General features: G+C 69.6%; 56 protein-coding genes and 1 tRNA gene. 25 read left to right on the top strand and 32 right to left on the bottom strand.

What is annotated here, in order from left to right:
* Positions 1 to 167 precede the first annotated feature (167 nt).
* The 11 genes from LXT13_RS22660 to LXT13_RS22710 form a co-directional block, all read right to left on the bottom strand.
* On the bottom strand, positions 168 to 1,139 hold the full coding sequence (locus LXT13_RS22660) for a porin (protein ID WP_233374587.1): 972 nt from the start codon (positions 1,137 to 1,139) through the stop codon (positions 168 to 170).
* A 153-nt stretch (positions 1,140 to 1,292) separates the two neighbouring features.
* A complete protein-coding gene (locus tag LXT13_RS22665) occupies positions 1,293 to 1,934 on the bottom strand; it encodes a histidine phosphatase family protein (RefSeq protein WP_233374588.1) in 642 nt (213 codons plus the stop codon).
* Entirely contained in the window at positions 1,934 to 2,257 is a 324-nt protein-coding gene (locus LXT13_RS22670) for a DUF1840 domain-containing protein (protein ID WP_233374589.1), read from the bottom strand. The genes LXT13_RS22665 and LXT13_RS22670 overlap by 1 nt, the downstream gene beginning before the upstream one ends.
* Before the next feature lie 32 nt (positions 2,258 to 2,289).
* A complete protein-coding gene (locus LXT13_RS22675; protein ID WP_233374590.1) occupies positions 2,290 to 4,425 on the bottom strand; it encodes a putative bifunctional diguanylate cyclase/phosphodiesterase in 2,136 nt (711 codons plus the stop codon).
* A complete protein-coding gene (locus LXT13_RS22680; protein ID WP_255719687.1) occupies positions 4,422 to 5,711 on the bottom strand; it encodes a cyclic di-GMP phosphodiesterase in 1,290 nt (429 codons plus the stop codon). The genes LXT13_RS22675 and LXT13_RS22680 overlap by 4 nt, the downstream gene beginning before the upstream one ends.
* A 284-nt stretch (positions 5,712 to 5,995) precedes the next feature.
* Complete coding sequence (locus LXT13_RS22685; protein WP_233374898.1) at positions 5,996 to 7,354, bottom strand: GH1 family beta-glucosidase; 1,359 nt, start codon at positions 7,352 to 7,354, stop codon at positions 5,996 to 5,998.
* Between the two features lie 218 nt (positions 7,355 to 7,572).
* The gene (locus LXT13_RS22690; protein WP_233374592.1) at positions 7,573 to 8,613 is read right to left on the bottom strand and encodes a LacI family DNA-binding transcriptional regulator; all 1,041 of its coding nucleotides are present in this window, start codon (positions 8,611 to 8,613) and stop codon (positions 7,573 to 7,575) included.
* Between the two features lie 237 nt (positions 8,614 to 8,850).
* Complete coding sequence (locus LXT13_RS22695) at positions 8,851 to 9,192, bottom strand: HU family DNA-binding protein (protein WP_233374593.1); 342 nt, start codon at positions 9,190 to 9,192, stop codon at positions 8,851 to 8,853.
* A 236-nt stretch (positions 9,193 to 9,428) separates the two neighbouring features.
* Positions 9,429 to 9,513 (bottom strand) — tRNA-Leu (locus tag LXT13_RS22700).
* A 31-nt stretch (positions 9,514 to 9,544) separates the two neighbouring features.
* Complete coding sequence (amaB, locus tag LXT13_RS22705) at positions 9,545 to 11,056, bottom strand: L-piperidine-6-carboxylate dehydrogenase (RefSeq protein WP_233374594.1); 1,512 nt, start codon at positions 11,054 to 11,056, stop codon at positions 9,545 to 9,547.
* A gap of 15 nt (positions 11,057 to 11,071) precedes the next feature.
* The gene (locus LXT13_RS22710) at positions 11,072 to 12,166 is read right to left on the bottom strand and encodes a saccharopine dehydrogenase family protein (protein WP_233374595.1); all 1,095 of its coding nucleotides are present in this window, start codon (positions 12,164 to 12,166) and stop codon (positions 11,072 to 11,074) included.
* 121 nt (positions 12,167 to 12,287) lie between these two features.
* On the opposite strand from LXT13_RS22710, the gene LXT13_RS22715 reads away from it, so the two are divergent.
* Complete coding sequence (locus LXT13_RS22715) at positions 12,288 to 12,752, top strand: Lrp/AsnC family transcriptional regulator (RefSeq protein ID WP_233374596.1); 465 nt, start codon at positions 12,288 to 12,290, stop codon at positions 12,750 to 12,752.
* A gap of 75 nt (positions 12,753 to 12,827) precedes the next feature.
* On the top strand, positions 12,828 to 13,400 hold the full coding sequence (locus LXT13_RS22720; RefSeq protein ID WP_233374597.1) for an NnrU family protein: 573 nt from the start codon (positions 12,828 to 12,830) through the stop codon (positions 13,398 to 13,400).
* Between the two features lie 16 nt (positions 13,401 to 13,416).
* On the opposite strand, the gene LXT13_RS22725 is transcribed toward LXT13_RS22720, so the two are convergent.
* Complete coding sequence (locus LXT13_RS22725; protein ID WP_233374598.1) at positions 13,417 to 14,130, bottom strand: rhamnan synthesis F family protein; 714 nt, start codon at positions 14,128 to 14,130, stop codon at positions 13,417 to 13,419.
* Positions 14,131 to 14,453: 323 nt separating this feature from the next.
* Here LXT13_RS22725 and LXT13_RS22730 point away from each other — a divergent pair, with 323 nt between their 5' ends.
* From LXT13_RS22730 to LXT13_RS22740, 3 genes are read left to right on the top strand one after another with little or no spacing between them, the layout of a single operon-like run.
* Positions 14,454 to 16,724: a C1 family peptidase gene (locus LXT13_RS22730; protein WP_233374599.1), complete on the top strand. Its 2,271-nt coding sequence runs from the start codon at positions 14,454 to 14,456 to the stop codon at positions 16,722 to 16,724.
* A gap of 23 nt (positions 16,725 to 16,747) precedes the next feature.
* Entirely contained in the window at positions 16,748 to 17,155 is a 408-nt protein-coding gene (locus LXT13_RS22735; RefSeq protein ID WP_233374600.1) for a DUF6970 domain-containing protein, read from the top strand.
* On the top strand, positions 17,152 to 17,586 hold the full coding sequence (locus LXT13_RS22740; protein WP_233374601.1) for a VOC family protein: 435 nt from the start codon (positions 17,152 to 17,154) through the stop codon (positions 17,584 to 17,586). The genes LXT13_RS22735 and LXT13_RS22740 overlap by 4 nt, the downstream gene beginning before the upstream one ends.
* 165 nt (positions 17,587 to 17,751) lie before the next feature.
* On the opposite strand, the gene LXT13_RS22745 is transcribed toward LXT13_RS22740, so the two are convergent.
* The 6 genes from LXT13_RS22745 to LXT13_RS22770 form a co-directional block, all read right to left on the bottom strand.
* Entirely contained in the window at positions 17,752 to 18,831 is a 1,080-nt protein-coding gene (locus LXT13_RS22745; RefSeq protein ID WP_233374602.1) for a class I SAM-dependent methyltransferase, read from the bottom strand.
* A complete protein-coding gene (locus tag LXT13_RS22750) occupies positions 18,828 to 20,903 on the bottom strand; it encodes a putative bifunctional diguanylate cyclase/phosphodiesterase (protein ID WP_233374603.1) in 2,076 nt (691 codons plus the stop codon). The genes LXT13_RS22745 and LXT13_RS22750 overlap by 4 nt, the downstream gene beginning before the upstream one ends.
* Complete coding sequence (locus LXT13_RS22755) at positions 20,900 to 21,709, bottom strand: uracil-DNA glycosylase (protein WP_233374604.1); 810 nt, start codon at positions 21,707 to 21,709, stop codon at positions 20,900 to 20,902. The genes LXT13_RS22750 and LXT13_RS22755 overlap by 4 nt, the downstream gene beginning before the upstream one ends.
* On the bottom strand, positions 21,706 to 22,188 hold the full coding sequence (gene rimI, locus LXT13_RS22760; RefSeq protein WP_233374605.1) for a ribosomal protein S18-alanine N-acetyltransferase: 483 nt from the start codon (positions 22,186 to 22,188) through the stop codon (positions 21,706 to 21,708). The genes LXT13_RS22755 and rimI overlap by 4 nt, the downstream gene beginning before the upstream one ends.
* Positions 22,185 to 22,868, bottom strand: coding sequence for a tRNA (adenosine(37)-N6)-threonylcarbamoyltransferase complex dimerization subunit type 1 TsaB (gene tsaB / locus LXT13_RS22765; protein WP_233374606.1), 684 nt, complete (start codon positions 22,866 to 22,868; stop codon positions 22,185 to 22,187). The genes rimI and tsaB overlap by 4 nt, the downstream gene beginning before the upstream one ends.
* 80 nt (positions 22,869 to 22,948) lie before the next feature.
* Entirely contained in the window at positions 22,949 to 23,458 is a 510-nt protein-coding gene (locus LXT13_RS22770) for a TspO/MBR family protein (protein WP_233374607.1), read from the bottom strand.
* Positions 23,459 to 23,672: 214 nt separating this feature from the next.
* Between LXT13_RS22770 and LXT13_RS28855 the strand changes: the two genes are divergently transcribed.
* Positions 23,673 to 24,854 carry a GGDEF domain-containing protein gene (locus tag LXT13_RS28855; RefSeq protein WP_233374608.1) on the top strand — a complete coding sequence of 394 codons (1,182 nt, stop codon included), beginning with the start codon at positions 23,673 to 23,675 and terminating at the stop codon, positions 24,852 to 24,854.
* A gap of 125 nt (positions 24,855 to 24,979) precedes the next feature.
* Complete coding sequence (gene lepB, locus LXT13_RS22780; protein ID WP_233374609.1) at positions 24,980 to 25,666, top strand: signal peptidase I; 687 nt, start codon at positions 24,980 to 24,982, stop codon at positions 25,664 to 25,666.
* 52 nt (positions 25,667 to 25,718) lie between these two features.
* Here lepB and LXT13_RS22785 read toward each other — a convergent pair whose 3' ends face one another.
* Positions 25,719 to 27,317, bottom strand: coding sequence for a GGDEF domain-containing protein (locus LXT13_RS22785; protein WP_233374610.1), 1,599 nt, complete (start codon positions 27,315 to 27,317; stop codon positions 25,719 to 25,721).
* A gap of 159 nt (positions 27,318 to 27,476) precedes the next feature.
* Between LXT13_RS22785 and LXT13_RS22790 the strand changes: the two genes are divergently transcribed.
* Positions 27,477 to 28,394, top strand: coding sequence for a lactate/malate family dehydrogenase (locus LXT13_RS22790; protein ID WP_233374611.1), 918 nt, complete (start codon positions 27,477 to 27,479; stop codon positions 28,392 to 28,394).
* A gap of 104 nt (positions 28,395 to 28,498) precedes the next feature.
* On the top strand, positions 28,499 to 28,936 hold the full coding sequence (locus LXT13_RS22795; RefSeq protein ID WP_233374612.1) for a hypothetical protein: 438 nt from the start codon (positions 28,499 to 28,501) through the stop codon (positions 28,934 to 28,936).
* Positions 28,937 to 28,985: 49 nt separating this feature from the next.
* On the opposite strand, the gene LXT13_RS22800 is transcribed toward LXT13_RS22795, so the two are convergent.
* The gene (locus LXT13_RS22800) at positions 28,986 to 30,116 is read right to left on the bottom strand and encodes an acyl-CoA dehydrogenase family protein (protein WP_233374613.1); all 1,131 of its coding nucleotides are present in this window, start codon (positions 30,114 to 30,116) and stop codon (positions 28,986 to 28,988) included.
* A gap of 170 nt (positions 30,117 to 30,286) precedes the next feature.
* Here LXT13_RS22800 and LXT13_RS22805 point away from each other — a divergent pair, with 170 nt between their 5' ends.
* Entirely contained in the window at positions 30,287 to 30,853 is a 567-nt protein-coding gene (locus LXT13_RS22805) for a hypothetical protein (protein WP_233374614.1), read from the top strand.
* Between the two features lie 115 nt (positions 30,854 to 30,968).
* On the opposite strand, the gene LXT13_RS22810 is transcribed toward LXT13_RS22805, so the two are convergent.
* The 6 genes from LXT13_RS22810 to LXT13_RS22835 form a co-directional block, all read right to left on the bottom strand.
* Complete coding sequence (locus LXT13_RS22810) at positions 30,969 to 31,436, bottom strand: MaoC family dehydratase (protein ID WP_233374615.1); 468 nt, start codon at positions 31,434 to 31,436, stop codon at positions 30,969 to 30,971.
* 124 nt (positions 31,437 to 31,560) lie between these two features.
* Positions 31,561 to 32,226 (bottom strand): SDR family oxidoreductase, encoded by a 666-nt coding sequence (locus tag LXT13_RS22815; RefSeq protein ID WP_233374616.1) that lies wholly within the window; start codon positions 32,224 to 32,226, stop codon positions 31,561 to 31,563.
* Positions 32,223 to 32,849, bottom strand: coding sequence for a LysE family translocator (locus LXT13_RS22820; protein WP_233374617.1), 627 nt, complete (start codon positions 32,847 to 32,849; stop codon positions 32,223 to 32,225). Before LXT13_RS22820 ends, LXT13_RS22815 begins: the two co-directional genes overlap by 4 nt.
* Positions 32,846 to 34,027, bottom strand: a complete 1,182-nt coding sequence (locus LXT13_RS22825; protein ID WP_233374618.1) for an acetyl-CoA C-acyltransferase — start codon at positions 34,025 to 34,027, stop codon at positions 32,846 to 32,848. Before LXT13_RS22825 ends, LXT13_RS22820 begins: the two co-directional genes overlap by 4 nt.
* A 46-nt stretch (positions 34,028 to 34,073) precedes the next feature.
* Positions 34,074 to 34,877, bottom strand: a complete 804-nt coding sequence (locus LXT13_RS22830; protein WP_233374619.1) for a substrate-binding periplasmic protein — start codon at positions 34,875 to 34,877, stop codon at positions 34,074 to 34,076.
* Positions 34,878 to 34,897: 20 nt separating this feature from the next.
* The gene (locus LXT13_RS22835) at positions 34,898 to 35,746 is read right to left on the bottom strand and encodes a helix-turn-helix domain-containing protein (RefSeq protein WP_233374620.1); all 849 of its coding nucleotides are present in this window, start codon (positions 35,744 to 35,746) and stop codon (positions 34,898 to 34,900) included.
* Between the two features lie 62 nt (positions 35,747 to 35,808).
* Here LXT13_RS22835 and LXT13_RS22840 point away from each other — a divergent pair, with 62 nt between their 5' ends.
* Positions 35,809 to 37,158, top strand: coding sequence for a cytochrome P450 (locus LXT13_RS22840; RefSeq protein ID WP_233374621.1), 1,350 nt, complete (start codon positions 35,809 to 35,811; stop codon positions 37,156 to 37,158).
* 30 nt (positions 37,159 to 37,188) lie between these two features.
* On the opposite strand, the gene LXT13_RS22845 is transcribed toward LXT13_RS22840, so the two are convergent.
* A complete protein-coding gene (locus LXT13_RS22845; protein ID WP_233374622.1) occupies positions 37,189 to 37,452 on the bottom strand; it encodes a DUF3297 family protein in 264 nt (87 codons plus the stop codon).
* 106 nt (positions 37,453 to 37,558) lie between these two features.
* Between LXT13_RS22845 and LXT13_RS22850 the strand changes: the two genes are divergently transcribed.
* Entirely contained in the window at positions 37,559 to 37,927 is a 369-nt protein-coding gene (locus LXT13_RS22850) for a VOC family protein (protein WP_233374623.1), read from the top strand.
* A gap of 91 nt (positions 37,928 to 38,018) precedes the next feature.
* Complete coding sequence (locus LXT13_RS22855) at positions 38,019 to 38,390, top strand: hypothetical protein (RefSeq protein ID WP_233374624.1); 372 nt, start codon at positions 38,019 to 38,021, stop codon at positions 38,388 to 38,390.
* Between the two features lie 3 nt (positions 38,391 to 38,393).
* On the opposite strand, the gene can is transcribed toward LXT13_RS22855, so the two are convergent.
* The 3 genes from can to LXT13_RS22870 all read right to left on the bottom strand — a co-directional run bounded on the left by can (position 38,394) and on the right by LXT13_RS22870 (position 41,236).
* On the bottom strand, positions 38,394 to 39,062 hold the full coding sequence (gene can, locus LXT13_RS22860; RefSeq protein WP_233374625.1) for a carbonate dehydratase: 669 nt from the start codon (positions 39,060 to 39,062) through the stop codon (positions 38,394 to 38,396).
* Between the two features lie 25 nt (positions 39,063 to 39,087).
* On the bottom strand, positions 39,088 to 40,266 hold the full coding sequence (locus tag LXT13_RS22865; RefSeq protein WP_233374626.1) for an isovaleryl-CoA dehydrogenase: 1,179 nt from the start codon (positions 40,264 to 40,266) through the stop codon (positions 39,088 to 39,090).
* A gap of 85 nt (positions 40,267 to 40,351) precedes the next feature.
* A complete protein-coding gene (locus tag LXT13_RS22870; RefSeq protein ID WP_233374627.1) occupies positions 40,352 to 41,236 on the bottom strand; it encodes a LysR family transcriptional regulator in 885 nt (294 codons plus the stop codon).
* 109 nt (positions 41,237 to 41,345) lie between these two features.
* On the opposite strand from LXT13_RS22870, the gene LXT13_RS22875 reads away from it, so the two are divergent.
* The 6 genes from LXT13_RS22875 (at position 41,346) to LXT13_RS22895 (ending at position 46,990) form a co-directional block, all read left to right on the top strand.
* The gene (locus tag LXT13_RS22875; protein ID WP_233374628.1) at positions 41,346 to 42,023 is read left to right on the top strand and encodes a Bax inhibitor-1/YccA family protein; all 678 of its coding nucleotides are present in this window, start codon (positions 41,346 to 41,348) and stop codon (positions 42,021 to 42,023) included.
* A 10-nt stretch (positions 42,024 to 42,033) separates the two neighbouring features.
* Entirely contained in the window at positions 42,034 to 42,453 is a 420-nt protein-coding gene (locus tag LXT13_RS22880; protein ID WP_233374629.1) for a TerB family tellurite resistance protein, read from the top strand.
* An 87-nt stretch (positions 42,454 to 42,540) separates the two neighbouring features.
* Positions 42,541 to 45,846: a fused isobutyryl-CoA mutase/GTPase IcmF gene (gene icmF, locus LXT13_RS22885; RefSeq protein ID WP_233374630.1), complete on the top strand. Its 3,306-nt coding sequence runs from the start codon at positions 42,541 to 42,543 to the stop codon at positions 45,844 to 45,846.
* Positions 45,847 to 45,991: 145 nt separating this feature from the next.
* Positions 45,992 to 46,363 (top strand): AAA family ATPase, encoded by a 372-nt coding sequence (locus tag LXT13_RS29025; RefSeq protein ID WP_419964706.1) that lies wholly within the window; start codon positions 45,992 to 45,994, stop codon positions 46,361 to 46,363.
* Positions 46,317 to 46,526: a hypothetical protein gene (locus LXT13_RS29030; protein WP_419964705.1), complete on the top strand. Its 210-nt coding sequence runs from the start codon at positions 46,317 to 46,319 to the stop codon at positions 46,524 to 46,526. Before LXT13_RS29025 ends, LXT13_RS29030 begins: the two co-directional genes overlap by 47 nt.
* Positions 46,526 to 46,990: a DUF4143 domain-containing protein gene (locus LXT13_RS22895; protein WP_233374632.1), complete on the top strand. Its 465-nt coding sequence runs from the start codon at positions 46,526 to 46,528 to the stop codon at positions 46,988 to 46,990. Before LXT13_RS29030 ends, LXT13_RS22895 begins: the two co-directional genes overlap by 1 nt.
* On the opposite strand, the gene LXT13_RS22900 is transcribed toward LXT13_RS22895, so the two are convergent.
* Complete coding sequence (locus LXT13_RS22900) at positions 46,987 to 47,976, bottom strand: transglycosylase SLT domain-containing protein (RefSeq protein ID WP_233374633.1); 990 nt, start codon at positions 47,974 to 47,976, stop codon at positions 46,987 to 46,989. The two genes, LXT13_RS22895 and LXT13_RS22900, sit on opposite strands and share 4 nt — an antisense overlap.
* Before the next feature lie 48 nt (positions 47,977 to 48,024).
* On the opposite strand from LXT13_RS22900, the gene LXT13_RS22905 reads away from it, so the two are divergent.
* The 6 genes from LXT13_RS22905 (at position 48,025) to LXT13_RS22930 (ending at position 53,447) form a co-directional block, all read left to right on the top strand.
* Positions 48,025 to 48,621 (top strand): YdeI/OmpD-associated family protein, encoded by a 597-nt coding sequence (locus tag LXT13_RS22905; RefSeq protein ID WP_233374634.1) that lies wholly within the window; start codon positions 48,025 to 48,027, stop codon positions 48,619 to 48,621.
* A 132-nt stretch (positions 48,622 to 48,753) separates the two neighbouring features.
* Positions 48,754 to 49,833 carry a lactonase family protein gene (locus LXT13_RS22910; RefSeq protein WP_233374635.1) on the top strand — a complete coding sequence of 360 codons (1,080 nt, stop codon included), beginning with the start codon at positions 48,754 to 48,756 and terminating at the stop codon, positions 49,831 to 49,833.
* Between the two features lie 9 nt (positions 49,834 to 49,842).
* Entirely contained in the window at positions 49,843 to 50,307 is a 465-nt protein-coding gene (locus tag LXT13_RS22915) for a CreA family protein (protein ID WP_233374636.1), read from the top strand.
* Positions 50,304 to 51,461: a GGDEF domain-containing protein gene (locus tag LXT13_RS22920; protein WP_233374637.1), complete on the top strand. Its 1,158-nt coding sequence runs from the start codon at positions 50,304 to 50,306 to the stop codon at positions 51,459 to 51,461. Before LXT13_RS22915 ends, LXT13_RS22920 begins: the two co-directional genes overlap by 4 nt.
* 47 nt (positions 51,462 to 51,508) lie before the next feature.
* Positions 51,509 to 53,110, top strand: coding sequence for an acyl-CoA dehydrogenase family protein (locus tag LXT13_RS22925; RefSeq protein ID WP_233374638.1), 1,602 nt, complete (start codon positions 51,509 to 51,511; stop codon positions 53,108 to 53,110).
* 145 nt (positions 53,111 to 53,255) lie between these two features.
* A complete protein-coding gene (locus tag LXT13_RS22930; protein WP_233374639.1) occupies positions 53,256 to 53,447 on the top strand; it encodes a hypothetical protein in 192 nt (63 codons plus the stop codon).
* An 82-nt stretch (positions 53,448 to 53,529) separates the two neighbouring features.
* Here the strand turns inward: LXT13_RS22930 and LXT13_RS22935 are convergent, their stop codons facing one another.
* A complete protein-coding gene (locus LXT13_RS22935; protein ID WP_233374640.1) occupies positions 53,530 to 54,180 on the bottom strand; it encodes a response regulator in 651 nt (216 codons plus the stop codon).
* Positions 54,181 to 54,223 lie beyond the last annotated feature (43 nt).

Below are 54,223 nucleotides of genomic sequence, written 5' to 3' on the forward strand. Positions count from 1 at the left end.
CGCTCCACGCTTCCTTCCCACACCCGGTCACCCTCATGCAGTTGCGCTTCGCTTCGTTCGCTGTGATCAACTTACGACGGGACTTGCACCCGCGAGAAGTGCGCTCATGCTGAGCGCACAAAAAAAAGCGCCCCGCAGGGCGCTTTTCGTTTCCGGTCCGGGAAGGATCAGAAGTTGTGGCGGATGCCGGCAGCCAGCGAGGAGAAGTCGCCTTGCTTGTTCGGCAGCTTCTGGTCGATCGCGGTATAGAACGCGTAGACCTTGGTGCGCTTGCTCAGGTTGTAGTTGTAGCCCAGCGTCCATTGCGAAGCGCCGGCGCTCTTGAAGGTGCCGTCGCCGCCGGACTTCGTGCCGCCGACGTTCACGTGGAACTCGGAAGCGCCCAGCGTGTACATGGCCGACACGCGACCGATGTCGCGCGAACGGAAGTTGTCCACTTCTTCGCGCTGGTAGTAACCGGTCACCAGGAAGGGGCCGAAGGCGTAGTCACCTTCGAAGGTGTACGCCTTGCGCTTGTTCGACGTGGCGAACTTGTCGGCTTCGGCGTAGGTTGCTGCCAGATGCAGGCCGCCCACTTCATAGTTGGCCGACAGATCGAACGCACGCGGGCCCGTAGCTTCGCCGGCGCGGGCGCTGGCGATCACGCTGAAACCACCCACCGTCGGCGAGAAGTAGCCGATCTTGTTGGTGCGGTAGTCGAAACCGAAGCTCGAGAACAGCGCGTCAGACGACGTGCCGGTGTCGTGGTTGTGGTTGCTGGTGCGGTCAACGGTCGAGAAGTACGAATCCGGGAACCAGGTACCGAGGCGCACGGTACCGAAAGCGCCGCTCAGTTCGACGTTGGCCTGACGCGACCAGAACATGTTCGACGCCCCACCCAGGGTATGGAGGGTGCCGTCGTCGGACTTGAAGCCGTGCTCCAGGTTGAAGGCAGCCTTCAGGCCGCCACCCAGATCTTCCGTGCCACGCAGGCCGAGGCGGGAACTGTTGTTCTCCATCTTGCCGACGCGATCGGCGTTGCCGATCTTCTGGCTTTCAACGCTGGTGTTGATGCGGCCCCACAGCGTGACGGAGCTTTGGGCGAAAGCCGGAGCAGCCGTGAGGGCGGCCAGAGCGGCGACGAGTGCAATTTTCTTCATCGTTAGCCTTTGCAAAGGGTTACGGCGGGTTGACAAGGCCGCCTTGGAGAACGAACCAAATCAGTATAGAAGCGCAAGTTGTCACAATTCGCGCCGCCGACGCGTGGATGCAACAGTGGGCTTAGGGACCTGCGACGTCTGCAGCCACGCCAGTCAGGCCGCGATGTCGTCGGCGCTCAGGCCGGAAAGATGGCGGTCGTCGTTCCATCCGACCAACGTGAAGCCTTCGGCCGTCGCAAGCACGCGATTGATCGTCGCGTTGCCCAACTGCCAGCTTCGCGGCGCATCCAGGGCCACCCGCGTGGCCGCGCGATAAAGGCAGTCGAGCACACCGCCGTGGGCCACAAGGGCGATGCTCTGCCCGGGATGAGCCGCCGCCGCGCGGCATGCGGCGGCAACGCAGCGGGCGCTGAACTGGTGAAGGCTTTCGCCACCGCCGACAGCGAAGTCGGGTTCGCGGCGGCGCCAGCGGGCGGCGTCGTCGGGAAACTGGGCGTCGATCTCCGACCAGCTCAGTCCCTCGAAACGACCGAAGGCGCGTTCGCGCAAGGCGGCATCGAAATGGATGGGCAGCTCATGCACGCGGGCGAGCGCCTCGGCCGTCTGCCGGGCGCGTGTGAGGTCGCTGGCATAGAGGGCCGCCAAAGGCTCGTCGGCCAGCGCTTCGGCCAGCCGCTCAGCTTGGGCCAGGCCCAGCGGGCTCAACGGAATGTCGGTATGGCCCTGGATCCGGGTCTCGCGGTTCCAGGCCGTTTCGCCGTGGCGGATGAGAAGAAGTCGGGTGGCCTGCTCCACTACACGCCCCAGACGACGTCGTGGCTTTCGCCCTGGCTGCGCCGCATCAGCTCCAGCAACGGCCAGGCTCGCTGGCGCAGCGAGACCCCTTGGCGACGCGGCGCCGGCTCGCCAGCGACCTTCGCGGCGTCAACCGCCTGCTCGAACTGCGCCTCGTCGGCCGCCACGCCGGCCTCGAGCGCCTGGATGAGCACCGGCAGGTCGGCGGCTTCGAGGATGCCTTGGGGCGCTGGCGAGCGCCCCATCAGGCGCAGCACGGCATCGGCGGATTCGGCGAGCATGACGACATCCGCACCGGACTTGGATTTGAAGCGATAGAGCATGGCCCCATTGTGTGCCGCGCCATGGGAAACGCTCAACCAAGGCTGGCGAGGCCCAGCCAACCGGACACGGCGGCATCGACGACATGGCGGCGGGGCCGCACGCGTTGCTCGAAGTCCTCCGGCCGCAGCGCCGGCGAATACAGATAGCCCTGGAACTCATGGCAGCCGGCCTGGGCGAGAAAGTCGCGCTGCGCCTCGGTCTCGACGCCCTCGGCGATGACCTGCAGGCCCAGCGCCCGCCCCATCTGCACGATGGCATTGGCGATGCCACAGTCGCTCGCGTCGGACGGCAGGCCCTTGACGAAGCTACGGTCGATCTTGAGACGCTGGATGGGAAATCGCTTCAGATAACCCAGCGAGGAGTAGCCGGTCCCGAAGTCGTCGATGGACAGCGTGACGCCCAGCGCGGCAAGCGCCTGCATGCGCTTGAGGCCTTCATCGGCGTCGCCGAGCAGCACGCCTTCGGTCAATTCCAGCTCCAGCATGCTGGCTGGAAGCGCAGCCTCGTGCAGGGCGGCGGCAACGCTGTCAACGAAATGGGCCTGCTGGAACTGCAGCGCGGACACGTTCACGGCCACCGGCATGCGCAGGCCCCGGCTGAGCCAGTGGGCGGCCTGGTCGATGGCCTCGCGCAGCACCCATTCACCGATGGACACGACGAAGCCGCTCTCCTCAGCCAGCGGAATGAACTCGGCCGGCGAGATGTCGCCACGCAGCGGGTCGCGCCAGCGGATCAGCGCCTCGGCGCCGATGACGCGGTCGCTGCCCAGCTCCACCTGCGGCTGGTAGTAGAGACGGAAGCGCCCTTCGGCGAGCGCCTGGCGCATCGCATGGTCCAGCCGCATGCGCGACAGAAGATCGACCTCCTTGCGCGGCACATGGAAGCGGAAACCCGCCCGCCCACTTTCCTTGACCCAGTGCATGGCCCGCTCGGCGCTGGCCATCAGCTCGTCAGGCTTCTTGCCATCGCTCGGGTACAGCGCGATGCCGCAGCTGGCGGTCACGGTGAAGCTCAGCGTGTCGAAGCTGAAGGGCTCGGCCAGTTGCTGCTGCACGCGACGAGCGGCGGCCTCGGCCTCGAACATCTGGGCGCCGTCGATCAGCAGCGCGAACTCGTCGCCGCCCAGTCGCGCCAGCGTGTCGTTGGGGCCAACGGCGCCGCGCAGGCGCTCGACGACCTCGCGCAGCACGCGGTCGCCATAGCTGTGGCCGAGCGTGTCGTTGATCTGCTTGAAACGGTCTAGGTCGAGGTGCAGCAGCGCGAAGACCGGCGCCTCGCCCGCAGCTTCGGCTGACATCTGCTGGACGATGCGGTCGGCCAGCGCGCGGCGGTTGGGCGCGCCGGTCAGGACGTCCGAGCGGCCCAGTTCCTCGATGCGCTGGTGTGCGGCCAGCTTCTCGCTGAGGTCGCGGAACGAGAACACGCGGCCGATGGGCTCGCCACGGCTCATCTGCGGCAGCGACACCTGCTCCAGCACGCGGCCGTCGGCCAGCCGCAGCATGTCGCTGGAGCGCATCAACGGCGCGTCCAGCAGCGCCTCAATGCGCTGGCGGTACTGCTCGCCGTCGCGCATGACGCGCTGCAGGCTCAGCCACAGGCCGGCGTCGCCAGGCTCGTGCTGCAGGCCGCCGGGCAGGCCCCACAGCTTGGCAAAGCGCCGGTTGAAGCTACGCACCCGACCGGCCAGGTCGACGACCAGGATGCCGTCGGCCGTCGACTCCAGCGTGGCGCGCAGTTCGGCCAGCAGCGTCTCGCGCTCGGCCTCGGCACGGCGGCGGCGGGTCTGGTCGTGCAGCAGCACGAGCCAATGGTGGCCGCCGTCCGGGGTGTGGATGGGGCTGATGGCCCGGCTGACCCAGCGCGGCTGGCCGTCGCTGTGGGTCAGCACCGTGTCGGACCGGATGCGAGCGAAGGGGTCGCGCGAGGCACCCTGCCAGAAGGCTTCATCTTCCAGCGACCCGCACAGCTGCGCCGGCAGCTGACCCAGCGCGCGCTCTGGCTTGAGGCCGAGCAGCCGCAGCGCAGCCCGGTTGATGGCACTGACGGTCATGCTCTCGCCGTCGACCAGCCAGGCCGGCTCCGGCAGTCCTTCAAGCAATGCGCCGATCAGGGGCGGCGCCTCGGGAACGCGAGGCTCAGTACGGTCGGCCTCGCGGCTGGCAGTCACGTGACCAACTCCCCTGGCCCGGTCATCACCGCGTCGAAGAAGTAGGCAATCCGTGACCTGGGGCTGAGATAGTCCAGCGCCGCCCGCGGCAGGAACTGCGGCTTGAGGCTGCGGCGGATGCCCAGGTCCGGCGTCTCCTCCAGGTTGAGCACCAGCGCATCGTCCTTGGAGACTTTGGTGTCATGCACCATGACGCGAGGCTTCAGCGGCCGGGCCGAGTTGACTGAGACAACCAGCGCGTAGCGGTCGTCGGTGAGCTGAACGGTGGAGCCCGGCGGGTAGACGCCCATCATCCGGATGAAGGCATTCAGCATCGTCGCATCGAAGCGGTTGCGTCCCTGCGCGAACATCAGTGACAGCGCCTCGTGCGGCGTCATCGCCTTGGAGGAAATCAGCGGATTGCACAGGCCGTCGAAACGGTTGACCAGCGCGACGATGCGCGCGCCGGTGCTCATGCGGTCCATGTTGATGCGCTGCGGGAAGCCGCTGCCGTCGGCGTGCTCATGGTGCTGCGCAATGATGAGCAGCGGCGCGGGCGCCAGACCCATCGTCTGCCCGATGGCCACGCCCTTGATGACGTGCTGCTGGTACGCCTGCGTCTCGGCGGCTGTGAAGCTCTCGTCACGGTGGCGCAGCCGTGCGGCGACTTCGAGCTTGCCCACGTCGTGCAGCAGCGAGCCGACGCCGAGGTCCATCATCTCGTCGCGGCTCAGGCCGAAGGCGCGCCCCAGCAGCAACGCGATGATGCAGACGTTGAGCGCATGGGCCGTACCGCGGTCGCCGGCCGCTTCGTTCAGCAAGCGCATGTTGAGGTCGCCCTCGACCAGCATCTTGTCGAGCAGCGCGGCCGTCAGGCGCTCGGCATGACCGCGGGCGGAGTGCGGGTCGCTCTGCACGAGATCCATGACGCCCCGAAAGCCTTCCGCGGCCTCGCGGTACTGGGCCTCGCACAGACGCAGCGCCTCGCGCTGCAACGCCAGCGCGCGGCGATGCGCCTCGCGGGCCAGCTCTTCGGGCGTGGGCTGCGAGGGTTGCGCGGGCTCGGCAGGTGCCGCGGCGGCGTCGGCCGCCGGAGCATTCGGCCGCAACGACAGATCGCTCTTCGCAGGACTCCAACGCACCTGCGTGAGACCGAGGCGGCGAAGGACGAGCAGCTGGTCGGTGGACGAGATCTTGAAGCTCGACAGCGGAAACGGATGCGACATCCAGCCCAGATCCAGGTGGATGAACATCCCCACAGTCAATTGGCTGACGTCGATCAGCGGATCGTTGGATCTATCCTGCATTCATTCAAAACCCGTGCGCGCGGGCATCCCTCGACTCGACGCCGGTCCGGCATGACTGCTGTTCCGGCATCGGCCTCCTGCTGCTGCAAGTCTGGCCGATGGCACGCAGGCGGAAATATTTCCGCTTGCGGCACACCGCGGAGCTTAGCGCCTGATCGTGACCGAAATCCCGAGCCTTTCTCGGGGCAAACGCGGAGGAATGCATGACTGGCGCCCGCCCTGTCGTCGCGACGAGGGTTCGGCGGCCCGCGCGGTCCGGGCCGCCACGGGCCCGGACGTCGTCGTCAGCGCGTGGCGTGATGCTGGGCGACGAACTCGCGGTACCAGTGCGCGCTGTCCTTGGGCAGTCGGGTGAGGGTGTCGTAGTCCACGTGCACAAGACCGAAGCGCTTCACATAACCGGAGTTCCACTCGAAGTTGTCGAGCAGGCTCCAGTAGAAATAGCCGCGCACATCAGCGCCGAGGCTCATCGCGGTGGCCAGCGCCTGCAGGTGGGCGGACAGGTAGGCGATGCGTTCCTTGTCGGGCACGCGGCCATCGACGACCGTGTCGGCATTGGCCATACCGTTCTCGGTGATGAACATCGGCGGCGGGTTGTATTCGCGCGCCAGGCGCACCAGGTGCTGGGCGAAGACCTCGGGCACGATCTCCCAGCCCATGTCGGTGAAGCCGCGCTTGCCCGGGCCCTTGACGGTCGTGCCGTCGGCATTGAAAAGGCTGCGCGTGTAGAAGTTGACGCCGAGGAAGTCCAGCGGCTGGCGGATGCGCTCCAGGTCGCCGGCCTGCACCTTGGGTGCATCGGCGCCGACGAAGTCGATCGCGTCCTGCGGATAGGCACCGCGGAAGATCGGGTCCATGTACCAGCGCACATTCAAGCCGTCGTCGATGCGGGCGGCGCGGCGATCGGCTTCGGTGGGCGTGGCCGGGAAGGACGGCGTGTGGTTGAGGACGATGCCGAGCTGCGTCTTCGTCACGGCGCGCATCGCGGCGATGGCGTCGCCATGAGACAGCATCAGGTGGTGCGCCACCTGCAGGCTCTCAGCGCGGCTCTTGTGGCCCGGGGCGAACTGTGCGGTCTCGTAGCCGAGCGTGGCGGTGCACCACGGTTCGTTGTGCGTCGCGATGCTGGCCAGGCGGTCGCCGAACCGGCGGGCGATCTCGGCCGCATAGTCGGCAAAACGGCCAACCACGTCGCGCGACAGCCAGCCGCCGATCCCCTCGTCCAGCGCCTGCGGCAGGTCCCAGTGGTAAAGCGTCGCATGCGGCTTGAGGCCGGCGGCCAGCAGCTCGTCGATGAGGCGGTCATAGAAGGCGAAGCCGGGCTCATTCCAGGCGCCCTGGCCGAGCGGCTGCACGCGCGGCCACGAGAAGCTGAAGCGGTAGCAGTCCAGCCCCAGGCTCTTCATCAGCGCCACGTCTTCACGGTAGCGGTGGTAGTGGTCGCAGGCCACGTCGATATTCGACGCGTCGTTGATGCGGCCGGGCTGGCGGCAGAAATGATCCCAGATGGACGCGCCCTTGCCGTCCTCGAAGGCGGCGCCTTCGATCTGCGCCGCGCTGGTGGCGACACCCCAGAGGAAATCGGGCGGGAAGGATTGGGCGAGTGCAGCGACGTCGAGGCGGGAGGGGTCGAGGATGTTCATGGTGCGAAGGCCGGACGCATCGGCGCCGGGCAGGTGGAAGCCATCGATGGCGAAGAACCGGGCCGCGACGGACACCGGCACACGCTGGGACTGCAACGCCAGCAAAGCATCATCGAACATCGTTGACAACGCTGTCAATACGAAATGACAGCGGTGTCTTTTCTATCGGGATCGACGCCAGCGGGCACCGTGACGTTCCTCACGCCACGGGGTGCTGCTCAGCAGGCTCGGGTCGAATCGCGCACGACGACCTCGTGCGGCAGCACCTTGTGGAGTTCATCGTCGTCGGCTGGCGCCGCAGACGCGTCGGGCTTGAGACCGAAGATCAGCATCTCCACGGCGGTGCGCGCCATCTCGGCGACGGGCTGCCGCACGGTCGTCAGCGGCGGCCAGACGAGGGACGCCGACGGCGAGTCGTCGAAACCGGCGATGGAGAGTTCGGCCGGCACGGCCAGCCCGAGCCGTTGCGCCGCGGCGAGCACGCCCAGCGCCATGTCGTCGTTGCTGGCGAACACGGCGCTTGGGCGCTGGCGGCGGCTCAGCAACTGATGCGCCGCTTCGCGCCCGCTCTCAAAGGTGAAGCTGCCCGGCCGAACCAGCTCCGGGTCCAGCTCGATGTCATGGGCACGCAGCGCATTGGCGAATCCCTGATAGCGCGCAGCGCTGGCGGACTGGTCGGGCGGCCCCTTGATGAAGGCAATGCGCCGATGCCCGAGGCTTATCAGCAGGTTGGTGATTTCCTCGGCCGCATGCACGTCATCCATGCGCACCGACGGCACGCCGTGGATGTCACGCTCGGGCGACATCAGCACGCAGGGCGTGCCGCTCTCGCGCAGGGCCGACAGCACCTCGGGGTTGTCGCACAGCGGCGGCGTCAGGATCATGCCGTCCGGTCGCAGCGCCAGCACCATGCGATCGATCTGCTGCCGCAGGTCCGGCGCGTCGTTGTGCAGGGACTCGACGACGAGGTGGTAGCCCAGCTCGCGGCAGCGCAACGTGGCGCCCTGCTGCACGCTGCCGACGAAGGCGGCACTGGGGTCGTAGTACAGCAGTCCGATCAGGAAGGAGCGGCCGCCGGCCAGGCTGCGAGCCGACTGCTTGGGTCGGTAGCGCAGCGCCTCCACGACCTTGATGACCTGCTCACGGGTGGTCTCGTGGACACCCGGCTCATGGTTGAGCACGCGCGACACCGTCTTGATCGAGACGCCCGCCTCGCGGGCGACATCGACGATGGTCGGGCTGGTGCCGCGGGTGCTCATCGAGCCCCTCGTCCACGGAGTCCCGGAGCCGGCCTTGCAGGCCGCGCTGCGGTCAGTACCACAGCTCCTCGGCAGGCACATCCAGCCCACTGGGCTGAATGAGGCCCGCCTCGGCCCCCTCGGGGACGGCCATGCTCGCGGGGAAGGCCCCGCTCGCGTACTGCCAGACGGGCCGGGGCGGCCCGGTGCTCGGCCGGCGATCCGTCCCGGTTGCCGTTCATGGCGTCAGACGCCTTCTTACTTCTTCTTGGCCTTGGCTGCCGGCTTGGCGGCGGGCTTGGCAGCAGCCTTCTTGGCAGCAGCCTTGGGATCGACGGCGGCCTTGAAGCCAGCGCCCGGGGTGAACTTCGGCAGCTTGGCGGCGGCGATCTTGATCTTGGCGCCGGTGCTGGGGTTCACGCCGTTGCGGGCGGCACGGGCGTGCTGCTTGAAGGAGCCGAAGCCCGGGATCGACACGGAGCCACCCTTTTTGACGGTGGTAACGACGGCGTCCAGCAGGGTCTCGAGGATGCGGCCGGCTTCGGCCTTGCTCAGCTCATGCTTGGCGGCCAGGTGTTCGATCAGATCGGTCTTGTTCATTGCGGGGGATCTCGCGAAATAACTCGCCCGAACGGCTCGGGCGGGCGCGATTGTGGCTCAGAGTCACGCTGTTGCCGCCTTGGCAGAGTCCCGTAGGCATCGGCCCTCGCTCGATGACCGCCTCGACAACACCGTCAACGACGCGCAAAGCCGGCGTCGCCCAGGACCTGATCGGCGCAGGGAACGGGACGCCCCAAGCAAAAAGGCCAGCGCTTTCGCGCTGGCCTTTGCTTGTTTGGTGCCCAGGAGAGGACTCGAACCTCCACGGAGTTACCCGCTAGTACCTGAAACTAGTGCGTCTACCAATTCCGCCACCTGGGCTTTCAGGAGCCGCGCACTATAGCAGGGGTTTTCACACGTCGAACCGAACGCCCTGTGCGAGCGGCAGCTCGCTCGAGTAATTCACGGTGTTGGTCGTGCGGCGCATGTAGGCCTTCCACGCATCCGAGCCGCTCTCGCGGCCGCCGCCGGTCTCCTTCTCGCCGCCAAACGCACCGCCGATCTCGGCGCCCGACGTGCCGATGTTGACGTTGGCGATACCGCAGTCGCTGCCGGCAGCGCTCATGAAACGCTCCGCCTCACGCAGGTCCGTCGTGAAGATCGCCGACGACAGGCCTTGTGGCACGCCGTTCTGCAGTTCGATGGCGTCCTCCAGCGTCTTGTACTTCAGCGTGTAGAGGATGGGCGCGAAGGTCTCGTGGCGGACGACCTCGGTCTGCGCCGGCATGCGCACCAGCGCGGGCGTCGCGTACCAGGCCTCGGGGAAGCGGTCAGCCAGCGCCCGCTCGCCGCCACTGACCTGGCCGCCCTGCTCGCGCGCAGCGGCCAGCGAGACCTGCATCGCATCGAACGCCTGCGCGTCGATCAACGGACCGACCAGCGTGCCCTGCTCCAGCGGCGAGCCGATGGGCAGCTGCGCGCGGGCGCGGTCCAGGCGCTCGACGAGCGCGTCGTGGAGGCTCTCGTGCACGATGACGCGGCGCGTCGTCGTGCAGCGTTGGCCGGCCGTGCCGTAAGCGCCGAACAGGATGCCGCGCACGGCCAGGTCCAGGTCGGCACTGGGCGTGACGATGATGGCGTTGTTGCCACCCAGCTCCAGCAGGCAGCGGCCGAATCGCGCGGCCACGCGCGGGCCGACGGCGCGGCCCATGCGCGTGGAACCGGTGGCGGAGACCAGGGCGACGCGGGTATCGTCCACCAGCGCCTCGCCCACGTCGGCGCGGCCGATGACCAGTTCGGACAGGCCGTCAGGCGCCGCATGGCCGGCGGCGCGGTAGGCCTTCACGGCGCGCTCGAACAACGCCTGCGTCGCCAGCGCGGTCAGCGGCGTCTTCTCCGACGGCTTCCAGACGCAGGCGTCTCCGGCCACCAGCGCCAGCGCCGAGTTCCAGGCCCACACTGCGACGGGAAAGTTGAACGCCGAGATGATGCCGACGACGCCCAGCGGCAGCCACTGCTCCATCATGCGGTGCCCGGGGCGCTCGCTGGCGATCGTCAGGCCGTGCAGCTGGCGGCTCAGGCCCACCGCGAACTCGCAGATGTCGATCATTTCCTGGACTTCGCCCAGGCCTTCGCTGGTGACCTTGCCGGCTTCGATGGACACCAACTGCGCGAGCTGCGCCTTGTGCGCGCGCAGCTCCTCACCGAACAGCCGCACGAGTTCGCCACGCTTGGGCGCCGGCACGACACGCCAGGCGAGGAAGGCGGCCTGCGCGCGGCCGATGGCCGACTGCATGTCGGCGGCGCCGGCCGCGGGCAGTTGCGCCAGCAAGCCGCCGTCGATAGGCGAGCGCACGGTCAGGTCGCCGGAGGCCGGCAGATGGACGCCCAGGGCGTCCAGTAGGGAGACTGCTTGTTGCTTCATACGGGCATTCTGCGGTCAGGAAATGGACTCGACCTGGCGGCTTTGCTGGTAAGCGGCGCCAAAGCGGTTGGCGAGGAAGTCTGGCAGCGCCACCTGCTCCTGACGCACGAAGCCGCACTGCGGCAGGCGGCCCTCGCGGAACAGGTCCACCGCAGCGCAAATGCCGGCCGCGGTCGTGATCTGGATGGCGGAGAGCGGCTGAGCGCCGTCCCGCGTCGCGAAGATCTTGCGCGCAAACACCTCCTGCAGCAGCACGCCGTTCTTCATGCCCGACACGGTCACGAACACGAGCACGACGTCCTGCATCGTCGCCGGCATGCTCTTGCGCATGATGTCCTTCAGGTTGCCCTGGTCGCCCTTCAGGCCCAGGTCGCCCAGCAGGAACTGCATCAAGTCACGATGGCCGGGGTAGCGCACGGTCTTGTAGTCGAGATTGCGCACCTTGCCCGCCCAGGTTTCGCACAGCGTGCCGAGGCCGCCCGAGGTGTTGAAGGCCTCGTACTCGGTGCCGTCCAGGCTGAAATGCTCCAGCCCCTCCAGCGGCAGCGCGGCGATGGTCTCGCCGTCGTGGATGGCCTCGCAGGGGTGGCAGTACTCGTTGATGAGGCCGTCGACCGACCATGTCAGGTTGTACTTCAGCGCGTTGGTCGGGAAGGCCGGCAGCGCACCGACGCGCATCTGCACGTCGCGCACCGAGTCGAAGCCGCTGGCCAGGTGGTGGGCCACGATGCCGATGAAGCCGGGCGCCAGGCCGCACTGCGGCATGAAGGCGGTCCGGGCACCTGTGGCCATTTCCTTGATGGCCTTGGTGGCGGCCACGTCCTCGGTCAGGTCGAAGTAATGGCAGCCGCACTCCAGCGCCAGCTCGGCCGCGGTGATGGCCAGGTGATAGGGCAGCGCGTTGACGACGGCATCCTTGCCACGGAGTTGGGCGGCGAGCGCGCCGCGGTGGTCGCTGTCGACCTCGGCGGTGGCGATGCCCTCGGCCGCCAGCGTCTTCAGGTAGGCGGGGTTCTTGTCGAGCACGGTGACTTGGTAGTCGCCGGTGGCGTGCAGCAGGCGGGCGATGGTCTGGCCGATGTGGCCGGCACCGAGCAGGGCGATCTTCATGGGAGGGCTCCAGGCAGGTTCTTGCGTGGCGCCGACTCTAGGCAGAGCGGCTGACGAAAGAAAGCGATGCTTCGACGAAAGTCATTGTTGATTCGTCGAATCGTCGCGATGATTCGCCGTTATGAATGAAGCACGGGTAAATCCCGCCCCAACCGCCGACGACCTCGACCGCCGGCTCATCCTGCTGCTGCAGGCCAACGCCCGGGAGAGCACCGCCACCCTGGCGCGCAAGCTCGGCGTGGCGCGTACCACCATCGTCGCGCGGCTGGCACGGCTGGAGGCCAGCGGGCGCATCGTGGGCTACACGGCGCGACTGGGTGGCGACGAAGCCGGCCGCAGCGTGCAGGCTTTCGTCGGCATTACCGTCAGTCCCAAGGCCGGGCGCGAGGTCGTCAGGCGGCTGACGGCACTGCCGGAGCTGCGCCAGCTCGCCAGCGTCAGCGGCGAGTTCGACTACATGGCACTGCTGCGCGCCGACACGACGGCCCGGCTGGACGCACTGCTGGACGAGATCGGCGACATCGACGGCGTGCTGCGAACCAACAGCTCGGTCGTGCTCGCGCTGCGCGTGGACCGGCAAACCTAGACGCGCACAAGACGGCGGGCCGCTCCGTGCCGCACACTCGCGCCTCGTCGCACGCATCTACCCAAGGAGTTTTCGATGACCTGGTTGGCCCTCGGCCTCGCCCTCTTCCTCGGCATCCATCTGACGCGCGCTGTCGCGCCGCGCTGGCGCGATGCGCAGATCGCCCGCCTCGGCGAGAACGGCTGGAAGGGCGCCTACACGGTCGCGTCGCTCGTCGGCTTCGGGCTCATCCTCTGGGGCTTCTCGCAGGCCCGCTGGCAGACCGTCGAGCTGTGGCCACGCATCCCCGGCATGAACCACGCGGCGGCGGCGCTGATGCTGGTCGCCATGGTGCTGCTGGCGGCCGCCTACGTGCCGCGCAACCACCTCAAGGCCAGGCTGCAGCATCCGATGACGCTGGCGGTCAAGGTGTGGGCCTTCGCTCATCTGATCGCCAACACCTCGTTGGCCGACGTGATGCTGTTCGGCAGCTTCCTGGTCTGGGCCATCCTCGTGTTCCGCGCCGCGCGCCGGCGGCCCGCCCCGGCGATGGCAGCACCCACGATGGCCGGCACCGCGGTGACCGTCGTGATCGGCGTCGTGCTGTGGGCCGTGTTCGCGTTCTGGTTGCACGCGGCCTGGCTGGGCATCGCGCCGCTGGGCCGGTGATCGGCAGCGGACCGCGTCACACCGGGTCGGCCATGCTCGACGGCAGCGGATGTCCAAGGGCCTCCAGCCGCGCCAGCACCTCGTCGCGTTCGATCGCGTCTTGATGCTTGCCGAGCAATGACCGCTTGAGGAACGGGAAACCGGCTTCGAGCAGTTCCATCGGACGAGCGAGCGTCGGGTCGCTCACATCCCGCACGTCGCCGAACCACAGCGCCCCGACTGACATCGACCGCGCCGCGACGCGGGCGAAGCGGGTTTCCTGCAGATCGACGACTTGCCGGAACTGGTTGAACGCGAGGCCGGGCAGCAACACCGGCGCCAGCCGCGCCATCGTAGACGGGCGTACATCGCGCAGCAAGAAAGCGTAGGACTGGATGTGCGCCGCGCGCTGGTTGGACGCGGTGAAGCCGGCCAGCGCCCAGGGCGCCGTGTCGAATACCTCGCGAAAGTCCGAGAACGGGCCGTACACCGAGTCGTTCATCACCAGCACGTCGGCGCCCGGTGAATGTCCGGCCAGGTGCGATAACGCGAGCCGGTACGCAGAGAAGTCGTAGCCCGGCAAATCCTTCCACAGCAAGGCATCACACAACCCGAGCAGCCCCTGGAGCACCGCAGCGTCGCGCGGGCAGGCACACACCACCAGCACGGGCAGCGCCAATGCTCTCAGGCGTTCCAACGTGAACCGCTGGCCGGCCGACAACCCGTCGCCTGGAACGTAGACGAAGCACACGACCCAGCGTGCCGCCGGCGGTGCCGGCTTCAACACGGCCGACGCGGGCGCCCGGCGGGCATACCTCAGCACCCGGTTGGCCGTGCGCAGGCGCTCCGACCAGCGCAAGGGCGATGGTCGAAAGGTCCAGTTGCGAACCAGGCCAGGAATGACGGCAGAGGGCTTGGACTCGTTCAATGGCGGCATGGGCCGTCATGCTAGGGCCACCGCCGGCGTTCGGGCCGGCGCGGGGGACATCCTTCAACATGGGGATCCACCTCGCCCGTCTGCTGGACCCCGCCCGCTCCGACGCGCCATCATCCGCCGCTTATTCGGAGACCCCCATGGCCACCCGTCCCAGCAAGCCCGCCCCCGCCAAGGCCCCCAAGGCCGCCAAGACCGTCACCGCCGCGAAAACCGCGAAGAAGACCGCGGCCGCTGCCCTCACCCCCAAGCTCGACGCCCGCCCCGACCGGCTGGACCTGCGCGACCTCGTCTACCGCTCGCCTCTGCGCTCGCTGCCGCCGCGCTGGCCGTCGGACGCCGACCTGAAGAAGCTGCTGCCCGCCTACGTCAAGACCGGTCGCATCCTCAACCAGGGCAACGAGGGCGCCTGCACCGGCTTCGGCCTGGCCTGCGTCACCAACTACCTGTACTGGCTGGGGCACATCGTCACGAAACCGGCGGCCCGCAAACCGCCGGAGCTGGTCAGCCCGCGCATGTTCTACGAGCTTGCCAAGCTCTACGACGAGTGGCCCGGGCAAGACTACGAGGGCTCCTCCTGCCGCGGCGCGCTCAAGGGCTGGCACAAGCATGGCATCTGCTCGTCCTCGCTGTGGCCCTACCCGCTGGACGACCACGGCGCCGGCGTCTTTCAGCGCCCACTGCCTGGCTGGGATGAAGACGCCACGCGCCGGCCGCTGGGCGTGTACTACCGCGTCGACAAGACCAGCGTCGTCGACATGCAGTCCGCCATCTACGAGATCGGCGCCGTCTACGTGTCAGCCGACGTGCACGACGGCTGGGCGGTGGACGCGTCTGGCGTGCCCGACAGCCACGACAAGCTGCCCCGCATCGGCCGCATGACGCACAAGACCGGCGGTCACGCATTCGCGCTCGTGGGATTCAACGAGCGCGGCTTCGTCGTGCAGAACAGCTGGGGCACGACCTGGGGCGCGAGCGGCTTCGCCATCCTGCCGTATGACGACTGGGTCACCCACGGCTCCGATGCCTGGGCCGTGGCCTTGGGCGTGCCGCAGGCCTTGTCCGACCTGACGGGCCGCCAGCAGCCGGCCGGCAAGAGCGCCAAGGCGCCTGCGCGCGCCGCCGCCAGCGGCTTCCGCGTGACGGCCGGCGGCGGGCTGGCCGACCTCGGCGCCACGCCCTGCCTCGATGGCAACCCGCCCGACGACCCCTGGCCGTTCAACCACCAGTTCAACCACGCCGACTACCGCCCGCTAAGCACTGATGCGGCGTACACGCACACCCTCGTTTCCGGCAACGACGGCGAGCTGATGGCCACCGACTTCACGCGGGACCGCCGTGACCGCGAGGGCCTGGCACGGGAGATCGTCGTCGAGCGGCCGCTGGCCTGGTTCAAGGCCCGCAAGGACAAGACCTTCAAGCTGGCCGTCTACGCCCACGGCGGCCTCAATGCCGAGCTGGAATCCATCCAGCGCATCCGCGTGCTGGCGCCCTACTTCCTGGCAAACGGCATCTACCCGCTGTTCTTCACGTGGAAGACCGGCCCCGGCGAGACGCTGATCGACATGGTGGAAGACCTGGCCCACCGCGTCATCGACGGAGATCGCAGCGCCGGCTGGCTGGACCGCCTGCGCGAGGCCGCCGCCGAAGCCAAGGACCGCGCCATCGAGGCCGTCGGCCGGCAGTTCGCGCGCGGCATCTGGAGCGAGATGCGCGAGAACGCCGCCGGCGGCGCTGACAGCGGCCATGTGCTGGCGCTGGCCGCCGCGATGCTGCGCGAGCTGCGTGCTGCGCTGGCAAAGAGCGGCACGGCGCTGGAGATCCACCTTGTCGGCCATTCGGCCGGCTCCATCCTGCTGGGCCATCTGCTGGACTGCCTGGCCGGGGACGATGTGGTACCGGTAGCCAGCTGCGAGCTGCAGGCGCCCGCCTGCTCCAGCCGCTTCGCGGTGGACCACTACGGCCGGGCCGACGCCGCCGGCGTGCTGCCGCTGAAAGCACTGCATATCAATGTGCTGACCGACGGCAACGAGCGCAGCGACGGCCTGCCCACACCCGAACGCGACATCTACGGCAAGTCGCTGCTCTACCTCGTCTCCCGCGCGCTGGACGACATCCGCAAGCAGCCGCTGCTGGGCATGGAGCGGGCGCTCATCCCGCAGAAGGGCCCCTGGGTGGACGACCAGTGGGCCGATGCGGCCCGCAAGGACGTGACGGACTGGCTGAAGCTGTGGCCCGCGGGCGACCTGCTCCAGCGCGTAGCCACCACCAAGGTGCGCACGACGCGCATGGGTGACCAGATCGCTGCCTGCCACGGCAGCTTCGACAACAACATCGAGCTGATGACCGCGCTGATCGAGCGCATCCGCGGTGCCGGGCTCGTCGCGGAGATGGAATGGCTGGACTACTAGGCGCCCGGCGGGCCGTAACGATCATGACCGGCTTGGCCGCGCTTGCGGTGGCGGGATGCGCCAGCCGGACCAACAATGCGGGCGAGCCATCTCGACCGTCCAGCGCCACCGGCGACCCGACCGTGCGCGAGCACATCCGCGCCTGGGAGGCCGGCGCCGCGCGCAACCTGCTGTCCTTCACCGGCCCCGGCCATCGGCCGGTCTATCTGTTGCAGGCTCCATGCTGCGACCAGTTCAACCGGCTGTACGACGCCGAAGGCCGCTACATCTGCGCACCGACCGGTGGCTTTGCCGGCTCCGGCGACGGCAAGTGCCCCGACTGGGTCCACGCGATGCTGTATCGGGGTGCCGTGCGCCTGCCGTCATCGGTCGGCGCGCAAAACCGCTCGGTGACGGTGGTTGTCACGGGCGAAGACAATCCGCGTCCATGAAATATCTGCACACCATGGTCCGCGTCCACGACCTGGACGCCTCGCTGAAGTTCTACCGCGACGCCCTCGGCCTCGTCGAGGTCAAGCGCTCGGAGCACGAGGCCGGCCGCTTCACGCTCGTCTACCTCGCCGCGCCGGGCGACGAGGACGCTCAGGTCGAGCTGACCTACAACTGGCCCGACGCCGACGGCAACGTCGAGGTCTACACCGGCGGCCGCAACTTCGGCCACCTGGCCTATGCCGTGGACGACATCTATGCCGCCTGCCGCAAGCTGATGGACGCCGGCGTCACGATCAACCGCCCGCCCCGCGATGGCCGCATGGCGTTCGTCCGCTCGCCGGACGGCATTTCCATCGAGCTGCTGCAGCACGGCCCCGCGCTGGCCCCGGCCGAGCCGTGGACGTCGATGCCCAACGTCGGCAGCTGGTAGACCTCAGGGGCCGAGCGCCGGGCCGCTCACGAGCCGGCCTGTCTGGCGATGTGCGAGCGAAGCAAGCCCCGCGGGCATCGCCGCCCCCCCGGGGAGCTCGGCGCAAGCCGCAGCGCGGTCCCGGGCCACGTCGCCCGCGTTCAGCGCGGCAAACTGGGCGAGGGGCTACAACTTGTGCGACCGGTCCCCGCGCTCGAAGCCCATCGCGTCGAACGGCGCACTGATCGGCGCGAAGCCGATGACCTTGAACAGCTCGCCCATCTCGTGCTCGGCCAGCAGCCGGTGAGCCATTGCCCGCTCGCCGAGCGACGCGCTGCCCAGCAGCTCGGCGATGCCGCAGTTCAGCAGGAAGTTGGCCTGGCTCGTGTAGCCCAGCACGACGAGCCCGGCTTCCTGCCCGGCCAGCGCGATGCCGGTGAAGTTGACGTGGGCCGTGATGTCCTTGTCGCCCACCGCCACGAGCGGATCGCCGTCGGCCTTGTGGCCCTGGTGGCACATCAGCGTGCCGCCGCGGCGCTGCGGATGGTAGTACTCGGCCTCCGGGAAGCCATAGTCGATGAAGAACGCCGCGCCGCGCTTCAGCCGCCGCGCCAGCGTGGCGACGAAGGCCTCGGCCTGCGGGTGAATCTCGGTCACGGTGTCCGGCACGAAGCCGGTGTCGAGCGGCGGGCGCAGCCGGCTGTCGCGGTCGGCGAAGGCGAAGCCCTCGCCAGAGGCCACCACGCCGCGCTCGCGCCAGCTGGCGCCATCGAAGGCCAGCAGCTGCACGGGCATCGCGTCCAGCACCTCGTTGCCGATGACGACCGCCTCGATCGCCTCGGGCAGCGTGTCCAGCCACTCGACGCGCGCGCCCCAGTGCGCCAGGCGCTCCTGCTGGCGCAACCGCAGCTCGGCCGACAGCTCGACGATGCGGTAGCGCGCCAGGCCGGCACCCAGCGCATCCAGCTCGGCGATGAGTTGCGCCGCCAGCGCGCCGGAGCCGGCACCGAACTCGATGACCTCCGAGCAGCCGCTGGCCTGCATTGCCTGCGCGAGCTGCCGCGCCAGCGCCCGGCCGAACAGAGGTGACATCTCAGGCGCCGTGACGAAGTCCGAGCCCTCGGTCGGCATCGTGCCGAACTTGCGCCGGTCGCCGGCGTAGTAGCCCAGCCCCGGCTCGTACAAGGCCATCGCCATGAAGCGGTCGAACGGCAGCCAGCCGCCGGCGGCCGCGATCTCGTCATGCAGGCGCTGCTGCAGGTTCATCGTGCCCTCACCCAGGTTTCGAACTCGCTGGCCGACATCGGCACGCCCACCAGCTCGCCCTGGAACTGCTGGCAGCCCCAGCTCGCTAACAGCTGCCACTGCGCCACCGTACGCACGCCTTCGGCCGTCACAGTCAGGCCCAGCCCGACGGCCATCTGCACGATAGCCCGCGTGATGGCCTGGGCACCCACGTCGTCAGGCAGGCGCACGACGAAACCCTGGTCGATCTTGAGCTTGTCCAGCGGCAACTCGGTGAGGTGGGCCAGCGACGTGTAGCCGGTGCCGAAGTCGTCGACCGACACCGTCAGGCCCAGTTGTCGCAGCTGCGCCAGCGTGGCCGGTGCATGCGTGATGTCGTCGATGAGCATGCGCTCGGTCAGCTCCAGCTCCAGCCACTGCCCCTTGGCGCCGGAGTCGGCCAGCACGCGCTTGACGGTGTCGGCGAAGCCTTCGAGGTTGAACTGCATGCGCGACAGGTTCACGGCGATGCGCATCGCGCCATGCCCCTGGGTGAGACCTTGCTCGCGCCAGCGCCGCGCGGTGGCCGCGGCCTCGCGCAGCACCCACTCGCCAAGCGGCAGCATCAGCCGGTGGCGCTCGGCGACGAAGATGAAGGCGTCCGGCGACAGCAGACCGCGCTTCGGGTGGCGCCAGCGCAGCAGCGCTTCGGCGCCGGACAACTGGCCGGTCGTCGCCTCCACCTGCGGCTGGAAGAACAGCTCGAACTCGTTGCGCGTCAGCCCCTGGGCCAGCTCGTCCTCCAGCACGATGTCAGCGTAGGCCGTCTCGGCCAGCGACGACTCGAAGAACTGGTAGGTCGCCCGGCCCTTGGCCTTGGCGCGGTACATGGCCGTGTCGGCATGCTGGATGAGCTCGTCGGCCAGCCGGCCGTCGTCCGGGAACACGGCCACGCCGATGGACGGCGTGACGGACAGCGCCCGGCCATCGGCCTTGACCGGCACCTCGACGACCTGCAGCAAGGCCTCCAGCACGACGACGACATCGGCACGCGCGGTCACGTCGGTCAACAGCACGACGAACTCGTCGCCGCCGAAACGACCGACGAGGTCGCTGCCCCGCAGCGCGCCGACCAATCGCTCCGACACAGTCGTCAATACCTGATCGCCTTCCATATGACCCAGCGAATCGTTGACGCGCTTGAAGTTGTCCAGGTCGATGAACAGCAGCGCCAGCATGTCGTTGTTGCGCTCTGCCAGCTTCAGCATCGCCGCCATGCGCTCCATGAACGCGCTGCGGTTGAGCAGGCCGGTCAGGCCGTCGTGGTGGGCCAGGTGCTGGATGCGCGCCTCGCTGGCGAGCCGGTCTCGGATGTCGCGCACGACGGCCATGCGCAGCCGCTCGCCGTCGCGCTCCAGCGTGCGGATGATGAGTTCCACCGGGATGCGTGTGCCGTCACGGTGCAGGATGGCGGTCTCGTAGCGCAGCTCTCGGCTGGCGCGCATGACCTCCTGCACATTGGCCAGATGGTCCTCTGCGACGAAGCTCAGCACATGCCGGCCGATCAGCTCGTCGGCCGACCAGCCGGTCATCGCACACAGCGACTGGTTCACGTCGGTCATGGTGCCGTCTCGGTGGAAGAGGATGCCTTCCACGGTCGCCTGCATGAACTTCTCTAGCCGGCCCTCGGACTCGCGCAGCCGCTGCTCGGCGCGGCGATGGCGGCTGATGTCGTAGACCAGCACCCAGCTGCCCAGCAGCTCGCCGTCCGCGTCGAACTGCGGTATCAGGTGGATTTCGAGATAGGCGACATCGCCGCCGGGGCGGGGCAGCTCGCGCTCGTAGACAACCGACTGCAGCTCGCGCACCAGCCGCTCGACGTGCGGCCGCACATGCTCATAGCCCTCGGGCCCGACGATCTCGCTGAAGTGCAGGCCGACGATGGACTCTTGCGTCAGCCCGAAAGCCTCGGCGTAGCCGCGATTGGCGAACTGGCAGCGGTGGTCCGCCGCTCCGTACAGCGCGATCCATGCCGGCACATGGTCGGCCAGCATGCGAAAGCGCGCGGCGTCCAGCGCCTGGCGCTTCAGATCGACCGGCAGGGTGGAGCTCACGTCGACCGCCCCCGCGCAGGCGCCTTGGCAGCCTGCAGGGCCAGCCGCAGGTCGTCCCAGGCGCCGGCCTTGTCGGCCGGCGTGCGCAGCAGGTAGGCCGGCGGATACGACACGACGACCGGCAACCCGCGCCAGGCATGCACGCGTCCCCGCAGCCGGCCCAGCGGCTCGGTCAGGCCGGTCAGGCGGCGCGCCGCCTGCACGCCCAGCGCCAGCACGAGGCGCGGCTGCAGCAGCTCGACCTGCCGGGCCAGCACTGCCTCGCAGGCGTCCAGCTCGGCCGGCTGCGGCGCCCGGCCGCGCGGCGGCCGGCACTTGACGACCGGCGTCACGAAGGCAGTGGGCGCGTCGCCCGTGCGCGTCAGCCCTGCGGCCAGCAGCATGCGGTCCAGCAGCCGGCCAGCATCGGCGCTCATCGCATCGCCGGCGGCGTCGTCCGCCTCGTCCGGCGGATCGGTGACGACGAGCCACTGCGCCCGCATCGCCGCGCCATTGCCGAAGACGGCGTTGCGGCGCTGCTGGCACAGGCCGCAGCTGCGACAGGCGGCCACGGCCTCGCGCAGCGTCGACCAGTCCAGGCCGGCAAAGGCGGCGGCGATGGCCGGTGCCGGCGCCGCGATGGAAGCCGTCGTGGGAGCGGCGGCCCGCACGGCCGGAGCCGCGGCCGGTGCGGCCATGGCAACCGGCGCGGCGGCGGCCGGCGGCGGCTCGTCAGGCACCTCCACCGCCGGTGCAGCGGCCGGCCAGGCAGGCAGGCGGTACCCCATCTCCGCGAGCATCGCCCGCTGTCGTTCGTCCCAGCTCATGCAGGCACCGGCAGGCTCATCAGGATGGCATCCTCCCGCGGGCCCTCCGGCACGGGGTAATAGGCGCGGCGCCGGCCGACCTCCGTCAGGCCGTAGCGGCGGTAGACCTCACGCGCCCGCGCATTGCTGACGCGCACCTCCAGCCACAGCTGCGCCAGCCCCTGGCGGCGGCATTGGGCCACCAGCCGGTCCAGCATCGCCACCGCCAAGCCAAGCCCCTGCCAGGCCGGCGAGACGGTGATGTTGAGCAGGTGCATCTCGTCCACGCCCGGCATGGCCACCCAGTAGCCCAGCAGTTCGGCGCGCGCGCCACGCAACACTTCGGCCGGGTAGCCGGCGGCCAGCGAATCAACGAAGTTGCCATGCGTCCACGGCACCGGGTAGGCCTGGCGCTCGATGGCGATGACCTCGGTCAGGTCGGGTATCCGCATGGCCGCGGCCTCGAAAGGCGGGCGGCTGCGCTCCAGCAGCGCGCTCATGCCCGCCGCTCGCGTTCCGCGGTGGTCAGGGCGACCTTGTCGCGCACGTAGACCGGCAAGGCCTCGGCGGCGTCCCGCCGGTCGCCGCGCTGCCAGGCGGCCAACGCGAGACGGCCCAACGCCCCGGCGCGCGAGGCGGCCTGCGGCCAGGCGCGGGGCAGCGGCCCCAGGGCCGCGGCGTACTCGCTGAGCGCCGTGCCCGCGACGGCGGCGGGCTCGTCCCAGTGGGCCACCAGCGCGTCCGGGGCGTACAGGGCCGGCGCTTCGACGACCTGCCAGCCGTCGTCGGCCCAGCGGTAGCGGCCCGCATAGATCTCGCCGATGCGCGCGTCCATCGCAACCCAGACGTCGTCTCCGGCCCCCTGGCCGCGCGCGTCCTCGGCCACCAGCATGAGGCTGTCGACCGCCAGCACCGGCCGGTCGAGCCCGAAGGCCAGCCCTTGGGCGACGGCACAGGCGGTGCGCAGGCCCGTGAACGCGCCGGGCCCCTGGCCGAAGGCGATGGCATCCAGGTCGGCCATGGCCACGCCGGCGTTGGCGAGCATCGCGCGCACTTCGGGCAGCATGCGGGCGGACGCCTGCGCGCCCCCCGCCGCCTCGAACACCTGGGTCTGCCCGGGCGTCACGAGGGCCAGGGCCATCGTGTCGGTCGCGCTGTCGAGGGCAAGCAGAACGGGCATCGAGGGAGTTTACCGTCGGGGTCCCTGGGCCACGCCCGTAAACCGACGGAGAAACGGCGTCGAAACCGGGGGCGCGTCGCTCAGAGCAGCGCCGGATTGCGCTGCCAGACGGCCCAGGTCAGCACCGACGCAAAGCTCACCCACGCCAGGTACGGCAGCAACAACAGGCCGGCCGCGCGCCGCAGACGCCAGAATGCGCCGACCGTGGCGGCGACGAGCCCCAGCAACAGCAGGACCTCGGCGAACGCGAAGGCGCCCAGCCGCCAGCCGAAGAACAGCCACGACCACAGTGCGTTGGCCGCCAGCTGCACGAGGAACAGCCCGAGCGCCCCGTCCACCCGCTGCGACGGCCGCTCCCGCCACACCAGCCAGGCGGCCACGGCCATTAGCGTGTAGAGGACGGACCACACCGGGCCGAACACGGCGGCCGGCGGCGCCCAGGCCGGCTTGGCCAGCTCTGCATAGAAGGCCGGCGCATCCAGCGAGGCGATGCTGCCCACCGCCGCGGCGACGAAGCAGATGGCCAGCCAGGCGACGAGCCCCAGCACGCGGGAAGGGGTGGAACTGCGGGATGACAGTGCATGCGACATGGCAATGAACCTCCGGACGTCTGGCAGCCCCAGGATAGACGCACGCCGCCACGGCCGGCGAGGCCCAGGCCCGAATCGGCCGTAGGAGACCGCCTCCCCCCGGAGGCGGCGGGATGGCCGTCACGCCGTTTGTCGACGCCACACGGGTCGCCCCCCTGGGAGCGCCCCGAGGGATGGGCCACACTCGACGGCTACCGTTCCACCGCCCCCCGTCGTGCCAGAGCAACCCCTGCTGATCGCACTCGTCTCGGTGCAATTCTTCGTCCACGCTCTGGGCTGGGCGATGACGGCACGGATGTCGCGCGGCTGGTGCGGCGTGGAGGGTCATTTCGCGCTGTGCTGGTGCCTGCTGGCCGCCGGGCTCGCGCTATTCGTGCCGCCCTGGCCCAGCGGCAGCGCGCCCCGCAACTTGGCGGACCTGATCATCGTCACCGCGTCCGTGGTGGAAAACCGCGGCCTTGCATTGCACTGGGGGCGGCGGCCGCGGCCGCACGCGTACGCCGCGGGGCTGGCGATCGTGGCAGCCTGCGTGGCAGGCAGCTTCCTGATCGACAACGGCCACGGCCTGCGCGTGGCGGTGGTCTGCTTCGGCTGTGCGGCATGCATGGCCGCCAACGCACGGCTGCTGTGGCGCTGGGGGCGCGCCGTCACCCCCGTTTTCGCCGCGGCGGCGGCGGTCGGCTATGGCGTGCTGGGCGCCGTGCTGTGTGCCCGCGGCGTGCAGGCACTGATGCTGGGCGCCAGCACCCGGATCTCCATCGACGCACCGGGCAACGCCAGCATCCCGCTGGCCATCGCCGTGCTGTTCATCGGCGGCCTCATCAACGTCATCCACATCCGGCTGGTGCTGGGCCGCGTGCTGCACCGGCTGGGCCTGCAGGCGCGCACGGACGAGCTGACCAGCGTGCTCAACCGCCGCGGCCTGCTGCAGCAGCTGGAGGCCGCGCACGCCGACGCCTGCCAGGGCAAGGCCGGCTATGCGCTGCTGATGGTGGACGTGGATCATTTCAAGGCCATCAACGACCGCCATGGCCACGCCCGCGGCGACGAGGTGCTGAAGGCTGTGGCGGCCAGCCTGCGGGCGGCGATGCGCAACGACGACCTCGTAGGCCGCTGGGGCGGCGAGGAATTCTGCGCGCTGTTGCCGCGCACGCGGCTGCACGACGCCGAGCCGCTGGCACAACGCGTGGCCGCGCGCGTGGCGGCCTGCGGCGCCGGCGTGGACGTGACAGTCAGCATCGGCGTGGCGGAGTACGGGCCGACCGACCGCGATCTGCAGGCTGTCATCCGCCGTGCCGACGACGCGCTCTACCAGGCCAAGGCCGCGGGCCGCAACCGCGTCGTCAGCGCAGGCAGCGATGCCCCTGTGCCGGCGCACCCGACCCCTCCGGCCTGAGCGCATCGCCGGCGGCGGGCCGCCCCGCCGCCATTCATGCACGCCAGCCGCCGTTCATGCGGCCCACCGGGCTCTTCGCGCACGCCGGGCGCAAGCGACGCGGCGCAGCGCCGACGATGGCCGCCATGAACCTCCGACGCCTGCTCCGTGACAACCGCGGTTTCCTGCTCTTCCTCCTAGGCCTGGGCGTGCTCCGCACCGCCGTGGCGGACTGGAACCCGATCCCCTCGGCCTCGATGCGACCCACGCTGCTGGAAGGCGACGTGGTGCTCGTCAACCGCCTGGCCTACGACCTGAAGCTGCCGCTGACCGACGTGGTGCTGCTGCCGCTCGGCGAGCCGCGGCGCGGCGACGTGGTCACACTGAACTCGCCGGCCGGCGGCACGCGGCTGATCAAGCGCATCGTCGGCCTGCCGGGCGACCGGGTGGCCCTGCGGGATGACGTGCTCATCCTCAACGGCCAGCCACTGACCTACACGACGCCGCAAAGCCACGGCGAGACACTGACGCCGGGCTGGGTGGTCGACGCGGTGCGCACGACCGAGCAGCTCCCGGACCGCCCGCACGCCGTGCAGATCCTGCCGGCAATCCGGGCGCGGCGCGACTTCGCCGAGATCACCGTGCCCGCGGGGCAGTACTTCCTGCTCGGCGACAACCGCGACAACAGCGAGGATTCCCGCTACATCGGCACGGTGCCCCGCGAGAAGCTCATCGGCCGCGCCCACCATGTGCTCGTGTCGGCCGACTGGCTGGGCGAGGATGGTTGGCGGCTGGCGCCGCGCTTCGACCGCTGGGTGACGGCGATCCGCTGAGGCGCCCGGCCGGGTCCGTCAGCCGTCGCGGCGCACATGCCGCCTCGCGCGGTCAGGCTCGCGTGCGCCGCTTGTCCACGTACATCTGATTGTCGCTGCGCTGCAGCAGCACCTGCATCGATTCGCCCGCGCGCGCCTGCTCCAGGCCCACGCTGATGCTGACGGCCAAGCCCGGTGCGATGCCATCCCAGCCGTAGCCCTGGACCGCCGCCTTCATGCGGGTGCAGATCTGCTGCGCATCTGCCAGCGTCGCCTGGCCGAACAGCACGACGAACTCGTCGCCCGCAAGCCGCGCAACGAAGTCGCCGGCCCGCACGGAGCCGGACAGCACGTCGGCCACGACCTTCAGCACCCGGTCGCCGACATGGTGCGAGAAGTTGTCGTTGATGTGCTTGAAACGGTCCACGTCGATCAGCGCCACGCAGGTCTGGTCGGCCGCACCGGCCCCGGGCTTGCGCGAGGACAGACGCCGGTCGAGCGCACGCCGGTTCGGTATGCCCGTCAGGCTGTCTTCCAGCGACAGCCGCTCCAGCATGCGCGAACGCGACTCCAGCCGCACGATGTGCTCGGCCGACGCCCGCGCCTGCAGCTGGCGCTCGGCCGCGCGCTCGCGGCTGGCCAGCGCCTCGACGCGAATGGCCTGCTCGCGCTGCATCAGGCGACGCAATTCGTCGGCCTCCGCCCTGCTGTCGCCGCGGCAGCGCTCCATCGTCGCGACGATGATGTGGCCCAGGCCGGCCAGCGCTTCGTGCTCCGCCTGCGCCGCCGCAGCGATCATTTCGCGTCCCAGCGCGGCGGCCAGCGTAAAGTCCTGGCAGGCCCAGGCCACCTCGGCCTCGAACCAGCGGCGCATCGCCGTGAGCCATGTCGTCCGGCCGTAGCGGGCTTCCCAGCCGTCGCACCACATCAGTTCGGCCGAGGCGGTGTCCATGTCGCCCTGCCAGGCGGCGGCCAGACCATTGAAGACGTGGACCAGCGTGCGTGCCGCGACCGTCATGCCGGGCATCAGCGTGTCGTCGCCATGGCGGCCGCTGATGTCGTCGCAGTCCAGCAGGCGGGAGCGCAGCTTCTCGACAGACGGCGCCAGCGTCGTGTCGAAGCGCAACGCGGCAAAGCGGCTGGCCTCCAGGAACGCCAGGTTGAGCAGCGGTTGCAGCGGCCCAGCGGCGCCGTCGCAGGCATAGACCAGGTCCGCCGAGTGCTCGAACGCCGCCTCGGCACGGGCGAAGTCCTGACACCAGAAGAAGGCCACGCCCAAGTAGTTGTGCGCCAGCGGCTGCAGATGCTCCAGCGCCAACCCCTCGGACAGCGAGACCGCCAGCAGGGCGCTCTCGACCGCCTCGTCCACGTGGCCCAGGCAGGCGGCGGCACTGGACAGCGTCGCCAGCGACATCACCTCGGCGCCGCGATCCTGCGACTCGCGCAACAGGTGGGCGGCGCGCTGGGCGTTGTGGTGCGCGCGGCGCAGGCGGGACAGCTGCAGGTCGCAATGGGCCAGGCAGGCCAGCGCCCGCCCCTCGTAGAGGCGGTCACGGCGCTCCTGCGCGAGCTTCAGCACCTGCCGGGCCAGGAAGGTGGCCTGCTCCACGTCGCCCTGCTCCAGCGCCTCTTGGGCACGCAGGAGCACCAGGTCGTCGGAGGTCTCGGTCATCACGGCTGCCCTTGTCACTACAGGCCGCGCCCACAGGGGCGCTGAAAGCCGCACTGTAAGCCGGCCCCGGCGTCGGTGTCAGCCCGATGACCCTGGCTGGCGTGGAAAGCGCCACTGCCGATGGCCATCCCGGCCCGACTCAGGGCTGATACTGACGGCATGAAGGCACGCATCGGCATCATCGGCACGGGCTGGGTCGGCACCAGCGTCGCGTTTTCCACCCTGCTGGCCGGGCACGCCCGGGAACTCTGGCTTTACGACCAGCGCGGCGCCGTTGCCGAGGGCGAGGCGCTGGACATGGCGGACGGCGCGGCCTTCTACCCACGCTGTCAGGTCAGCGCCGTGCCGCTGGCCCAGATGCGCGAGGCCGACATCGTCGTGCTGGCCGCCGGGCGCAACGGCCGCCCGGACGAAAGCCGGCTGGACCTGCTGCGCGACAACGCCCGCATCGCCGCCGGCCTGGGCCGCTCGCTGGCGGGCTTCGGCGGCATCGTCATCGTCGTCACCAACCCGGTGGACGTGCTGACCCGCGTCGTCACCGCGGCCAGCGGCCTGCCGCCGGAGCGCGTCATCGGCACCGGCACGTTGCTGGACAGCGCACGGCTGCGCGAGCGGCTGGCCATGCATCTGTCGGTGTCGCCGCAGTCAGTGCACGCCCAGGTGGTGGGTGAGCATGGCGACTCATCGGTGATGCTGTGGTCCAGCGCGCATGTCGGCGGTGTCCCGTTGCGCGTCTGGCCCGGCTGGCCGGTCGACGAGGAGCCCACCGTGGCCGGCCACGTGCGCCGCGCGGCCTATGACGTCATCCAGCGCAAGGGCGCCACCAACCATGCCATCGGCCTGGTGACGACCGAGCTGATCGGCTGCATCGTCAACGACGAGCGACGGCTGCTGCCGGTCAGCCGCGTGCAGACCGGCGCCTGCGGCGTCCGTGGCGTGGCGCTGTCGCTGCCGGCGCTGGTGGGCAGCAGCGGCGCGGCCCAGGTGCTGGAGCCGGCCATGGACGACGCCGAGGCCCAGGCGCTGGCCGCCTCCGCCGCGGTGCTGGACGGCGCATTCAAGTCGCTGGCGGGCTGAGGCACATCCGCAATCCTGAGGACGGCTCCGAAGAAACGCTCATGCCCCTGTCGACATTGCTCCTTAACTTAGGGGGGCGATTTCGCACAACCACAGGGGGTTCCATGAAACGACTCACGACCATCTGCCTCGCGCTGGTGCTTGCCGGCGCCTCGACCTTCGGCTGGGCCCAGGACGCCAAGCCTTACAAGGAAGGCCCCGTCACGGAGGTCTCTTACATCAAGATCAAGCCGGGCCGCTTCGACGACTACATGCAGTTCCTGGCCACCAGCTACCGCGGCCTGATGGACGCACAAAAGAAGGCCGGCCTCATCCTGGGCTACAACATCTACAGCGCACAGGCCAAGACGCCGCAGGAGCCGGACCTGATCCTCACGGTCACCTACGCCAACATGGCGGCGCTGGACCGCATCGACGAGGCTGAGGCCGTGTCCGCCAAGGTCATCGGCAGCCAGGCCGCGCAGAACAAGGCCACCGTCGAGCGCGGTCCGATGCGCGACATCCTCGGCAGCGAGCTGATCCGCGAGCTGGTGCTGAAGTAGGCCGCCGAAGCCGGGAGCTTTTGCCCGACGGTGACAGGCTCTCGATCTCTCAGGCGAGCGCGCGGCCGATCAGGATCTTCTGCACCTCGCTCGTGCCCTCGTAGATCTGGCACACCCGCACGTCGCGGTAGATGCGCTCCACGGGGAAATCGCTGAGGTAGCCGTAGCCGCCGTGGATCTGGATGGCGTCGGAGCAGACGCGCTCGGCCATCTCGCTGGCGAACAATTTGGCCATCGCCGCTTCCTTCAGGCAGGGGCGACCAGCGTCCTTCAGGCTGGCCGCATGCCAGATCAGCTGGCGGGCCGCCTCGATCTGCGTCGCCATGTCGGCCAGCTTGAACTGCACCGCCTGGTGCTCGAAGATGGGCTGGCCAAAGGTGACGCGGTCCTTGCTGTAGCGGAGCGCCGCCTCGAAGGCGGCGCGCGCCATGCCCACGCTCTGCGAGGCGATGCCGATGCGTCCGCCCTCCAGGCCCGACAACGCGATCTTCAGGCCTTGGCCCTCGTCGCCCAGCCGGTTGGCTGCCGGCACACGGCAGTTGTCGAACAGGATCTGCGCCGTGTCGCTGCTGTGCTGGCCCAGCTTCTCCTCGATGCGCGCGACGGTATAGCCCGGCGTGGCGGTCGGCACGAGGAAGGCGCTGATGCCGCGCTTAGAAGCGGCCTTGTCGGTCACGGCCATCACGATGGCCACGTCGCCATGCTGGCCGCTGGTGATGAACTGCTTGACGCCGTTGAGCACGTAGTGGTCGCCGTCACGAACCGCCGTCGTGCGCAGGCCGCCGGCCTCGGAGCCGACGTGGGGCTCGGTCAGGCAGAACGCGCCCAGCATGTCGCCACGCGCCAGCGGCTTCAGGAAACGTTCCTTCTGGTCGGCGTTGCCAAAGGCCATCAGGATGGAGCAGACCGGGCAGTTGTTGACGCTGACCACCGTGCTCGTGCCGCCGTCGCCCGCGGCAATTTCCTCGAGGATGACGGCCAGCGCCAGGTAGTCCAGCCCGGCGCCATCCCATTCGCTGGGTACGGCCACGCCGTAGCAGCCCAGCGCGGCGAGGCCCTTCAGCTGGGCGGCGGGAAAATGGTGGGTCTTGTCCCACGCGGCAGCGTGGGGGGCGATCTCGGCCTGCACATAGACGCGGATGGCGTCCTGCACGGCGAGGTGGTCTTCGTTCAGCAGCATGGGTGGCGCTCTGATCAACGGGTTGCGGTGAACTATTGTCGGCCGCCGCCCTGGCGCCACCGCCGCCGCTGCTGCAATCCGTGCGCGTGCAGCGCCATACGACGCTGGTCAGGCAATCAGGCCGATACCATCCTGTCCAGCATAGAGGCCGCCCTGAGTCCTAGTCGCCGATGTCCCATACTGCGTTCGCTCATTGGCAGAAGCTGTCGGCGCCAGCCGCCGGCTTTCTCGTTGCCGCGGCCGTCGTCACCGTATTGCTGGCGCCAGAGTTTTTCTCTGGCCTCAATCTGCGCCGGTCGTTCGAGCCCTTCCTATGGATAGTGGCTGCCGCGGCGGCTTTTAGCTTCTTGTGGGTCGTCGCACGAGCTCAATGGCATTGGGCGATCAAGACGCTCGCCTTGCTAGGACTCTTGATAGGCGTGTTGGGACTGTTGCTGCGGATACTCATCGCCAGCATGTCCTCAGAGGGGCCGGCGCTCGTTCTCGACAACGGGTGCTCGGTACAGATCACGCGTGTCGGCGCCTTTGGTGATGTCGACAACAACGTGGAAAGGAATTGCGTCGTGGCGGCACTGTGGATGCGCAGGACGGCCTTGGCGCATTTCGACCGCGAGTCCGTCAGAGACCTGAAGCTGTTGCCTTCCAAGACGCCCGATGTGCAGCGGGTCGCGATGACCGTGCAGGACTATCCAAAGCAGGCGATTACGTTGGTGCTACCCCTGCCAACGGCCCGTTGACCGGGCGTGCGGCGTGCGGCGGCCCTTGTCGAATCGCCCGACAGGCCAAAGGTGCCGGCCGCATCCCCGCAGATTCCGGCGACTCGCACAGGCCCCGACCGCGAGGCCGCGGATGTCAGGCGTCGATGCCCTTCACCAGCAAGGTGCCGCGGCCGATGACGCACGGGTGGGCGTGGCGCACCGTCGCGCGACCGTCCACGTGGGCGAGCCAGCCACCCAGCGTGGCGTTCCATTCCACGGTGGCGACGCGCCAGTGCAGCACCAGTTCCTGCTCGGCAAAGACAGGCGCCTTGAATGCGAAATTGAAGTTCAGGCACAGCAGCTCGCGGGCCTGGCCGTCGTCGTCACGGGAGAAGTGACTGGCCACCAGGCCGATCATCATCGCCGTCGTCTGCTGGCCGCTGGCAATGATCTCGCCGTGGCGCGCACGCTGGGCCGCCTGCGTGTCGTGGTGCAGCGGGTTGCTGTCACCCGTCAGCCGGGCAAAGGTGGCGATGTCATCGCGGGTGAAGCGCACGAGGCGCTCGCAGGTTTCTCCGACACGGATCAGGCTGGTTTCGGCGGTTGCGAGCGGTGTATTCATGGTTCTCCTCCTTGGCCCTGGGCAGGCATGCAAACGGCGTTCCGGCCGCTCCCCGAGGTAAGCAATCGAAATGCCAAGACCCGAGACGTTAGCGCATCCCGCGGACGCGCCGGCCGCCTCGCAACTACCAGGGCAGCTGCCGCCCGTCGTAATTGAAGTAGCCGCCGTTGTCCGCCGGCGCAAGGCCCGCGATGACGCCGCGCATGCCGGCGACGCTGGTCTCTGCGTCAATGTCGGCACCGCCGCCGCCCATCTCGGTGCGCACCCAGCCCGGGTGCAGGCTGGCGACCACGGCACGGCCTGCCAGCGTGAGCGACACATCCTTCATCACTGAGTTCACCGCCGCCTTGGACGCCCGGTACAGCCAGCCCGACGTGCCCGCCCGCAAGCCGATGGAGCCCATCTGCGACGACAGCACGGCCACGCGCGCACCCGGTGCGAGCGCGTCGACGACCTGCGGCAGCACGCGCATGGGGCCCAGCACGTTGGTGTGCATGACGTGGTCGAAGTCGAGCTGGGTCGGCGTGTCGAGCCCGCGGGTCTCGGGGCCGTAGACGCCGGCGTTGACGACAACGACATCGAAGCGCTCGCCGTCGATGGGCCAGGCCAGGCCCGACGCGCTGGCGGCGTCGGCCACGTCGAGCCGCAGCGGCTTGGCGCCGAGGGCAGCGAGGCGCTGCAGGCCGGCGTCGTCGCGCGCGGTGGCGACGACGCGGTCACCGGCGACGCGGTACTGCCGGACAAACTCCAGCCCGATGCCGCGCGACGCACCGATGACGAGGATATTCATGGCCGGGCGAGGGCGAGCTTGGCCGCCAGCGCCGTGAACAAGCCGGCGCCGCCGAGGTTCAGGCCCCGACCGAGCCAGGGCCGCGGCCTGGCGTGGCGCAGCGGCGCCACAAGAGCGATCAGCACCAGCAGGAAGGACAGTCCCTGCACGATGAACCAGCCACCGAGGACCAGGAAGGCCAGCATCTTGCTGGGTGCGTTGGCCGCGATGAACTGCGGCAGCAGCGCCAGGAAGAACAACGCCACCTTGGGATTCAGCGCATTCGTGAAGAAGCCTTGCCGCGCGGTGCGCCACAGCGAGGCCGGCGCGGCGACCTCGGCCGCCGCCGCGGGACGCAGCCCGGCCTTCGCCATGCCCCAGGCCACATAGAGCAAGTAGGCCGCGCCGACGAGCTTGACCGCCGTGAAAGCCTCGGCCGACGTGGCAAGCAACGCCGCCAACCCGAAGCCGGCGGCCGCCGTGTGCAGCACGCAGCCGGCCATGATGCCCAGCGCCGCCGCTACGCCCTGCCGCCAGCCGCCGCGCAGCGTGCTGGCGATCGTGAATGCCATGTCCACGCCAGGCGTCGCGTTCAGTAAGAACACCGTCACGGCGAACAACGCCAGGTCGTGGACGCCGGTCATCCGAGCATCTCCACCGCCAGCGCCGTGGCCTCGCCACCGCCGATGCACAGTGCCGCCAGACCGCGCTTCAGGCCACGAGCCTTCAGCGCGCCCAGCAGCGTGACAACGATGCGCGCGCCGCTCGCGCCGATCGGGTGGCCCAGCGCCACGGCGCCGCCGTTGACGTTGACGATGTCATGCGGCAGCTTGAATTCCGCCATCGCGGCCATCGTGACCGCGGCGAAGGCCTCGTTGACTTCCCACAGGTCCACCTGCCCGGCCTGCCAGCCGGCCTTGGCCAGCGCCTTCTGGATGGCGCCGACCGGCGCGGTCGTGAACCAGTCCGGCGCCTGGGCGTGCACGGCGTGGCTGACGATGCGGGCGACGGGCGTGAGGCCGCGCGCCCTGGCCGTGCTCTCGCGCATCAGCACGAGGGCCGCGGCGCCATCGGAGATGCTGGAGGACGTGGCCGCCGTGATGGCGCCGTCCTTCTTGAAGGCGGGCTTGAGCGTCGGGATCTTGTCCAGCTTGGCCTTGAACGGCTGCTCGTCGAACTTGACGACGGTGTCGCCCTTGGGCGAGCTCAGCGTCACCGGTGCCATCTCCCAGTCGAACGCGCCGCTCTCGTTAGCAGCCTTGGCGCGCTGCGTGGACGAGATGGCGTACTGGTCCATCGCCTCGCGGCTGAAGGCGTACTTTGCGACGCACTGCTCGGCGAACACGCCCATGGCCTTGCCGCGCTCGTAGGCGTCTTCCAGCCCGTCCAGCGCCATGTGGTCGTACATCTGCGCCAGGCCGTACTTGACGCCCTTGCGGGCGAACATCAGGTGCGGCGCGTTGGTCATGCTTTCCATGCCGCCGGCCACGATAACCTCTGCGCTGCCGGCGGCCAGCATGTCGTGGCCGAACATCATCGTGCGCATGCCGGAGCCGCACATCTTGCTCAGCGTCACGGCGCCGGCCGAGTCGGGCAGGCCGGCCTTGCGCGCGGCCTGGCGGGCCGGCGCTTGGCCCTGGCCGGCCATCAGGCAATTGCCCATCAGCACCTCGTCGACGGCGTCGCCGGGCACGCCGGCGCGTTCAACGGCGGCTTTGATGGCCACGGCGCCCAGTTCCCAGCCGGCCAGGCCGGCGAAGTCGCCCAGCAAACCGCCGATGGGCGTGCGGGCGGCGGACACGATGACGATGGCATCGGACATGACGAGTCTCCGTGGGTGAACGAAGCCGTCATTCTCGCGCGCGGTTTCAGCGGATTACAGCGGGCGGTACGACACCGCACTCCGTTGGTCGGACATCCGGACGCCGCCGCCGCACGGCCTCGCAGAACTCGTTCCAGAAGGCACGCGTCCATGCGGGATGCCGCTTCGCCATTGCGGGCGAGGCCGGCATGAAATAAGGCTGCCGGCCGACGAGCGGCGACCATTCCACGAGTTCCACGCGCTCCTCGGCCGGCAGGCTCTCGCGCGGCGCAAGCAGCAGGTCGAAACGCCCCGCCTGCAGCATTGCCACGCTCGCGGACGCCGCGGGCAACGCCTCCACCTGCCAGCCGCGCTCGCGCGCCACGGCCTCGTGGACCGATCCGGCGATGACGCCGACGCGCCAGTGCGGCGAGAGCCTATGACCATCCCACCCGGGCTCGGGCAGCGTGCCGGCGCGTCCGAACAGCGCCAGCCGGCCGAAGAACGGCGCCCAGGCCACGTCCGGCTGGCCGTGGGCGTCGAGCGGAAACCGCAGCGCCGCCAGCCGCTCCGGCGTCACGCCGTAAAGCAACGCAAAGTCGACGCTGCCCTGTGCGAGCGATGCGAGCAGCCGGCGGCTGGGCAGGCGCTGCAGCTCGGGCTCGCAACCCAGCCGACGTGCCGCGTCACGCACCGCCAGCACCTCCCAGCCGGGCGGATCGGCGAACTCGGGGCCCTGGCCCAGCAGGCCGGGCGGCGTCGCATGATCGGCAAAGCCGATACGCAGCGGCTCCGGGCACATGGGCGCCGCCAGCGTCACGCCTGCCGCCCACAGCCCCAATGCCAACATCGACCACCGCCGTCGCCACATGGGCGCCCAGTGTAGGCAGCCTAGCGCCAGAGCCGGTAGGCCCAGAAGGCCTCGTCGGCATGGATGCGCCGGCGCAGTTCCTGGGGGCTGAAGCCGGTCAGCCGGCGCGTCTCGCGGCACAGGTGGCTCTGATCCGCGTAGGACGCCTCGGCCGCGATGTCGGCCCAGTTGAAGTCCGGCCGGCCCTCCGCTGCCGCGACCGCATAGAAGGCGGTTTCCGCCCGGGAAACGGCGCGCAGCTCGCGCATCGGCAGGCCGGCCCAGGCCTTGATACGACGCTCCCACTGCCGCAGGCTGCGCCCAGGAGCGCTGGTGGCCGCCCGCACGGCAAGCGCCTCGGTCCAGTCGGCATAGCGCCGGCTGGGGCGGCGGGCGTCCAGCGCCTGCCAGCGCGGCCATAGGAACGCCTCGAGCAGCTGCAGCCTCGCCGCGTCATGCGGCGCTGCCGACATCGCCGCCACCCAGCCCTGCCAGTCGGCGGGCAGCACTTCGCGAACGTCGACGATGCGGTTGACCAGCCCGTCCAGCACCACACCGGTGAGCGCGGTGAAGGCGTCGGGGAGCATCAGCAGCTTGAACGCATGGATGTCGCCCGGGTTGCGCGTGTGCGATGGCAGCGTGAAAGGGCCGCCAAGCATTGCCGGCGCATGAGGCTGGGTGGCCGGCGGCGTGGAGAAACCCGGCGTGGCCAGCCACTCGCTGCCGCCTTCGGCCCACCAGAACAGGCTGACGAGCGGCGTCGCCGGGAAGAAGTTCTCGCGCTGCGCGCCCTCCAGCCGCAGACCACGCGTGTCCCGCAGCATGACGGCACGCACGCAGCCCGCCAGCGCGAGCGGCGGCAGCCAGAGTCGTGTGGGCTCGGTCTCCATCGCGCGAGCCAGTGTCGCATTCGTTCAAGACCGCGCTCGCGACCGGCGGCACCATGGCTGCCATGACTGCATCGACCTTGAACGACCTGCCCAGCCACCCGGACCGCTGGTGGGGGCTTCCTGTGCTCGCCGCGATGCGGCGGGACTACCTCGCCGTCATCGACGCCCAACGCCCTCTCGGCGACCTGGTGCGCCAGCGCATCCTCGACGAGCGCGCGGTGGACGTGTTCGACCCCGACCTCGTGCGCGCCATCTTCGTGGAGCACGCCGACGCGCTGGTGCGCTGGGAGCGCGGCCCGGAGGTGTTTGCCGAGTTGATGGGCCAGTCCGTGCTGGTGACCGAGGGCGCCATCTGGCAGCGACAGCGACGCATGCTGATGCAGGCGTTCACGCCGCGCCGTGTGGCCGGCTATGCCGCGCTGATGGCCGAGGCCGCAACCGCCGGGCTGGACCGCGTGAAACCTGGCGACGTGGCGATGGACCGGCTCTACAGCCACCTGACGATGGACGTTATCTCCCGCACGCTGTTCAGCACGCCCATCGGCGGCGACACGAACGCCGCAGCGGACGCGGTGCAGGTGCTCAGCGAGACGGCGCTGGCGGAGATGTTCTGGCCGTTCACGCTGCCCGACTGGCTGCCGCTGCCCGGCAAGGCCGCCAAGCGCCGCGCCGGCCGGCTGATGCACTCGTTGCTGGCCGGCCACATCGATGCACGACGTGGCGCGGGCGAACCGCGAGCCGACCTGCTGGGCATGCTGATGGCCCTGCGCGACGAGACGAGCGGCGAGGCGCTGTCGGCGCAGGAGGTGTACGACCAGTGCATGGTCAGCTTCCAGGCCGGGCACGAGACCAGCGCGACCGCGCTGCTGTGGTGGAGCTGGCTGCTGGCCGCCCACCCGCAGGCCCAGGCCCGCGCTCGGGCCGAGGTGGACGCGGTACTGGCCGGCCGCATGCCGACGGCCGACGACGCGGCGGCACTGCCCATTCTGTCCGCCACGCTGAAGGAAGCGATGCGCCTGTACCCGCCGGTCGCGGCGCTGCTGACGCGACGGCTGACGCGCGACATCACCGTTGGCGGTGTGCACTTGCCGGCACGCACGCTCGTGCGCGTGACGCCCTGGTTGCTGCACCGCGACCCGCGCTGGTGGCCCGACGCGCCGCTGGCCTTCCGCCCGGAACGCTTCGAGGCCGGGGCCGCGGACATCCCGCGCGGGGCCTACATCCCGTTCGGCGTCGGCCCGCGCGTGTGTCTGGGCCAGCACTTCGCCGTGCTGGAGATGACGCTGATCGCCGCGCTGGTGCTGCAGCGCTTCGAAATGCAGCCCATCGGTATCGAGCCCCCCAGGCCGCGCATGGCGGTCACGCTGCGGCCCGAGGGCGGCCTCATGCTGAGGCTGACCGCTCGCCGATGAGGCTGGAGCGGCAGGGCCGGGCGAGGTGCTTCAGTCCTTGTAGAAGGCTTCGACGGCCCCCTTGAGCTTGATCGTCAGCGGCCGGCCCTTGCGGTCCAGCGTCTTGCCGGCCGGCACCTTGATCCAGCCCTCGCTGACGCAGTACTCCTCCACGTCGAACCGCTCCTTGCCGTTGAAGCGGATGCCGATGTCGTGTTCGAAGACGGCGGCGACGTGATGCGGGCTGCGCGGGTCCACGCTCAGGTGGTCGGGCAGTTCGGGGCGGGCAGGGGAAGCGTCGGACATGTCGGTCATGGGTCACAGGGAGCCGGAATCGGCCGGATCGCCATTGTGGCCGCCCTGCTGACAGCACTTGTCACGGCACACACCGAGCATCGCGTCCTCATTCAAAGGAGCCCGCATGCACCCCGACTGCCTCATCCTCCACGTCAACAGCCCGGCCGAAAGCGCGGCCTTCTACCGCGCGCTGCTGGGCCGCGAGCCCGTCGAGCAGAGCGCCAATTTCGCGATGTTCATGCTCAACGACAAGACCATGCTGGGCCTCTGGGCGGTGCATGACGTGCAACCGGCACCGACCCAGCGCGGCGGCGCCGCCGAGATCGGCGTGACGGTCGCCACGGACGCCGAAGTCGACGGCGCGGTGGCGGGCTGGCGGGCCGCCGGCTGGCCGGTGCTGCAGGCCCCGACGCCGATGGATTTCGGCTACACGGCGGTCACGGCCGATCCGGACGGGCACCGCGTGCGAATGTTCCGGCCGACCCAGGGTTAGCACCGCCGCGGCCCTGGCGATGCCGGTGATCACGCCGTTATATTGCGCGCCCATGGCCGCAAAGACGGCCGATCACAGGAGACAACTCGCGATGAAATGGCATTCGCACGTGCTGGCGGGCCTGGTGACGGGCCTGCTGTCGTCGGCGCCGGTGCTGGCGCAGAAAGCCCCGGCCGGCAAATCCTGCAAGGTGCCGGCGCCCCAGATTCCGGCGGTCGACTGGCGCGGCCAGGCTCACTACCAGGCCATCGTGACGGTGGAGGACGGCCGCATCGCGTCGATCGAAGTCGTGCCGCAAACCAAGGGCGTAGAGAAGCGCACCCAACGCAGCCTGGCGCAGTCCGTCACCGATGCCATCATCACCGCCAAGTGCCAGCCGGGCAGCTATGTCGAAGAGCACATGTTCTCGTTCGACCTCGGCACTCAATCTTCCGAGGCGGCCGCGTCCAAGGCCGGCGCCTGAGGTCTACGCCGTGTAGCGCGCGCGGACGTTGGCCAGCGCGCGGCGGTACGCAGGGTCCACCTCCTCGGCCTTGCTCGCCGTCAGTGCGAGGTCGTCCAGCAGGCCGTTGTGCAGGCCGTAGACCCAACCGTGCACGACGATCTCCTGGCCGCGTGCCCACGCGTCCTGCACGACCGTCGTGTGGCAGGCGTTGCGGGCCTGCTCCAGCACGTTGAGCTCGCACAGCGCGTCCACGCGGCGCGCTTCGGGCACGGTGTACAGCCATTCGCTGTGCATGTGCCGCACGTCTTGCACATGGCGGATCCAGTTCTCGACCAGCCCGACACGCGTGTCGTACAACGCCGCGCGTACGCCGCCGCAGTTGCTGTGGCCGACGACGATGATGTGGCGCACCTTCAGGTGGTCCACCGCGAACTGCATGACCGACAGACAGTTGAGGTCCGAGTGGACGACGACGTTGGCCACATTGCGATGCACGAACAGCTCGCCCGGCAGCAGGTCTACCAGCTCGTTGGCCGGCACACGGCTGTCGGCGCAGCCGATCCACAGGTATTGCGGCGTCTGCTGCTTGAGCAGCCGGGAGAAGAACCCAGGCTCGCGGGCCTCGGTGTCGGCGGCCCAGCGCTTGTTCTTGTCGAGCAGGTCTTGCAGTTGGTGGTTCGTCGTCGTCATACCCGCATTGTCGCGGGACCGCGTTTCAGGCGGTTTCCGCGAACAGCTCGCGCCCGATCAGCATGCGGCGGATCTCGCTGGTGCCCGCGCCGATTTCGTAGAGCTTCGCGTCACGCCAGAGCCGGCCCAGCGGGTACTCGTTGATGTAGCCGTTGCCACCAAAGATCTGGATGCCCTCGCCGGCCATCCACGTCGCCTTCTCGGCGCACCAGAGGATGACGCTGGCGCAGTCCTTTCGCACCTGGCGCACATGCCCGGCGCCCAGCAGGTCGAGGTTCTTGCCGACCGTGTAGCAGAAGGCGCGCGCAGCCTGCAGCACGGTGTACATGTCGGCCACCTTGCCCTGGATTAGCTGGAACTCGCCGATGCTCTGGCCGAACTGCTTGCGGTCATGGATGTAGGGCACGACGTTGTCCATGACGGCCTGCATGATGCCGATGGGGCCGGCGGCCAGCACGGCGCGCTCGTAGTCCAGCCCCGACATCAGCACCTTTGCGCCATTGTTCAGGCCGCCCAGGATGTTCTCGGCCGGCACCTCGACGTTCTGGAACACCAGCTCGCCGGTGTGCGAGCCCCGCATGCCCAGCTTGTCCAGCTTCTGCGCGATGCTGAAGCCCTTCATGCCCTTCTCGATGAGGAAGGCCGTCACGCCGCGCGCGCCCAGCTCGGGATCGGTCTTGGCGTAGACCACCAGCGTGTCGGCGTCCGGGCCGTTGGTGATCCACATCTTGCTGCCGTTGAGCACATAGACGCCGCCCTTGTCCTCGGCGCGCAGCTGCATGCTGATGACGTCGGAGCCAGCGCCCGGCTCGCTCATCGCCAGCGCGCCGACATGCTCGCCGCTGATGAGACCGGGCAGGTACTTCGCCTTTTGCGCGGCGCTGCCGTTGCGCTTGATCTGGTTCACGCACAGATTGCTGTGCGCGCCGTAGCTCAGGCCCACCGATGCACTAGCGCGGCTGATCTCCTCCATGGCCACCATGTGGGCGAGGTAGCCCATGCCGGCGCCGCCGTCCTCCTCGGGCACGGTGATGCCCAGCACCCCCAGCTCCCCCATCTTGCGCCACAGGTCCATCGGGAACTGGTCGCTGCGGTCGATCTCCGCCGCACGCGGCGCGATCTCGGCCTGCGCGAACGCGTGGACCGCATCGCGCAGCGCGTCGATGTCCTCGCCGAGTTGGAAGTTGAGGCCGGGAAGATGCATGGTGGGTCTCCTGTCTGCCGGATTGGCACCGCGGGTGGCGGCGCGGCCGGTGCGCTCTGATTGACGTGAACGTCAACTGTAGCGGTCAGCCGCGTTCGGGGAGCAGCCGGCTGACGAGCGGATGGATGATCTTCTTGTCGGTGCCAACGGCGTAGAACGTCTCCTCCACGCCCGCACAGTCCCCCACCTGCACGAGCCCGTCGCGCTCGACGAGCTTGTCGCTCATGACGGCCGCCGCCGGGAAGACGCCCATGCCGGCAGCGCCGAAGGTGGCCAACAGCGCGCTGTCCTCGAACTCGCCGGCCACGCGCGCCCGGATGCCGTGACGCTCTAGCCACTGGTCCAGGCGCACGCGGGCCGCGGCATGGTGCGTCGGCAGCAGCAAGGGCACGTCCGCCAGCGACGCGGGAAAATCGCGCCCCGCGGCCTCGGCCCAGCGCGGCGCGGCAAACCAGGCCATCGGCGAGCTGCCCAGCACATGGCTGTAAACGCGCAGGTTGGGGTTGGGCGGCGCGGGGCGGTCGGCCAGCACGACATCCAGCCGGTGCAGCGCAAGGTCGCCCAGCAGGTCATCGAACTCATCCTCGTGGCACAGCAGGCGCAGGTGCGGCGTGTCGATGATGGGCTGCAGCAGCCGCTGCACGACGAGCTTGGGCAGGCCGTCCGAGATGCCGACCGCCAGCCGCACGGCCGGCGCTGTCGCCGCGTCGCGCACACGCTCGGGCAGCACCTCGCCGAGGGCAAAGATCTGTTCGGCCATCTCCAGCGCCGCCTGGCCGGCATCCGTCAGCGTGAGGCCGCGGCCCGCCGGCTTCAGCAGCGCCGCACCCAGCGCCTGCTCCAGCTCGCGCACCTGCGTCGAGACGGTCTGCACCGACAGGCCCAGCCGCTCCGCGGCGCGCGTGAGGCCGCCCTCCTTGGCGACGGCCCAGAAGTAGTACAGGTGACGGTAGCTGAAGCTCAGGCTCATGGCAGGCACTCCGCAAGTTATGCCGAAGAATCTCTTCGCGATTCTCTGCTTTTATTTGATGCCCCCGCTCCCTACCCTCGAGGCATCTTTCTGCAACTGGAGGTCTGCCATGCAAACCCGTCCTACCGTCCTCGCCGTCCCTTACGGCACCGCGATCGACCGCGGCACCGCCCACCGGGTGCTGCGCAACACCTACGCACTGCTGTCGATGACGCTGCTGTTCAGCGCCACCGTCGCCGCCGCCGCGGTGGCCTTCAGCCTGCCCGCGCCCGGGTTGATCCTGACGCTGGTTGTCTACTTCGGCCTGCTGTTCGGCATCCACAAGCTGAAGAACAGCGCCGGCGGCATCGGTCTCGTCTTCGCGCTGACGGGCTTCATGGGCTGGACGCTCGGCCCGCTGCTGACCCGCACGCTCGCGCTGCCGGCCGGCGGCCAGGCCATCGCGCTGGCACTTGGCGCCACCGGTGCCGTCTTCCTGGCGCTGTCGGCCTACGCGACGACGACCAAACGCGACCTGTCGTGGATGGGCGGCTTCCTGTTCGCCGGCATGGTCGTCGCGCTGCTGGCGGGCCTGGCCGCGATCTTCTTCCAGATCCCGGCACTGGCGCTGACCGTCTCGGCCGTCGTGGCGCTTCTGTCGGCCGGCCTCATCCTGTACGAGACGAAGCAGATCGTCGATGGCGGTGAGACGAACTACGTGCTGGCCACCGTGAGCCTGTTCGTGTCGATCTTCAACCTGTTCACGAGCCTGCTGCAGCTGTTCGGCTTCGCCAGCTCGGACGACTGAGGCGCAGCCCATGCGCCACTACAACACCGACAGCCCCGAGGCGGTCGGCCGCCTCCTGGCCTTGGCAGCGCTGGCGGACGGGCAGGTCTCGGGCGCCGAACTGGCGGCGCTCGAGGCCGCGGCGCCCGAGATAGGCAGCATGACGGGCGTCGAGATGCGCCGGGTCCTCCGCACGCTCTGCGAGGACCTGCTGATGGACGACCGGCCCTACTGGCAAGGCATGGCGGCGTTCGACAGCAACGTCCTGAAGATGCTGTTCGACGAGGTGCAGGACCCCGCCCTGCGCATGCATGCACTTCGCCTGGGCCTGCGCGTGGCACGCGCCGATGACCATCTGCACGATGCCGAATCGCAGCTGCTGCTGGACGCGATGAGCCATTGGGGCCTGCTGGAGCCGGAAGCGTCCGGCCGCCCGCAACAACGCGCCTGAACGGCGCCTGCGGCGCAAGACATTCTGCCGATTGACGTTAACGTCAATCGGCAGACCTAGAATCGAGATCGGACAAGGAGACAAGCCATGACCGATCTCGCCGCACATCACAAGGCGCTGGCCGAGTACCGACCGACCCACAAGGTCCGTTTCGTCACCGCCGCCAGCCTGTTCGACGGGCACGACGCCGCCATCAACATCATGCGGCGCATCCTTCAGAACATGGGCGCCGAGGTCATCCACCTCGGGCACAACCGCTCGGTGGACGAGGTCGTCACCGCAGCGCTGCAGGAGGATGCGCAGGGCATCGCCATCAGCAGCTACCAGGGCGGCCACGTCGAATACTTCAAGTACATGGTGGAGCTGCTGCAACAGCGCGGCGGCGCACACATCCAGGTCTTCGGCGGCGGCGGCGGCGTCATCGTGCCGGCCGAGATCGGCGAGCTGGCCCGCATCGGCGTGCGCATCTTCAGCCCCGAGGACGGGCAGCGCATGGGCCTGCAGGGCATGATCGGCGAGATGGTCATGAAGGCCGACCAGGACTTCAGCGTGCACGCTCCGAAGGATCTGGCGGCCATCACCGGCCACACAGAGTCGGCCTGGCGCGCGCTGGCGCAACTGCTGACAGCGCTGGAAAACGGCAGGGCTGATGGCGCCCTGATCGACACGCTGCGCATCCGGGCGAAAAACATCCAGACGCCCGTGCTCGGCATCACCGGCACCGGCGGCGCCGGCAAGTCCAGCCTGACCGACGAACTCATCCGCCGGCTGCGGCTGGACCAGGACGACAGCCTGCGCGTGGCGCTGATCTCCATCGACCCGTCGCGGCGCAAGAGCGGCGGCGCTCTGCTCGGCGACCGCATCCGCATGAACGCCATCAGCCCGTGGTCGCAAGGCCCCCGTGTCTTCATGCGCTCGCTGGCCACGCGCGATTTCGGCAGCGAAATCTCGCCGGCGCTGCCGGACGTCATCGCCGCCGCCAAGGCTGCCGGCTTCGACCTCGTCATCGTCGAGACCTCCGGCATCGGCCAGGGAGATGCGGCCATCGTGCCGCTGGTGGATGTGCCGATGTACGTCATGACGCCCGAGTTCGGCGCCGCCAGCCAGCTCGAGAAGATCGACATGCTGGACTTCGCCGAATTCGTCGCCATCAACAAATTCGACCGCAAGGGCGCACTCGACGCGCTGCGCGACGTCTCGAAGCAAGTGCAGCGAAACCGCGAGGCCTTCGGCAAGTCGCCCGACACGATGCCGGTGTTCGGCACGATAGCCAGCCGCTTCAACGACGACGGCGTGACCGCGCTGTACCAGGCGCTGCGGGAACGCCTTGGCGCGCTCGGCCTGAAGCTGGCCGACGGCCGGCTGCCGCGCGTCAGCACGCGTCACAGCACGCACCAGACCCCCATCGTGCCGCCCAACCGTGTGCGCTATCTAGCCGACATCAGCGAGACCGTGCGCGGTTACAAGGCGCGTGCGCGCCGGCAGGCAGCCCTCGCTCGCGAGATCCAGCAGCTCGAAGCCAGCCGCGCGATGCTGGAGGCGGCCAACCCTGACAAGCAGGGCGCTCGCATCGCGCTGGCCGACCTGGCCGACCAACGCCGCGCCAAGCTGGACAGCGACGCACGCCAGTTGCTGAACGCCTGGCCCGGCATGGTCAAGGCCTACGCCGGCGACGAGTACGTCGTGAAGATCCGCCCGAACATGCCCGATGAAAGGGAAATCCGCACGGCGCTCGTCACGCGTAGCCTGTCCGGCACCAAGATCCGCAAAGTCGTGCTGCCAACCTTCGAATGCCACGGCGAGCTACTGAAGTGGCTGATGCTGGAGAACGTGCCCGGCAGCTTCCCGTACGCGGCCGGCGTGTTCGCGTTCAAGCGCGAGGGCGAGGACCCGACGCGCATGTTCGCGGGCGAGGGCGACGCGTTCCGCACCAACCGCCGTTTCAAGCTGGTCAGCGAAGGCATGCCCGCCAAGCGCCTGTCCACCGCGTTCGACTCGGTGACGCTGTACGGCGCCGACCCCGCGCCGCGGCCGGACATCTACGGCAAGGTCGGCAACAGCGGTGTCAGTATCGCGACGCTTGACGACATGAAGGTGCTGTACGACGGTTTCGACCTGTGCTCGCCGAGTACCAGCGTGTCGATGACGATCAATGGTCCGGCGCCCACGATCCTGGCGATGTTTATGAACACCGCCATAGACCAGAACCTGGCGAAGTTCCGCACTGACAACGGCCGTGAGCCGACGGCCGACGAAGCCGCCAAGATCAAGAACTGGGTGCTGGCCAACGTGCGCGGCACCGTGCAGGCCGACATCCTGAAAGAAGACCAGGGACAGAACACCTGCATCTTCTCGACCGAGTTCAGCCTGAAGGTCATGGGCGACATCGCCGAGTTCTTCGTGCATCACAGCGTGCGCAACTTCTACTCGGTGAGCATCTCGGGCTATCACATCGCCGAGGCCGGCGCGAACCCGATCAGCCAGCTCGCGCTGACGCTGTCCAACGGCTTCACGTTCGTGGAGGCCTACCTCGCGCGCGGTATGCATATCGACGACTTCGCGCCCAACCTGTCGTTCTTCTTCAGCAACGGCATGGACCCGGAGTACACCGTGCTCGGTCGCGTCGCGCGGCGCATCTGGGCCGTCGCGATGCGCGACCGCTACGGCGCCAACGAGCGCTCGCAGAAGCTGAAGTACCACGTGCAGACCTCGGGCCGCAGCCTGCATGCGCAGGAGATTGCGTTCAACGACATCCGCACGACGCTGCAGGCGCTGATCGCGGTCTACGACAACTGCAACTCGCTGCACACCAACGCCTTCGACGAGGCGATCACGACGCCGACCGAGGACAGCGTGCGCCGCGCGATGGCCATCCAGCTCATCATCAACCGCGAGTGGGGACTGGCGAGGAACGAGAACCCGTCGCAGGGCGCCTTCATCATCGATGAGCTGACCGAGCTGGTCGAGGAGGCTGTGCTGCAGGAGTTCGAGCGCCTCAGCGAACGCGGCGGCGTACTGGGTGCGATGGAGACCGGTTATCAGCGAGGCCGCATCCAGGAGGAAAGCCTCCACTACGAGACGCTGAAGCACACCGGCGAATACCCCATCATCGGCGTCAACACCTTCCGCAATCCGCACGGCGATCCGGTGCCGGAGCACATCGAGCTGGCCCGCTCGAGCGAGGAGGAGAAGCAGTCGCAGCTCACCCGCCTCGCGGATTTCCATGCGCGCCACGCCGCCGAGGCACCCGCGATGCTGGCGCGGCTGCGGCAGGCCGTCATCGAGAACCGCAACGTCTTTGACGTGCTGATGGACGCCGTGCGAGTGTGCTCCCTGGGCCAGATCACGAATGCCCTGTTCGAGGTGGGCGGGCAGTACCGGCGGAGCATGTAACCTTGCCAATTGAGCGCTTGACGCTCAAATTGCAAGGGTGATTGACCGCCGCACGCAGGCTCAGCTCGACAAGCGCCTGGCGCGATCCCCCGCGGTGCTGTTGCTCGGCCCACGCCGGGTCGGCAAGAGCACGCTGGCCCAGGCCGTGGCCGCCAGCCGTCCCGGTGCGGTAATGCTCGATCTGGAGCGCGCCTCGGACCGCGCCCAACTGGCGGAACCCGAGTTCTTCTTCGCCCGACACCGAGACCAACTCGTCGTGCTGGATGAAGTGCAGCTCATGCCGGAGTTGTTCAGCGCGCTACGCCCTGAGATCGATGGCGCCCGGCGGCCAAGCCGCTTCCTGCTGCTGGGATCGGCCTCCGGAGAGCTGCTGCAGCAGAGCGAGAGCCTGGCAGGCCGCATCAGCTACCTGCAACTTCCCCCCCGTTCTGGCGCTGGAGCAGCCCGACGACCTCGGCACGCTACAGCAGTTGTGGCTGCGCGGCGGTTTCCCGCTGAGCCTGCTGGCTGCCGATGAGGTCGACTCCTTTGCGTGGCAGCGCGACTTCATCGAGAGCTTCCTGCTGCGCGACCTGGCGCAGATGGGCGTCAAGGTCGCCGCCGAGAGCCTGCAACGTTTCTGGCGCATGCAGGCGCCACGACCGTGGCGCGCTAGCTCGACACCCTTGTGGACGCGCTGATGCTGCGCCGCCTAAAGCCCGTGCTGCCCAACCTCGGCAAGTGGCTCGTCAAGTCGCCCAAGGTCTACGTGCGCGACAGCGGCCTGGTGCATGCACTGCTTGGCCTGCAGGACCTGGACGCGCTGCAAGGCCACCCCATCGTCGGTGCGTCGTGGGAAGGCTTCGTCGTCGAGCAGGTCGCCACGGCCGTGGCCGAGGCGATGCCGGACGCGCAGCTGGGCTACTACCGCGCGGCGGCCGGCACGGAGCTGGACATCGTCATCGAGCGGGGCAGCCGGCGCCTAGGGCTGGAGGTCAAGTTCTCCGCGGCCCCGCAGGTGGGCAGGGGCTTCTGGCAGGCACTGGCCGATCTCCAGCCGGAGCGCTCTGCCGTCGTCGCGCCGGTGGCGCGCCGCTATCCGCTCAAGGACGGCGTGGAGGTGCTGCCCGTACGCGACGTCATGGCGTGGCTTGTGGCCGGCTAACGCGACTGGATCGCCTGCATCGCCGCCTTCACGCGCTGCAGCATCGGCGACGGCTCGGTTACCTTGGCGTCGAACGGATGCAGCCGCTGGCCGCCGACGCTGGCCATGATGCGGCGCACGTACATCCGCGTTTCGGCATAGGGCGGCACGCCCAGGTAGCGGTCCACCGCCTTTTCGCCGGCGTTGTAGGCGGCCAGCGCCAGCTGCACGTCGCCCTCGAAGTACGCCAGCAACCAGCGCAGGTAGGCCATGCCGCCGCGGATGTTCTGCGACGGGTCGCGCAGCCGCACGACGTTGAAGCGCGCGGCCGTCTCGGGGATGAGCTGCATCAGCCCCTGCGCGCGCTTGGGCGACTCGGCCAGCGGGTCGAAGTTGGATTCCTGCGCCATGACGGCCAGCACCAGCGCTGGCGACAGCTGGTACTCAGGCGCCACCAGCTTCACGTAATTGACGATGGCCGGCGGCGCGCTTGCCGGCAGCGGCAGCGTGGCCCACAGCGACAACGCCGGCTTGACGCCACGTGACGGTGGAGGCGCCGGAGCCACGGCCACGGGCGGATCCGTCTCTGGGGGACGCAGGCAGGGCGGCGGGTCTCCCAGCGGCGTGCCGCCCATCCTGTCGAGCATGTTCTGCGCCTGTTCCATGCCCTGCTCCGCCGCGGCGGCGAACAGGTGGGCCGCCTCGGCATCGTTGCGCTGGATGCCGCGGGCGTTGGTCAGCATCCAGCCGAGGCTGTACTGCGCCTCGGCGTCGCCGTAACGGGCTGCGCGGCAATAGAGCTTGGCGGCGGCCACCTCGTCGCGCTTGACGCCATCGCCATATTCCAGCGCCTTGGCCTCCTGACGCCAGCGCTCCACCTGGGCTGGCACGACCGGCCCCCGCTCGCCGGGCGGCATGGTGGGGCGCGGCAGCTGCTCCAGCGTCAGGCCGGGCACCTGCGCCTGGGCAATCAGCGGCGCGGCGAGCAGGATCAGCAGGGTTCTCACGGGCGACGAAGGGCTGGCCAAAACGGCCGGCGAGTCTAGACTGCCTCCATGCCCACGCTCGATCCCCGCATCGACGCCTACATCGCCGCAGCACCGGCCTTCGCTCAGCCGCTGTTGCAGCGCCTACGCAGCGACGTGCACGCCGCCTGCCCTGCCGTGGTGGAAACGATGAAGTGGAGCCGCCCGCACTTCATGCTCGACGACAAGCTGCTGTGCGGCATGTCGGCCTTCAAGGCGCACTGCGCCTTCGGCTTCTGGCGCCGCGAAGGAGGGATGGACGGCCAGTCCGGTGCGATGGGCGACTTCGGCCGCATCACCGGCAATGCCGACCTGCCGGCCTCGACCGAGCTGCGCCGGCAGATCCAGGCCGCCGCCGCGCTGCTACAGGCGGGGGCGCCGCGGGCGCAGAAGCCCGGCCGCGAGCCGCGTGCGACGCTGCAGATGCCCGATGACTTCGCTGCCGCGCTCGGCCGCGTGGCCGCGGCGCAGCAGCACTACGACGCCTTCCCGCCCGGCAAGCAGCGCGACTATCTGGAATGGGTGCTGGAGGCCAAGCGCGAGGACACGCGCGCCAAGCGCATCGCGCAGGCGGTCGAGTGGCTGGCGCAGGGCAAGTCGCGGAACTGGAAGTACGAGAACTGCTGAACGGCGACGGCCAGGCGCGATGATCGCGCTCCGAACGATGCCGCAACCGCGCCGAGCCAAGGCGCCGCCGCCACACCCCACGCGCCACCGATGCACCGCCGCCATTTGCTCGCCCTGACTGCCGCCGCTCTGATGCAGCCCCTTGCCCGTGCCGCCAATCCACCGCGCCGCCTGCACGTCGGCACTTACGCCCCGCAGGGCGAGGGCATCTACAGCTTCACCATCGGCCCGGACGGCGAGCTGACACCGGTTGGCCTGACAGCCAACCCCGGCAGCCCGAGCTGGCTGGTGGCCGACACGACGGCGCAGCGCGTCTACGCGGCCGAGGAAGGCGCCGACCATGTCGCCGTCTACGCTGCAGACGCCACCGGCCGGCTCGCGCTGCTGCAGCGCCTGCCCAGCGGCGGCCACGGCCCCGCGCAGATGTCGCTGGGCGCCGGTCGCCTGTGGGTGGCCAACTACAGCGACGGCCGCTTCGCCGCGCTGGCCATGCAGGGCGATGGCCGGCTAGGCGCCGCGCAGAGCTGGCTCGGTTGCCCCGAGGGCGCCTGCGGGCCGGACGCGTCTCAGGCCACGCGCCGGCCGCCCGGCAGCTTCGCGCTGGGAGGGCACGAGGGGCCGCACGCCCACATGATCGAGATCAGCCCCGACGGCCGCTGGCTACTGGGCACCGACCTCGGCCGCGACCGCCTGCTCGTCTGGCCGCTGACCGCCGAGATACCGATGGCGCCGCGCCATGCCGTCGCGCTGCCGCGCGGTGGCGGTCCGCGCCATTTCGTCTGCCACCCGACCCAGCCGGGCCTCGTCTACGTGCTGCAGGAGCAGGCGAGCCTGCTGGCGACCGTGGCCTTCAGCGACGACGGTGCACGGGTGCTGGATGAGGTGTCGGTGCTGCCCGAAGGCTTTGCCGGCACGAGCCACGCGTCGGGCCTGCTGCTGGCGCCCGGCGGCCAGCATCTCTACGCCTTCAACCGGCTGCACGACAGCCTGGCGGTCGTGTCGCTGGCGCAGCCGCGCGCACCGCGAGTAGTCGACCATCACTGGGTGCACGGCAGCTTCCCGCGCAGCGCCTGCCGGGTGGGCCGCCACCTGTATGTCTGCAACCAGCGCAGCGACCATCTCAGCCACTTCGACACCAGCCGCCCGGAAGCGCCCCGCTTCACCGGCCGCCAGACGCCGGTGCCAACGCCGGCCGGCGCCTGTGCGCTTTAGACTGGCCCGATGAAGTACGCCGCCCTCGCCCTGCTCGCCGTCACGGCGCTGTCCCGCGCCGAACCCGTCGGTTCCGTCGACACCGCCTTCAAGCTCATCGGGCCGGACCACAAGATCGTTGTCGATGCCTACGACGACCCCAAGGTGCAGGGCGTCACCTGCTACGTGTCGCGTGCCAAGACGGGCGGCATCAGCGGCGCCATCGGCATCGCCGAGGACAAGGCCGAGGCCTCCATCGCCTGCCGCCAGGTCGGCCCCATCGCCATCGCGCAGCCGCTGGCGAAGCAGGAGGAGGTGTTCAACGAGCGCATCTCGCTGGTGTTCAAGAAGCTGCGCATCGTCCGGATGGTGGACCCGGCCCGCAACACGCTGGTCTACCTGACCTACTCCGACCGGCTCATCGACGGCTCGCCGAAGAACAGCGTGACCGCCGTGCCGGTGCCGCGCGAGACGGCCATCCCGTTGAAGAAATGAGCTTCACCGAGGCCGTCTTCGCGCTGATGCCGATGCAGGCATTGGCCGCGGCCTTGGTGCTCATCACGTTGATCGGCTGGCGCGGCGAGAACGCCGGTGGCCGTTGGGCGCAAATCGGCATGACGGCGCTGGCGCTGGGGCTGGCACTGCTGCACCCTGACCTGGGCCCGCCGCGGCAGGCGTCGCCGCTGCTGCAGAGCCTGGGCTTTGGCTTCGTCAGCCTGGGCTTGTCGGCGCTGTGGCAGGGGCTGGGCCTGTGGCTCACACCGCGACCGGGCCAGCGGGCGATGGCGGCGGCGCCGGTCGCCGTGGCGGTGGGTCACCTCGTGCTGGCCGGCGACCATGGCGACGCCCAGGGGCTGGCGGATGCGCTGATCGGCGCGCAGCTGCTGTGGCTGGGCGTGGCGCTGACGCTGCCCGGCCGCAGCACCGTGCTGCACGGCCTGCACACGCGCCGCTGGCGGCTGCTAGGCCTGGCCGCCGTGGTACCGCTGCTGATGGCCATGCTGCTGCGGGCCGGCGCCACGCTGTGGGGCCAGCCTCATCCCTGGCCTGACCTGCTGCTGGCGCTGACCGGTCAGCTTGCGCTGTTGCTGGTGCTGCCCATGCTGCTGCTCGCGTGGCGCGGCCAGGCCGAGGCCGAGCTGGCCCGGCTCGCGCAGACCGATGGCCTGACCGGCCTCATCGACCGCGACGCCTTCGCGAGGCGCTCGGTCGACCTCATCTCGATGGCCCGCCGCTACGACGAACCGCTGGCCCTCGTCGTCATGGAGCTGGACGACTTCGAGGCGCTGGCCACCGAACAGGGGCTGGACACCGCGGAACGCGCGCTCGCGCTGTTCGCCAGCTGCATCCAGGCCCAGATGCGCCTGGGCGACCTGGCCGGCCGCCTCGGCAACGAGCGGTTCGGCGTGCTGATGGCCCGCTGCCTGCCCGAGGGTCCGCGGGCGCTTGACGCGCGGCTGCGCCAGGCCGTCGCGCAGGGGGCACCGGGCGCGCTGGGGCTGCAGGTGTCATTCAGCGCCGGCTGGGCCCGGCTGCGGCCGGGAGACCGCGGCCTGCCTGACCTGCAACGCCGCGCCGAAACGGCGCTGTATGAAGCCCGCAGCGCCGGCAAGGGCCGGTTGATGGCCGAGCCCGGCCTCACCGACTGACGCCGTCGAGATCGCCGCCGTGGCACCATGGCCCACGGAGGTGCCGCATGCCATCCACCGATGACAACCTGGTCGACGAATGGGTCGGCCACAACCTGCTGGGCAGTGACCCGGCCCTGCTGGCGGCGCTGCGCCGGGCCGCCCCCCAGGCCGTCGAGCCGCTGATGCGCTACGGCGCCGAGCTGGGCAGCGCAGACACCGCGCAGCTCGCGCGCGACGCCAACCGCCACGGCCCGCAGCTGCGGCCACTGGACGCTCGCGGCCGGCGCATCGACGCGGTGGACTTCCACCCCGCCTGGCACGCGTTGCTGGCGATGTACCGCCGCCAGGGCCTGGTGGCCGACGTGTTTGCCACAGACACGCCGGGCCGCTGGGCCGCGTTCGCGGCCGGTTGCTACCTGCACGGCCAGGTGGAGGCCGGCAGCCTGTGCCCGGCGACGATGACGCAGGCCGCCATCCCGCTGCTGGCGCGCCAGCCCGAGCTGTTCGCGCCGCTGCGTGACAGGTTCTTCAGCCACGAACACGACCCGCGCGACCTGCCGATGACCGAGAAGCCGTCGATCTGGGTCGGCATGGGACTGACCGAGAAGCAGGGCGGCTCAGACCTCCGCCGCGTCGCGACCACGGCCGCCGAGCAGGCCGACGGCAGCTACCTCGTCACGGGCCACAAGTGGTTCTTCTCGGCGCCGACAAGCGATGCCCACCTTGTGCTGGCCCGTACCGAGTCGGGGCCCAGTTGCTTCTGGCTGCCGCGCTACACACCGGACGGTGCGCGCAACGCGGTGCAAGTGACGCGGCTCAAGGACAAACTCGGCAACCGCAGCAACGCCAGCAGCGAGGTCGAGTTCCACGGCGCGTGGGCCCGCCGCGTAGGCGACGAGGGTCGCGGCATCCCGACGCTCGTCGAGATGGCCGGCTACACGCGGCTGAACTGCGTCATCGGCAGCGCCGCGCTGCTTCGCGCCGGCTTCGTGCAAGCGCTGCACAACTCACGCGAGCGCATGGCGTTCGGCCGACATCTGGCCGAGCAACCGCTGATGCAGACGGTGCTGGCTGACCTCGCGCTGGAGAGCGAGGCCGCAATGCGGCTGATGCTGCGGCTGGCCGAGGGCTTCGAGCGCGGTCCGAATGGCGATCACGGCTGGCAGCGGCTGATGACGCCGGCCGCCAAGCTGTGGGTGTGCAAGCGCGCCATCGAGTGCACTGGCGAGGCGATGGAACTGCTGGGCGGCAACGGGTATGTGGAGGACGGCGTGCTGGCGCGGCTGTATCGCGAAGCGCCCGTCAACTCCATCTGGGAAGGATCGGGCAACGTGATGGCACTGGACGTGCTGCGCGCCATCGCCCGCGACCCCGACACGGCACTGGCGCTGCTCGATGGTTTGGCCACCAGCCCCGATGCGCCGGTACGGGTCGAGGCCCGGGCGCTGCAACAGCTTCTGGCGGGGGACGCCGCTGCGCTGGAGGCCCAGGCCCGCCGTGTGGCGCAGGGCCTGGTGCTGTGCGCGCAGGCAGTGCTGATGCGCGAGCAGGCCAGCACCGCGGCCGCCGATGCCTTCATCGCCACCCGCTTCGGCGGCGACGGCCGGCTGATCGGCACGCACGCCGTGCCGCAGGCCGCGCAACTGCTGGCCGATTCGCTCGCCTGACCACCCTCGCCCTCGCCCTCGCCCGCCGCACGGCGAGCGGGCGGCCTGTCGGCCTTCTCCGACACGCCGAGGCGCCGCCCGCTGATCCGGGCCGGTCAGGGGCGCCGCGATGCTGCTGCCCAGCCCAACACGACACGGAGGTGATATGAGCGAACCCACCACCCTGACCGAGCTGGCCCAGCCCGGCGCCAACAACCGCCCCCTCTTCGCGGCGCTGACGCGCTGGTGGGGCCCTGCCGCGTCGCCCACCGCGGAGCCCGTGCTGGGCTACGAATCCGCGCAGCCGTGGATACTGGACGACGCCTCCGCCGAAGCCGGCCCGCATTCGCCGTCCTGAACGGCGGTCCCCAAGCCAAAACGACGAGAAACGGGCCCGCGGGGGCCCGTTGTCTTTTTGGCGACACCGCCGCAGAGGGGCGTTATTGAATCAGGCCGTTCTTCAGTGCGTAGTAGGTCAGGTCGCTGTTCGTCTGCAGCTTGAGCTTCTCCAGCACACGGGTGCGGTAGGTGCTGACCGTCTTGACGCTCAGGAACAGCGCCTCGGCGATGTGGCCCACCGTTTCCCCCTGGGCCAGCCGCAGGAAGACCTGGAATTCGCGTTCCGACAGCGCCTCGTGCATCGGCTTGTCCGGCGCCGTGCCGGACGCGCTGCCGCCCACAACGCTGTCGGCCAGCTGCTCGGCGACGGCCGGGCTGATGTAGCGGCGGCCGCGGGCCACCAGCCGGATCGCGTTGGCAATCTCCTCCGGGTCGCACTCCTTGTTCAGGTACCCGGCCGCCCCCTGGCGCAACAGCGTCGTCGCGTAATGCGCTTCCGGGAAGCCACTGAGGATGAGTACGGGCAGCTCCGGGAAGCGCGCCTTGATGGCGGCCAGCGCATCCACGCCGCTCTGGTCGGGCATGGAGATATCCAGCAGCAGCACGTCCACCTCGCCCTTGCGGGCCATGTCCAGCGCCTCGTGGCCACTGCCGCCCTCGCCGGTGACGCGCAGGTCGACATGGTCGGACAGGAACTGGCGCAGTCCGGTGCGCACAATGGCGTGGTCGTCGACGATGCCGATGCGGATCATGGTGGGGGCCTGTGATGTTGGACAGCCCAGCGTAGCAGCCCGC

The organism is Pelomonas cellulosilytica, assembly GCF_021353265.1.
Classification (GTDB): Bacteria; Pseudomonadota; Gammaproteobacteria; order Burkholderiales; family Burkholderiaceae_C; genus Pelomonas; species Pelomonas cellulosilytica.

Excerpts from the sequence above, each read along its gene's own strand:
- LXT13_RS22685 (WP_233374898.1), bottom strand. The coding sequence starts at position 7,354 with ATGAACATCCTCGACCCCTCCCGCCTCGACGTCGCTGCACTCGCCCAA.
- LXT13_RS22740 (WP_233374601.1), top strand. The coding sequence starts at position 17,152 with ATGAAATATCTGCACACCATGGTCCGCGTCCACGACCTGGACGCCTCG.
- LXT13_RS22810 (WP_233374615.1), bottom strand. The coding sequence starts at position 31,436 with ATGAATACACCGCTCGCAACCGCCGAAACCAGCCTGATCCGTGTCGGA.
- LXT13_RS22790 (WP_233374611.1), top strand. The coding sequence starts at position 27,477 with ATGAAGGCACGCATCGGCATCATCGGCACGGGCTGGGTCGGCACCAGC.
- LXT13_RS22715 (WP_233374596.1), top strand. The coding sequence starts at position 12,288 with ATGAATGAAGCACGGGTAAATCCCGCCCCAACCGCCGACGACCTCGAC.
- LXT13_RS22825 (WP_233374618.1), bottom strand. The coding sequence starts at position 34,027 with ATGTCCGATGCCATCGTCATCGTGTCCGCCGCCCGCACGCCCATCGGC.
- LXT13_RS22925 (WP_233374638.1), top strand. The coding sequence starts at position 51,509 with ATGCCATCCACCGATGACAACCTGGTCGACGAATGGGTCGGCCACAAC.
- tsaB (WP_233374606.1), bottom strand. The coding sequence starts at position 22,868 with ATGCCCGTTCTGCTTGCCCTCGACAGCGCGACCGACACGATGGCCCTG.
- LXT13_RS22710 (WP_233374595.1), bottom strand. The coding sequence starts at position 12,166 with ATGAAGATCGCCCTGCTCGGTGCCGGCCACATCGGCCAGACCATCGCC.
- LXT13_RS22695 (WP_233374593.1), bottom strand. The coding sequence starts at position 9,192 with ATGAACAAGACCGATCTGATCGAACACCTGGCCGCCAAGCATGAGCTG.
- LXT13_RS22930 (WP_233374639.1), top strand. The coding sequence starts at position 53,256 with ATGAGCGAACCCACCACCCTGACCGAGCTGGCCCAGCCCGGCGCCAAC.
- LXT13_RS22835 (WP_233374620.1), bottom strand. The coding sequence starts at position 35,746 with ATGGAGACCGAGCCCACACGACTCTGGCTGCCGCCGCTCGCGCTGGCG.
- LXT13_RS22660 (WP_233374587.1), bottom strand. The coding sequence starts at position 1,139 with ATGAAGAAAATTGCACTCGTCGCCGCTCTGGCCGCCCTCACGGCTGCT.
- LXT13_RS22800 (WP_233374613.1), bottom strand. The coding sequence starts at position 30,116 with ATGCTGCTGAACGAAGACCACCTCGCCGTGCAGGACGCCATCCGCGTC.
- amaB (WP_233374594.1), bottom strand. The coding sequence starts at position 11,056 with ATGAAGCAACAAGCAGTCTCCCTACTGGACGCCCTGGGCGTCCATCTG.
- LXT13_RS22840 (WP_233374621.1), top strand. The coding sequence starts at position 35,809 with ATGACTGCATCGACCTTGAACGACCTGCCCAGCCACCCGGACCGCTGG.
- LXT13_RS22730 (WP_233374599.1), top strand. The coding sequence starts at position 14,454 with ATGGCCACCCGTCCCAGCAAGCCCGCCCCCGCCAAGGCCCCCAAGGCC.
- LXT13_RS22895 (WP_233374632.1), top strand. The coding sequence starts at position 46,526 with ATGCTGCGCCGCCTAAAGCCCGTGCTGCCCAACCTCGGCAAGTGGCTC.
- LXT13_RS22735 (WP_233374600.1), top strand. The coding sequence starts at position 16,748 with ATGACCGGCTTGGCCGCGCTTGCGGTGGCGGGATGCGCCAGCCGGACC.
- LXT13_RS22680 (WP_255719687.1), bottom strand. The coding sequence starts at position 5,711 with ATGCAGGATAGATCCAACGATCCGCTGATCGACGTCAGCCAATTGACT.
- LXT13_RS22880 (WP_233374629.1), top strand. The coding sequence starts at position 42,034 with ATGCGCCACTACAACACCGACAGCCCCGAGGCGGTCGGCCGCCTCCTG.
- LXT13_RS22915 (WP_233374636.1), top strand. The coding sequence starts at position 49,843 with ATGAAGTACGCCGCCCTCGCCCTGCTCGCCGTCACGGCGCTGTCCCGC.
- icmF (WP_233374630.1), top strand. The coding sequence starts at position 42,541 with ATGACCGATCTCGCCGCACATCACAAGGCGCTGGCCGAGTACCGACCG.
- LXT13_RS22785 (WP_233374610.1), bottom strand. The coding sequence starts at position 27,317 with ATGACCGAGACCTCCGACGACCTGGTGCTCCTGCGTGCCCAAGAGGCG.
- LXT13_RS22845 (WP_233374622.1), bottom strand. The coding sequence starts at position 37,452 with ATGACCGACATGTCCGACGCTTCCCCTGCCCGCCCCGAACTGCCCGAC.
- LXT13_RS22690 (WP_233374592.1), bottom strand. The coding sequence starts at position 8,613 with ATGAGCACCCGCGGCACCAGCCCGACCATCGTCGATGTCGCCCGCGAG.
- LXT13_RS22875 (WP_233374628.1), top strand. The coding sequence starts at position 41,346 with ATGCAAACCCGTCCTACCGTCCTCGCCGTCCCTTACGGCACCGCGATC.
- LXT13_RS22865 (WP_233374626.1), bottom strand. The coding sequence starts at position 40,266 with ATGCATCTTCCCGGCCTCAACTTCCAACTCGGCGAGGACATCGACGCG.
- LXT13_RS22850 (WP_233374623.1), top strand. The coding sequence starts at position 37,559 with ATGCACCCCGACTGCCTCATCCTCCACGTCAACAGCCCGGCCGAAAGC.
- LXT13_RS22815 (WP_233374616.1), bottom strand. The coding sequence starts at position 32,226 with ATGAATATCCTCGTCATCGGTGCGTCGCGCGGCATCGGGCTGGAGTTT.
- LXT13_RS22820 (WP_233374617.1), bottom strand. The coding sequence starts at position 32,849 with ATGACCGGCGTCCACGACCTGGCGTTGTTCGCCGTGACGGTGTTCTTA.
- LXT13_RS22855 (WP_233374624.1), top strand. The coding sequence starts at position 38,019 with ATGAAATGGCATTCGCACGTGCTGGCGGGCCTGGTGACGGGCCTGCTG.
- LXT13_RS22755 (WP_233374604.1), bottom strand. The coding sequence starts at position 21,709 with ATGAGCTGGGACGAACGACAGCGGGCGATGCTCGCGGAGATGGGGTAC.
- LXT13_RS22870 (WP_233374627.1), bottom strand. The coding sequence starts at position 41,236 with ATGAGCCTGAGCTTCAGCTACCGTCACCTGTACTACTTCTGGGCCGTC.
- lepB (WP_233374609.1), top strand. The coding sequence starts at position 24,980 with ATGAACCTCCGACGCCTGCTCCGTGACAACCGCGGTTTCCTGCTCTTC.
- LXT13_RS22720 (WP_233374597.1), top strand. The coding sequence starts at position 12,828 with ATGACCTGGTTGGCCCTCGGCCTCGCCCTCTTCCTCGGCATCCATCTG.
- LXT13_RS22805 (WP_233374614.1), top strand. The coding sequence starts at position 30,287 with ATGTCCCATACTGCGTTCGCTCATTGGCAGAAGCTGTCGGCGCCAGCC.
- LXT13_RS22670 (WP_233374589.1), bottom strand. The coding sequence starts at position 2,257 with ATGCTCTATCGCTTCAAATCCAAGTCCGGTGCGGATGTCGTCATGCTC.
- can (WP_233374625.1), bottom strand. The coding sequence starts at position 39,062 with ATGACGACGACGAACCACCAACTGCAAGACCTGCTCGACAAGAACAAG.
- rimI (WP_233374605.1), bottom strand. The coding sequence starts at position 22,188 with ATGAGCGCGCTGCTGGAGCGCAGCCGCCCGCCTTTCGAGGCCGCGGCC.
- LXT13_RS22905 (WP_233374634.1), top strand. The coding sequence starts at position 48,025 with ATGCCCACGCTCGATCCCCGCATCGACGCCTACATCGCCGCAGCACCG.
- LXT13_RS22830 (WP_233374619.1), bottom strand. The coding sequence starts at position 34,877 with ATGTGGCGACGGCGGTGGTCGATGTTGGCATTGGGGCTGTGGGCGGCA.
- LXT13_RS22745 (WP_233374602.1), bottom strand. The coding sequence starts at position 18,831 with ATGAACCTGCAGCAGCGCCTGCATGACGAGATCGCGGCCGCCGGCGGC.
- LXT13_RS22920 (WP_233374637.1), top strand. The coding sequence starts at position 50,304 with ATGAGCTTCACCGAGGCCGTCTTCGCGCTGATGCCGATGCAGGCATTG.
- LXT13_RS22910 (WP_233374635.1), top strand. The coding sequence starts at position 48,754 with ATGCAGCCCCTTGCCCGTGCCGCCAATCCACCGCGCCGCCTGCACGTC.
- LXT13_RS22935 (WP_233374640.1), bottom strand. The coding sequence starts at position 54,180 with ATGATCCGCATCGGCATCGTCGACGACCACGCCATTGTGCGCACCGGA.
- LXT13_RS22770 (WP_233374607.1), bottom strand. The coding sequence starts at position 23,458 with ATGTCGCATGCACTGTCATCCCGCAGTTCCACCCCTTCCCGCGTGCTG.
- LXT13_RS22795 (WP_233374612.1), top strand. The coding sequence starts at position 28,499 with ATGAAACGACTCACGACCATCTGCCTCGCGCTGGTGCTTGCCGGCGCC.